Annotated in this window: 50 protein-coding genes, 4 pseudogenes and 1 riboswitch (1 of these 55 running past the window's edge); of the genes and pseudogenes, 7 read left to right on the top strand and 47 right to left on the bottom strand. The window is 35.5% G+C overall.

Features of this window, described 5'->3' with window-relative positions:
- Positions 1 to 1,286: pseudogene (locus J4P91_RS22315) on the bottom strand (IS4 family transposase) (it extends 151 nt beyond the left edge of the window).
- A 215-nt stretch (positions 1,287 to 1,501) separates the two neighbouring features.
- Here J4P91_RS22315 and J4P91_RS22310 point away from each other — a divergent pair.
- Together J4P91_RS22310 and J4P91_RS22305 are read left to right on the top strand one after the other, a co-directional pair.
- The gene (locus J4P91_RS22310; protein ID WP_017154350.1) at positions 1,502 to 1,969 is read left to right on the top strand and encodes a VOC family protein; all 468 of its coding nucleotides are present in this window, start codon (positions 1,502 to 1,504) and stop codon (positions 1,967 to 1,969) included.
- 206 nt (positions 1,970 to 2,175) lie between these two features.
- Positions 2,176 to 2,721 carry a histidine phosphatase family protein gene (locus tag J4P91_RS22305; RefSeq protein ID WP_207995876.1) on the top strand — a complete coding sequence of 182 codons (546 nt, stop codon included), beginning with the start codon at positions 2,176 to 2,178 and terminating at the stop codon, positions 2,719 to 2,721.
- Positions 2,722 to 2,951: 230 nt separating this feature from the next.
- Here J4P91_RS22305 and J4P91_RS22300 read toward each other — a convergent pair.
- A pseudogene (locus tag J4P91_RS22300) lies at positions 2,952 to 3,488 on the bottom strand (IS6 family transposase); the annotation flags it as partial.
- 826 nt (positions 3,489 to 4,314) lie between these two features.
- Between J4P91_RS22300 and J4P91_RS22295 the strand changes: the two are divergent.
- Positions 4,315 to 5,145 (top strand): hypothetical protein, encoded by an 831-nt coding sequence (locus J4P91_RS22295; RefSeq protein WP_207995875.1) that lies wholly within the window; start codon positions 4,315 to 4,317, stop codon positions 5,143 to 5,145.
- 182 nt (positions 5,146 to 5,327) lie between these two features.
- Here J4P91_RS22295 and J4P91_RS29055 read toward each other — a convergent pair whose 3' ends face one another.
- The 34 genes and pseudogenes from J4P91_RS29055 to J4P91_RS22130 form a co-directional block, all read right to left on the bottom strand.
- Positions 5,328 to 5,885 (bottom strand): hypothetical protein, encoded by a 558-nt coding sequence (locus tag J4P91_RS29055; RefSeq protein ID WP_243763966.1) that lies wholly within the window; start codon positions 5,883 to 5,885, stop codon positions 5,328 to 5,330.
- Between the two features lie 225 nt (positions 5,886 to 6,110).
- Positions 6,111 to 6,707, bottom strand: coding sequence for a hypothetical protein (locus tag J4P91_RS29050; RefSeq protein ID WP_243763965.1), 597 nt, complete (start codon positions 6,705 to 6,707; stop codon positions 6,111 to 6,113).
- A 215-nt stretch (positions 6,708 to 6,922) separates the two neighbouring features.
- Positions 6,923 to 7,253, bottom strand: a pseudogene (locus J4P91_RS22285) (tyrosine-type recombinase/integrase); the annotation flags it as partial.
- 55 nt (positions 7,254 to 7,308) lie between these two features.
- A complete protein-coding gene (locus tag J4P91_RS22280; RefSeq protein WP_207995874.1) occupies positions 7,309 to 7,668 on the bottom strand; it encodes a hypothetical protein in 360 nt (119 codons plus the stop codon).
- The gene (locus tag J4P91_RS22275) at positions 7,646 to 10,174 is read right to left on the bottom strand and encodes an ATP-dependent DNA helicase (RefSeq protein WP_207995873.1); all 2,529 of its coding nucleotides are present in this window, start codon (positions 10,172 to 10,174) and stop codon (positions 7,646 to 7,648) included. Before J4P91_RS22275 ends, J4P91_RS22280 begins: the two co-directional genes overlap by 23 nt.
- 851 nt (positions 10,175 to 11,025) lie before the next feature.
- Positions 11,026 to 12,957 (bottom strand): DNA mismatch repair endonuclease MutL, encoded by a 1,932-nt coding sequence (mutL, locus tag J4P91_RS22270; protein WP_207995872.1) that lies wholly within the window; start codon positions 12,955 to 12,957, stop codon positions 11,026 to 11,028.
- An 8-nt stretch (positions 12,958 to 12,965) separates the two neighbouring features.
- Positions 12,966 to 15,638, bottom strand: coding sequence for a DNA mismatch repair protein MutS (mutS, locus tag J4P91_RS22265; RefSeq protein ID WP_207995871.1), 2,673 nt, complete (start codon positions 15,636 to 15,638; stop codon positions 12,966 to 12,968).
- A 180-nt stretch (positions 15,639 to 15,818) separates the two neighbouring features.
- Entirely contained in the window at positions 15,819 to 16,361 is a 543-nt protein-coding gene (gene cotE, locus J4P91_RS22260; protein WP_017151304.1) for an outer spore coat protein CotE, read from the bottom strand.
- A gap of 130 nt (positions 16,362 to 16,491) precedes the next feature.
- Complete coding sequence (locus J4P91_RS22255; protein WP_017151303.1) at positions 16,492 to 16,923, bottom strand: YlbF/YmcA family competence regulator; 432 nt, start codon at positions 16,921 to 16,923, stop codon at positions 16,492 to 16,494.
- A 3-nt stretch (positions 16,924 to 16,926) separates the two neighbouring features.
- The gene (gene miaB, locus J4P91_RS22250) at positions 16,927 to 18,456 is read right to left on the bottom strand and encodes a tRNA (N6-isopentenyl adenosine(37)-C2)-methylthiotransferase MiaB (RefSeq protein WP_017151302.1); all 1,530 of its coding nucleotides are present in this window, start codon (positions 18,454 to 18,456) and stop codon (positions 16,927 to 16,929) included.
- 400 nt (positions 18,457 to 18,856) lie between these two features.
- Positions 18,857 to 19,723, bottom strand: coding sequence for a 2-oxoacid:ferredoxin oxidoreductase subunit beta (locus J4P91_RS22245; protein ID WP_017151301.1), 867 nt, complete (start codon positions 19,721 to 19,723; stop codon positions 18,857 to 18,859).
- Positions 19,710 to 21,467 (bottom strand): 2-oxoacid:acceptor oxidoreductase subunit alpha, encoded by a 1,758-nt coding sequence (locus J4P91_RS22240; RefSeq protein WP_207995870.1) that lies wholly within the window; start codon positions 21,465 to 21,467, stop codon positions 19,710 to 19,712. Before J4P91_RS22240 ends, J4P91_RS22245 begins: the two co-directional genes overlap by 14 nt.
- A gap of 257 nt (positions 21,468 to 21,724) precedes the next feature.
- Positions 21,725 to 22,687 carry a dipeptidase gene (locus J4P91_RS22235; protein WP_207995869.1) on the bottom strand — a complete coding sequence of 321 codons (963 nt, stop codon included), beginning with the start codon at positions 22,685 to 22,687 and terminating at the stop codon, positions 21,725 to 21,727.
- Between the two features lie 23 nt (positions 22,688 to 22,710).
- Positions 22,711 to 22,971 carry a stage V sporulation protein SpoVS gene (spoVS, locus tag J4P91_RS22230; protein WP_000404341.1) on the bottom strand — a complete coding sequence of 87 codons (261 nt, stop codon included), beginning with the start codon at positions 22,969 to 22,971 and terminating at the stop codon, positions 22,711 to 22,713.
- A 148-nt stretch (positions 22,972 to 23,119) separates the two neighbouring features.
- Positions 23,120 to 23,914, bottom strand: a complete 795-nt coding sequence (locus J4P91_RS22225; RefSeq protein ID WP_003199419.1) for a TIGR00282 family metallophosphoesterase — start codon at positions 23,912 to 23,914, stop codon at positions 23,120 to 23,122.
- 198 nt (positions 23,915 to 24,112) lie between these two features.
- Positions 24,113 to 25,675, bottom strand: coding sequence for a ribonuclease Y (rny, locus tag J4P91_RS22220; RefSeq protein ID WP_000099780.1), 1,563 nt, complete (start codon positions 25,673 to 25,675; stop codon positions 24,113 to 24,115).
- A gap of 431 nt (positions 25,676 to 26,106) precedes the next feature.
- Positions 26,107 to 27,138, bottom strand: coding sequence for a recombinase RecA (gene recA, locus J4P91_RS22215; protein WP_017151298.1), 1,032 nt, complete (start codon positions 27,136 to 27,138; stop codon positions 26,107 to 26,109).
- Between the two features lie 142 nt (positions 27,139 to 27,280).
- Entirely contained in the window at positions 27,281 to 28,519 is a 1,239-nt protein-coding gene (locus tag J4P91_RS22210; RefSeq protein WP_207995868.1) for a competence/damage-inducible protein A, read from the bottom strand.
- A gap of 20 nt (positions 28,520 to 28,539) precedes the next feature.
- Positions 28,540 to 29,118, bottom strand: a complete 579-nt coding sequence (pgsA, locus tag J4P91_RS22205; RefSeq protein WP_207995867.1) for a CDP-diacylglycerol--glycerol-3-phosphate 3-phosphatidyltransferase — start codon at positions 29,116 to 29,118, stop codon at positions 28,540 to 28,542.
- A gap of 64 nt (positions 29,119 to 29,182) precedes the next feature.
- Positions 29,183 to 30,094: a helix-turn-helix domain-containing protein gene (locus J4P91_RS22200; protein ID WP_207995866.1), complete on the bottom strand. Its 912-nt coding sequence runs from the start codon at positions 30,092 to 30,094 to the stop codon at positions 29,183 to 29,185.
- Positions 30,095 to 30,106: 12 nt separating this feature from the next.
- Complete coding sequence (locus tag J4P91_RS22195) at positions 30,107 to 30,892, bottom strand: DUF3388 domain-containing protein (protein WP_017151294.1); 786 nt, start codon at positions 30,890 to 30,892, stop codon at positions 30,107 to 30,109.
- Positions 30,893 to 31,030: 138 nt separating this feature from the next.
- Positions 31,031 to 31,279: a DUF3243 domain-containing protein gene (locus J4P91_RS22190; RefSeq protein ID WP_000114454.1), complete on the bottom strand. Its 249-nt coding sequence runs from the start codon at positions 31,277 to 31,279 to the stop codon at positions 31,031 to 31,033.
- Between the two features lie 79 nt (positions 31,280 to 31,358).
- On the bottom strand, positions 31,359 to 32,072 hold the full coding sequence (gene ymfI / locus J4P91_RS22185; protein WP_207995865.1) for an elongation factor P 5-aminopentanone reductase: 714 nt from the start codon (positions 32,070 to 32,072) through the stop codon (positions 31,359 to 31,361).
- Positions 32,073 to 32,255: 183 nt separating this feature from the next.
- On the bottom strand, positions 32,256 to 33,542 hold the full coding sequence (gene yfmH / locus J4P91_RS22180; RefSeq protein ID WP_017151292.1) for an EF-P 5-aminopentanol modification-associated protein YfmH: 1,287 nt from the start codon (positions 33,540 to 33,542) through the stop codon (positions 32,256 to 32,258).
- Positions 33,543 to 34,817 carry an EF-P 5-aminopentanol modification-associated protein YfmF gene (gene yfmF, locus J4P91_RS22175; RefSeq protein WP_207995864.1) on the bottom strand — a complete coding sequence of 425 codons (1,275 nt, stop codon included), beginning with the start codon at positions 34,815 to 34,817 and terminating at the stop codon, positions 33,543 to 33,545.
- 201 nt (positions 34,818 to 35,018) lie between these two features.
- Positions 35,019 to 35,978 (bottom strand): ABC transporter permease, encoded by a 960-nt coding sequence (locus tag J4P91_RS22170; RefSeq protein WP_017151290.1) that lies wholly within the window; start codon positions 35,976 to 35,978, stop codon positions 35,019 to 35,021.
- Entirely contained in the window at positions 35,979 to 37,037 is a 1,059-nt protein-coding gene (locus J4P91_RS22165) for an ABC transporter permease (RefSeq protein WP_207995863.1), read from the bottom strand.
- On the bottom strand, positions 37,030 to 38,562 hold the full coding sequence (locus J4P91_RS22160) for an ABC transporter ATP-binding protein (RefSeq protein WP_207995862.1): 1,533 nt from the start codon (positions 38,560 to 38,562) through the stop codon (positions 37,030 to 37,032). The genes J4P91_RS22165 and J4P91_RS22160 overlap by 8 nt, the downstream gene beginning before the upstream one ends.
- Before the next feature lie 108 nt (positions 38,563 to 38,670).
- A complete protein-coding gene (locus J4P91_RS22155) occupies positions 38,671 to 39,747 on the bottom strand; it encodes a BMP family lipoprotein (RefSeq protein WP_017151287.1) in 1,077 nt (358 codons plus the stop codon).
- An 88-nt stretch (positions 39,748 to 39,835) separates the two neighbouring features.
- On the bottom strand, positions 39,836 to 40,561 hold the full coding sequence (locus J4P91_RS22150) for a GntR family transcriptional regulator (protein WP_017151286.1): 726 nt from the start codon (positions 40,559 to 40,561) through the stop codon (positions 39,836 to 39,838).
- Positions 40,562 to 40,783: 222 nt separating this feature from the next.
- Positions 40,784 to 40,885: riboswitch (purine riboswitch) on the bottom strand.
- 204 nt (positions 40,886 to 41,089) lie between these two features.
- The gene (locus J4P91_RS22145) at positions 41,090 to 43,486 is read right to left on the bottom strand and encodes a DNA translocase FtsK (RefSeq protein WP_017151284.1); all 2,397 of its coding nucleotides are present in this window, start codon (positions 43,484 to 43,486) and stop codon (positions 41,090 to 41,092) included.
- Between the two features lie 213 nt (positions 43,487 to 43,699).
- Entirely contained in the window at positions 43,700 to 43,903 is a 204-nt protein-coding gene (locus J4P91_RS22140; protein WP_017151283.1) for a YlzJ-like family protein, read from the bottom strand.
- Positions 43,900 to 44,649: a ClpP family protease gene (locus J4P91_RS22135; protein ID WP_207995861.1), complete on the bottom strand. Its 750-nt coding sequence runs from the start codon at positions 44,647 to 44,649 to the stop codon at positions 43,900 to 43,902. The genes J4P91_RS22140 and J4P91_RS22135 overlap by 4 nt, the downstream gene beginning before the upstream one ends.
- A 100-nt stretch (positions 44,650 to 44,749) precedes the next feature.
- The gene (locus tag J4P91_RS22130) at positions 44,750 to 46,420 is read right to left on the bottom strand and encodes a ribonuclease J (protein ID WP_207995860.1); all 1,671 of its coding nucleotides are present in this window, start codon (positions 46,418 to 46,420) and stop codon (positions 44,750 to 44,752) included.
- A gap of 509 nt (positions 46,421 to 46,929) precedes the next feature.
- On the opposite strand from J4P91_RS22130, the gene J4P91_RS22125 reads away from it, so the two are divergent.
- Both J4P91_RS22125 and J4P91_RS22120 read left to right on the top strand, forming a co-directional pair.
- A complete protein-coding gene (locus J4P91_RS22125; RefSeq protein ID WP_051128651.1) occupies positions 46,930 to 47,139 on the top strand; it encodes a hypothetical protein in 210 nt (69 codons plus the stop codon).
- Between the two features lie 200 nt (positions 47,140 to 47,339).
- A complete protein-coding gene (locus J4P91_RS22120) occupies positions 47,340 to 47,525 on the top strand; it encodes a hypothetical protein (protein ID WP_051128650.1) in 186 nt (61 codons plus the stop codon).
- A gap of 85 nt (positions 47,526 to 47,610) precedes the next feature.
- Here J4P91_RS22120 and dapA read toward each other — a convergent pair whose 3' ends face one another.
- From dapA to J4P91_RS22095, 5 genes and pseudogenes are all read right to left on the bottom strand, one after another.
- Positions 47,611 to 48,489, bottom strand: coding sequence for a 4-hydroxy-tetrahydrodipicolinate synthase (gene dapA, locus J4P91_RS22115; protein ID WP_207995859.1), 879 nt, complete (start codon positions 48,487 to 48,489; stop codon positions 47,611 to 47,613).
- A 12-nt stretch (positions 48,490 to 48,501) separates the two neighbouring features.
- Entirely contained in the window at positions 48,502 to 49,734 is a 1,233-nt protein-coding gene (dapG, locus tag J4P91_RS22110; protein ID WP_207995858.1) for an aspartate kinase, read from the bottom strand.
- A 23-nt stretch (positions 49,735 to 49,757) separates the two neighbouring features.
- Positions 49,758 to 50,804 carry an aspartate-semialdehyde dehydrogenase gene (asd, locus tag J4P91_RS22105; RefSeq protein ID WP_017151278.1) on the bottom strand — a complete coding sequence of 349 codons (1,047 nt, stop codon included), beginning with the start codon at positions 50,802 to 50,804 and terminating at the stop codon, positions 49,758 to 49,760.
- A 149-nt stretch (positions 50,805 to 50,953) separates the two neighbouring features.
- Positions 50,954 to 51,148 (bottom strand): annotated as a pseudogene (gene spoVFB / locus J4P91_RS22100) (dipicolinate synthase subunit B); the annotation flags it as partial.
- A 62-nt stretch (positions 51,149 to 51,210) separates the two neighbouring features.
- Positions 51,211 to 51,528 carry a hypothetical protein gene (locus J4P91_RS22095; RefSeq protein ID WP_207995857.1) on the bottom strand — a complete coding sequence of 106 codons (318 nt, stop codon included), beginning with the start codon at positions 51,526 to 51,528 and terminating at the stop codon, positions 51,211 to 51,213.
- Positions 51,529 to 51,589: 61 nt separating this feature from the next.
- On the opposite strand from J4P91_RS22095, the gene J4P91_RS22090 reads away from it, so the two are divergent.
- Entirely contained in the window at positions 51,590 to 52,744 is a 1,155-nt protein-coding gene (locus J4P91_RS22090) for a Tle-like phospholipase domain-containing protein (protein WP_207995856.1), read from the top strand.
- The gene (locus J4P91_RS22085) at positions 52,741 to 53,019 is read left to right on the top strand and encodes a hypothetical protein (RefSeq protein WP_207995855.1); all 279 of its coding nucleotides are present in this window, start codon (positions 52,741 to 52,743) and stop codon (positions 53,017 to 53,019) included. The genes J4P91_RS22090 and J4P91_RS22085 overlap by 4 nt, the downstream gene beginning before the upstream one ends.
- A gap of 51 nt (positions 53,020 to 53,070) precedes the next feature.
- On the opposite strand, the gene J4P91_RS22080 is transcribed toward J4P91_RS22085, so the two are convergent.
- The 6 genes from J4P91_RS22080 to J4P91_RS22055 all read right to left on the bottom strand — a co-directional run.
- Positions 53,071 to 53,820: an N-acetylmuramoyl-L-alanine amidase gene (locus J4P91_RS22080; RefSeq protein ID WP_207995854.1), complete on the bottom strand. Its 750-nt coding sequence runs from the start codon at positions 53,818 to 53,820 to the stop codon at positions 53,071 to 53,073.
- Complete coding sequence (locus J4P91_RS22075; RefSeq protein ID WP_207995853.1) at positions 53,820 to 54,260, bottom strand: phage holin family protein; 441 nt, start codon at positions 54,258 to 54,260, stop codon at positions 53,820 to 53,822. The genes J4P91_RS22080 and J4P91_RS22075 overlap by 1 nt, the downstream gene beginning before the upstream one ends.
- Positions 54,261 to 54,365: 105 nt before the next feature.
- Positions 54,366 to 54,644, bottom strand: coding sequence for an SGNH/GDSL hydrolase family protein (locus tag J4P91_RS22070; RefSeq protein ID WP_207995852.1), 279 nt, complete (start codon positions 54,642 to 54,644; stop codon positions 54,366 to 54,368).
- Between the two features lie 2 nt (positions 54,645 to 54,646).
- The gene (locus tag J4P91_RS22065; RefSeq protein ID WP_207995851.1) at positions 54,647 to 55,987 is read right to left on the bottom strand and encodes an SGNH/GDSL hydrolase family protein; all 1,341 of its coding nucleotides are present in this window, start codon (positions 55,985 to 55,987) and stop codon (positions 54,647 to 54,649) included.
- A 46-nt stretch (positions 55,988 to 56,033) separates the two neighbouring features.
- Positions 56,034 to 56,303: a transcriptional regulator gene (locus J4P91_RS22060; RefSeq protein ID WP_207995850.1), complete on the bottom strand. Its 270-nt coding sequence runs from the start codon at positions 56,301 to 56,303 to the stop codon at positions 56,034 to 56,036.
- Positions 56,304 to 56,312: 9 nt separating this feature from the next.
- A partial coding sequence (locus J4P91_RS22055) for a phage tail protein (protein WP_243763964.1) occupies positions 56,313 to 57,671 on the bottom strand: 1,359 nt, incomplete at its 5' end.

Here is a 57,671-nt window from a genome sequence, read left to right as displayed (position 1 = left end):
GTGTTTCTCTGTATCGCTTGATATAACAGGGATAGATGATCTTGAATCATCCCAATTGCTTTATATTCACTTAGTTCTCTTTTGTGCTTTCGCAACAGAAGTTGGCGCATCTTAAACATCGTGGAAGAACAGATAAAAATGGCAATGAGTTTTCCATACACATGGCATTCTAATCGCTCTTGTTTGATAGTTTGCCAGTGATGAATTTGAAATAGAGATTTCCACGTTTTAAATATGATTTCGATCTGCCAGCGGGGGGAGTAAAAATCATGGATTTGTTCCATCGGAACCATCTCCCAAGGCGTATTCGTAACATATATGTTGATACCCGTTAATCGTTTACTCTTTTCTGAAAATGTAATCCCCTTTTTACTTTCGGTATAGCTTTGTTTTTTTCTACGTTCCAGTATTTGTTCCTCTGTTAATCGGTAGATAATTACTCTTGTAAATAATCTTTGGTTCTTGCCAATATACGCCTCTTTTATTTCATACGTTTGTCCTGGTTTTAACGTGTGCATAATGTTCTCTAAATCAACTTGGATATACTGTGACTGTTTTTTGATTGTCCCATTTCGAAAGTATTCCGGAAACGGATTTTTCGTATAGACAGTATGGTTTAATTTAAGTCTTGATATATAGTACACGCCACGTTGGTCCATTTGATCTAAGTCTTCCAATGAAAAATAACCCAAATCGCGAATACATAAATCTCCTGGGCGTAAGGTATCTAAGCAATCTGTTCCAAATGTTTTATCATTATTTTTTCCAGGCCCTACCTGGAAGTTTAAAAACTGTCCGCTGTGTAAGTCATATTCTAATTGAATCTTGATACCTGCTGTTTGTGCACAACCACCTGATCCAGGATATACATGAGCTAAATGTTTCGGTACTTGAAAAATCGTCGCATCTAAAATACGAATTCGTTAAAAATACGTGAGTGCTGCACTTGAAATGGCTGATGTTTTATAAAGTTTACTTTTCCATAATGCAGAAAAAATATATTTCAAAAATTCAACCGCTTTTTTATTAAAGCGTTTATTGAGTCCTTCTGGACTCATAAGAGTGCCTGTGGCTGCGTGTAATTGACTGCATAGTCGAACGAGAGAATCACTCGCTGTACGTTGACTTACCCAGATACATATGGTAGCTAATTCATTTCCTGAAAACTTTCGTTTTCTTTTTACAAAACCTAATTCTTTTGCGAGTTCTTCCAAAAGAGAAGGGGTTAAATGACGATACAGCTCTTCAGAAAATAGTTGTAATTCATCTTGAATCGAAAAATTCATAAAAAGTGTCACCCTTTCTGCCTAGCTTTTTAGAAAGAATAACGCTTTTTTATACTTGGGTGTAGTGAATATTTTTGAGCTGATAAGCATGTATGGTGCCCCCTATTACATTACCTCTAAAGATGTATAGAATTTTAATACTATTAGTGGATTTAATATTGTTTTTACATTGATATATTTAATATTCAAGAACAGAAAATAAGGGGGAAAACCATATGATTAAAGGGTTGTATGAAGCACACTTACCAGTTAGTAATTTAAAAAATTCAATTGAATTTTATCGAAAATTAGGATTGAAACTTGCTTGGCGTGATGAAGACACTGCTTTCTTTTGGATTGAAAAAGGTAAGAGTTGGTTGGGATTATGGGAAGGAAATGAGTATGAAACTCGATACCACCCTTCTTTACGACATATTGCTTTTCGAGTTTCATATGAAGATTTAAAAGAATCTTTAAAGTGGCTAGATTTTATTCAAGTTGAAGCTGTCCCATTTGGTAATAGAGAATCTACTGAGCCATTTATCCGCCCACACCAAGGTAATGCTTCAGTATACTTCAAAGACCCAGATGGTAACAGTTTAGAATTAATATGTCATATTGAAGTTCCTAATGAATTAAAACATATTACAGATAAGTTGTCCTTTGTAGATTGGGAGAAACTAGTTAATAATACATTTAAATGAGAGATGCGAGATAAGCTTATTTTACTAAATGGGATCACCACACATCACTATCAGGCAAATATTTTAGAGTATCCCAAAAACGAAAATTGTATCTCTTCATAGTTGTTCATGAAAATTCAGTTCATTTTTTTCATTTAGGGGAACAATTAATCTCTTAAGTTGATGGGCATGTGATGCTACCCCATTAAGAAGGGGGAAATTAAGAAATGTCTAATACAAAAATAAATTTCTCATTGATTGAAAAAATTCAAAGAGGTGGATATGTTCTTTATTTAAGACATGCTGAGCCATCTAATAATACTTTAAGTGATGAAGGAAAAAAACAAGCTAAAAAACTTGGAGATATTTTCAAGGAACGTCATATACCTATTCAATATCCTGTATTTACAAGCCCTATTGGTCGTACAGTAGAAACAGGGAAACTAGCTTTTAGGGATGGCAAACAAGAAGTATATAAAAATTTAGAATTAATTCGTTATTTATACAAAAAAGATAAGGAGCATCCAATAAAGAAGGATTTAATTGCTTCTTTTGAAAAAAAACCTTTCCAAACTTTAAATACTGTATTTGTTGGTCATGATCATTGTTTTAGTGAATCCATGCAATGCCAAGATAATAAGGATCATTGTCTCTGTTATCTAGATACCATTATTTTGCAACCCAAAGGTCAAGGGAATGGTTTTGATTTTGTAGGTTTAATAACTTTGCAACAATTCATTGAATGGAATAATTATGATAAAAATTGTTCTTAAACTATTCATTATCTAGCCCTTTTTGAAACTTTTGAAATACGAGAGGTTTGATTAATTCGGCTATTTCCTTAGTAACTACAATTAATCTGTTTATACCTTTCGAGGTTTAAGTTTATTGAAATTTAGAATGAAAACCTGAATCGAATTTTTGGTTCTAGTGCAAAAATCATTAGATAGAGACATAGAACCTACACAGTCTATTCAATTCTAGATTATTATGCAATTCCAAAAAAATTATGTACAAATTCAACTTCATCTTGGATAGACTTCACTTGTTGGTGAAGTTTTCCTTTTTTCAGCATATACTTTTCTTCTTTCAACGCTCGAATTATTACAAGATAAGCGGGGTTCTTATCTACTGTTATCACGCGAGGTTTGGAAACGTACGAAAAAGCCAAGGCTTTCTTGAAAAAGTACTTGGCTGCTTGTTTATCTCTTGATTTATTTAGATAAAAATCAATGGTATTCCCTTCTGAATCAACGGCACGATATAAATACGTCCATCGCCCTTTTACGTTAATATAAGTTTCATCGACTCTCCACGAGTCATTTGTTGATGTAAGGTAATGTCGTACTTTCTCTTTTAATTAAGGTCCATATTGATGAACCCAGCGCATAATGGTGGTGCGAGCAATGGATAATCCTCTTTCCTCCATCATTTCCACCAAGTTACGAAAGCTCAAATTGTACCGCAGGTACCATCTTACTATTAATAAGATCAGTTCAGGCTGATAATGTTTCCACTTGAATAGGTTTTGCTTTTCCATACTAATCACGTGCTTTTTTAGAGTACTAGTATCAGTATGTCCAAGTTTCAGAGGTTAGTTACATAAATCTTATAGTTTTTGCACCAGAACCCTTCAATGTAAAAAGTGCTGTCATTTTGAAAGATAATTCTCTATCATAATTTTATTATTTATGTAAAGCATGACGTCACATCGCTATCAAGCTAAGTTTATGCAAAGTCAATTTTAGAGGGAATTATTTCTTTTTTCTAAAGTCAAGTTTAAGATGTTTAGTTTCTTTTAAAAATTCATTGTAGGTTATTTAAACTGAAAAACAAAAAGAACTTGTAGAAATCACTACAAGTTCTTTTTCAGATAATGTATAAAAGGTGAATCAAACTATCTCATTACTCGTAACGAGGAAACCATCTTACATATGGCTTGATTTCATTATATAACAAAAATTAACATCTTTAGATTTTAATTTTGAAAATTATGTGAATTGAGAAAACCGAATGGTTTATCATTTTCTTTTCCTAAAAAATCCATTTAGTTATTTCGTATAAATAACTTTAAATTAATATCTACATCATAATTAAGTAGTTAAAATATAAGTATAGGTAAATAGAGAAGAATGTAGCATTCTTACAGATAAATCTACATTCATATGTATATAGAATTATAATTTTTAAGCACTTCCGCATAACAGATATTTCCATGATGTATTTTACGAAAAGTTTAAATTGCATATTTTTTTACAAATTACACATTTGAAAGAACGCTTGATAGAACTAGTTCTATCAAGCACTTATTTTTAGATGATATAATGAACAAAGCAAGTTGTAGTTTATTAAGGGGGATACAATTAGTGAGTAAAAATGAATTGTCATTAAATCTGCATACAAATCCAGGTATCATCGGTTGGGATTTAGGTTTCCATGTTCAATTCATCAATGGTGATCCTGATGGTATTACATACATACCTGTATTTGAGTCACCACATGTTAATGTTTTAAATCGGCATGAATCAACAAGAGCATATGCTAGGTGGACAACATTATTACGGTTGGTCAATGGATTACGGTTGGTACTAGATAACGATATGATTGTAGCTGCAACAACACTTTACTTTGATAACGGATTTAATATTAGAGGTGAAAGTTATTCAGAAGACCTTGATATCATATTAGAAGAATTGTCATATCCATTTGATGAAGGTGTACTTTCCATGTTAAAGAAAAGGGACAAGAATTCGGAACCAGATAGATACAAAGATTATCTACAATTAATTATTGATGAACCAATTGTAAGAGAAGTTATAATCTTATTAACACTTGCTGAAGAACAAATTATTTACCTATTAATAAATACATATAAGATTTTTGAAAATATCCTTTCAGATTTAGGTTTAGGAACAAGTAAACTTAATACAAATAAAAAAGGACTACCAGAAGATTTATTTAATTCTTTAAAGGAATTAAATGAATTTACTCAATACATAAATTCTAGAGATGGATCTGGCATTTTGTGCAGACATGGTGCAACTAAAAAGCCTGCTCCAGCAAAAATTCCAACAAGAGAAGAGATTAGAACGGCTTTAACTTCTACAATTGATGAATGGTTAATTTATAAATGTACAATGACTTTTGGAAGAACTTATAGAAAGCGTACCACCAGCCAAACGAAAAAAACACGTTAAGGATTATTGATTCATTTTAAATTGTGTTGTATTCAAAATTAAATAATTTTGATGAATTATGTTGCATTAACAACTGTTTTCATTGGTATTCTTATGTCCTAACGCAACTGTTGGTTTGAATTAAATGTAGCAACATAATCGCTGCTACATTTATTTTAAGAAATTCCTATAAAAAAATGAAATTAGAATATGTTTTTATAAATCTCTTCTATATTTGTGTTAGACATTACTTTCTTAGCGGTTGGAAGCAAGATTTTATTTCTATTTCCAAACATCCCTTCATAGCATTGTGGATTACTGTTTGCTTCTTGTAATAAAGTTTCGAATTGTTCTTTATTAAATTCTTCGTAGAAAGGTTTTATACAGATTTCAAAAGTATGATCTGCATTATTAAATGACCCACTATGATAATAATGACTAATCATAAAATCATAAAACTCACTTAATACGTCTTCTTTTTTCGCTAATTCGTTTAGAATTTCTACATCTTCACTTCTTAGGTAATAACGATGAATATAAGGTTGGTTATAATAACTACCATGACCATGAATTTTAGATTCAATTGCGTTAAAGTGATCCTTTAAAGATTCGGAAACAAAAACACTTCTAATAAACCAGCTGTTTTTTTTAGTCGCACGCTTATTTAATATTTCTTGTGTGTGATTTCTGAATAAAGAATAAATTTCAGGATATCGTGATAGGAAATCAAACAACTTGGATAGGATAGTTTCCTTATCCAAAAAGTCACTGAAATAATCTGGGTTCTTTTTTATATAGTTAAATAAAATTTCATTGTACTTTTTATATATAATTAGCAATACCTTGTAGTTAATGTTTCGATTATCATTTTCTCGTTTCCCATCATTTTTAAAAACAATTTTCCAAAGATTCTTAAAGATATATTCAGTTAGTTCTTTATTAAAGTGAACAAAAAATTTAGATTCTATATAGGTTTCTAAGCGCTCCTAATTTGATAAATCGTGTTGTATTCTTTCTATCTCGACCATAAATGGAACGAATACATTTTTTGTGAATAGAGGGTGTTTAGTTAATAACCCTTCTAGCATATTTTTTATTAATGATTCTGCTTGTTCTTTATTTGGTCTGTACAAAATATCCATTGAATTTAATACAGGATGAGCACATAAATTCCGGTATGTTTTTAACGTTTTAATATGAGTATAAACATCATTTTCTAACAATTTTGCTTCTATAAAAGATTTTTCAATTAATTGATTTTCCCAATCGGGTGAAACAGGATTGGCTTCTTTTTCAACATGCAGATCCTTTAATATTTTTTCTGCCTTAGCATCTCCATGAATTTCCTCTAAATCTTTTAATTTAAAAACTAAATCACAAATTACTACTGTGCATAGCATCACAACGGAAGATCTATAATTACCATTTTCGAATGTATTTAGTACCTCTTCAAAGTATTCTTTGGTTTTTTGATGATGGATCTTATTTGCTAGTACTTGAATTGTATCGGCATCTGAATTAACTACTTCTATCTCTTCTGCTATGTCCGGTTCTGCTAGTGGATATTCAACTTCATTTGTCAATTTGTTTCCCCCTCTATAATTGTATATTTCTATCATACTATATAATTACCAGTAGCCCTCCATTGTTAGCTTCCATTAGGAACAAATTCAGTCACAACTATTTTGTCGAGAAGAAATGAAAAAAGCACCCTAAGGTGCCTTCTTCCGACTTGCACCACTTTAATTATAATAATATGTATTGGATTCTCATCCGAATATTATTTTACCATGTTAAATTAGATGCGAAATGTATCAAGTATATTATCTTTTTCTTCTTTATTAATACCGATGTATCTTAGTGTAATTTGTGGTGTATTATGATTCAATATTTCTTGTAGCATAGCAATATCCTTTGTCTGCTTGTAAAACCAATACCCAAACGTTTTACGCATTGTATGAGTGCCTAAAGATTCTACACCGGCAAAATCCCCGGCTTTTTGTAACTGTCGATAGGCTTACATTTTACTAATGGGTTTATCTTTGAGAAGGAAATAACCAGGTACTTTTTAGAGTTTCAGCGTATGGAAATACTTCCTCAAAAATAGATGTAATCTTGAATTTTTGTTCGTGTCACTATAGTTTACTCCCCCAATCTGTAATTGGGAGAGTTATTTAATACTATTTATTGAAAGCTCTTTGGACGAAAGTCTTCTTTTTCTAGAATATTTGATGGTGTAATATTAATACGCTTTGAATCTGTGAACACGACTGTTGTTGCACCGTATTTATTAATAAAATACGTTTCTATTCGCTTGTGTTCTTCTGTACTACATTTACCACTGCAGCCCCAATCTGTACATAGAGGCAGTTCTATTTTTTTTGTCCCTTCATGAAAACTGTATAATTCGTTATGTTGTGCTTCATCTTTATAAGGAAAATGATTTTTTAAGTTGTTGGTATCTTTCCATCGTTGAACTAACTCGCGATAAAGTTTCTTATACGATTCTGTGACATCCGATTTATATATAAGGGACCTCTTCACTTGCCGCTATTTTTCTCAAAAATGCCCTTTGTTGTTTAATTATTATTTTATCTTCTTTGTTAGAATTAGTACTTGTTTTAATTGATAGGTATTGCTTAAATGTGCTTTTCTCTTTACTATCCCTATATGGAAATTTGTCCAACAATTTTTCCGGTGATTGATTCATTACAAGTAGATCGTGACACAATCTGGAAAATACGTCTTCTACAGAATCGTTATTGTTTATGGTCATATTGTAGTTTGCACATATAAATTTTAGGTATAATTTTTGTTCTTGTTCCATCCTATCAGTTGATTTAATCATAGGTTTTAGAGTTATTCGTTCAATTGTAGTTGTAGAGGTACTCTTTATATTATTTTTGATATTATTAGGTTCCTTTAATCTTGATGCCTTTTTCTTATTTGTTGTTCTTTTTGGAGTATTAATATTTATATTCTGGGAGATTCGTGCTTTCTTTTTGGTGTTGGAACGATTAATTGCTTTTTTATGAGCCTTTATTATTCTATTACTGCTCCGTTTTATCATTGGTCCGATGCTTAATAAACTTCTGTCATAATCTATATAATCTGCAGCAGCCCCATTTAATAACTTTGTGGTATAAAAGGATCGGACATCTTCCCACTCGCTAGTCAATCTATATCCTTGATTACGTAACAAATTCTGAACGTATCGACCATATTTATCATAGTATCGTGATCGAAATATTCTACAGTCTAGTATAGTAATAATTCCATAATCATTAATACTTCTAATTAATCTACCTACTGCTTGATTTAACTTGTTTGCCATCATAGGGTTTATAACTAAATTATTTTTATCCTCGTAAGACAGCCCCTGGCTCATTAAATCTATTATAGGATCATCTTTGGATGTAAACGGTAATTTATTAAGGATAACTGAGGTCAATGCCGTACCAGATACTGAAAATCCTGAAAAATAACTACCGGTGCCAACTAAAACGCTGGTTTCATTCTCTTTAAAAAGCTGTGTTAAGACTTCAGTACTATTCTCACCTTGATTATATACAGGAATTTCTTTCCCCTGTAGTTCATTACGTATCTCTCTATAAAACTCATTTTTTTGCTTATTTGAGGTATTTAAGAGAAGTGTTCGGCCACCAGTTAAATTAAGTAGATCTTTAATAGGCTTAGATGCCGTTTGAGTGAATGTTTTTGATACTGGGTGATCTAAACCCTTTGGAATATATATTATGGCTTGATTTGTATAATCAAAGGGGCTTTTGAAGCTTTTAGTAATAGCTTCATTTGGTTTGATTCCCCATTTATGTTCTATAAATGAGAAATCTGAATCTACGGTTAACGTTCCGGACATGAATATAATTTTATTCTTGGATTGCATGTACTTTAAAAGTTGTCTAAACTCTTTTTTAAAATGATTTGTTATGGCATAAAACCCATCATCTTCTAAATTAAACCACGTTGTATATTTTTTTTCTTTTACAAACAAATCTATAATGCGTAATAGGTCCTCCAGCTCTTGTCCTCTATTATCTTTATACACAAGTAGATTTGCATGAAGTATATCTTTTAGATTATTAAATATTTCTATAACGCTAGGATCAAGTTTAAAATTTCCGTTATCAATTTCTGGATGTTCTTTTTTTACTTTATGTATCCAATTTAATAGCTTTTGTACTGAGCTTTTCCATTTTTCATTTTTTCGTTTAATCGTATTAGTTATTGATTTTAATTGAGGAATGTTAATCCTTTTTTCGATTATTTTCATAAATGCTTCTTGAAATTCATGGGCCTCATCAATGATGATAACTCCTATATCAGTCTTCAATGTTGACTCATGTGCTGTATCAGTGTCTAAATCGTTTAATAGGGATTGAATTAGTTGTCCATGATTAGTTATTACTAATTGGTTATCCGAGGATTTAAAATTATTACGATGCTTTCTTGTTGAACAGTTATATGCAAACTTGCAATTTCTACAAAGTGAACTAGACTCCATATTGATTTGTTTCCATATATCATGATCAATTTCAAAGTCAAATTTACTAGCTAGCTCACTTCTTTGTCCGGTTTTACTACCATTGAAAAAATGCTGTAAAATGTTCTTGAATTTGCGAGATTTAACAGTATCTATACCGTTTTTATTCATCTGTTTAGCCCTACTATGGCAATAATAGTGTGACATTCCCTTTGCGGTTATAGTTTTTTGGGTGAACCCTAATTTTCTTAATAGTGGGATTTCCTCGTTTTCTAATTGCCCCTGTAGATTAATGGTAGCTGTGACGTACATTATATTCCTGCTATGTAACAGGTTATATTTTCTATCTACTAGGGCCGGTACTAACGCTGCTAATGATTTTCCTGTTCCTACAGGTGCTTGGATAATCATCATTTTCTTATTTGTATTAAGAAATTCCGCTATATCTAAAGCCATTTGAACTTGGGATTGTCTGACCTTATTTGTCTTATATATTTCTGGTAACTTTTCCTCGAATATGTTAAGGATTACGTCGGCTGTAGATCTCATGCAATGCCCCCTGTTGGAAAAATAGTTAATTTTTTCTAACACAATTGTACCAACGAACAAATATTCTCACAATATATATATGAAAATAATAGATATCATTTTAGTTTAGATCAGGATTCACCAAGTGATTTGTACATATTAACTACTAAAAAATGTCCACTTATGTGTCTTGATAAACAACTAGGTGGGTATGTAAATACAAATTTATTTCAAGGATACAACTGTGAAACAATCATAAGATAATTTCTTATTAGATCACGCTTTTTCTTCCACAGGTTTAATTGGTATTCTTATTTATTGATTTAAACCAGAGCAAGCAATCTCATTAGAAACATCAGCACTTTTAGCGAGAGAGTTACTAATCGAGAAACATTTCAATAGTTCCGTCAAATAAGTATCTTTAGACATACATATAAAATAAAAAAGAGCGACTTGTTACTATCACTCCTTTTTATTTCTCTCAATATTTTATCAAAATAACTGCAAAGAACATTGCCATTACATATTCATTTTATTCTTCTTTTAACACCTATCAATAATACTAGGCATTTTCAAACCATTTTAAATAACTGGTAGTGGGCTTTTTTCTCTCCAGTAGCGAACTTTTTTGTCTTTGGACAAATGTTTTATCACCAGCTAGTATAATTGAAAAAATGATCTTTAAAAGACAAAAAATATTTAAGAAATCAAATTAATAATGTTTCATAGAATTATTTAAAAAAGGAGCAACTTGTTACTATTGCCCCTTTTCACATAACCGCTTCATAATTTTATTGAAATAATAACAAAAAAATCTTCATGTTTATCAATTTTCCCCTAGTCTAATTAATTTTTCCCTTCGCACAACTCCCCTACATCACCCGCTTAAACATCTTCTCCAGTTCATACGTCGAATGATGCACCAGAATCGGTCTACCATGCGGACATGTGTAAGGATTTGTCGTTGTGCGAAGTTCTTCAAGCAAAGCAAAGATTTGATCGTTCGTTAAATATTGGTTTGCTTTGATCGATGCTTTACAGCTCATCATAATCGCTGCTTCTTCACGCAGTTTTTTTATATCGACTTTTCTTAGTTTGACGACTTGCTGCATCATTTCATCGATGATTTCTGTTTCCTTTCCTTTTGGAAACCATGTTGGATGCGAGCGAACAATAAAAGATTGATGACCGAATTGTTCTAGGAATAATCCTACTTTTTTTAATTCCTCTAATTGTTCTTCAACACGTAAAAATTCATTGAGAGATAAGTCAATACGATATGGTACGAGTAATTCTTGTACTTCTTGCGTAACTTGCCCTACTTTGTCACGGAAATATTCATAATTGATTCGTTCTTGCGCCGCATGTTGATCAATCATATATAATCCTTTATCATTTTGGGCGAAAATATAAGTTCCATGCATTTGCCCAATTGGATAAAGCGGTGGTAAATCATTTCCGTTCATTTTGACTTCTTGGATTTCTTCTAATTCCTCTAATTCAAAGTCTTCATCGCTACTGTCCCAGTCTTTTTCTTCTTGAAGAGGCTCTTCAATGATTGGTTTAGACGGTTGCCAATTATTTTCTTCTCTTACTACAGACTCAGGAGGTTGCCATTCTTGCTTTGGTGGTTGCCAAAGTAGATTTTGGTTTTGTGGTTTTGCTTGAACTTCTTCTTGCTTTTCATCCATCCCAGTTGGTAAGACAATATTGGGCATTGGTGGTTCTTTCGGTTTTGTATGTTCAAAATGAAATTGCTCTTGTACACTTTCATCTTTTTCTTTTTTCTTCGTTGTAACACCAGCATCTGGAATTAACTGAATCTTTTTAAAGGCATCCTGTAATGTCTTTTCAATTAATTGCAGTAATTCCTGCTCTTTACTGAAGCGCACCTCTAATTTCGCTGGATGAACGTTGACATCAACTAGCATTGGATCCATTTCAATTGATAAGAAACCGATTGGATAGCGACCAACTGGAAGTAATGTGTGATATCCTTGCTGAATAGCTTTCATTAAGACATAGTTACGAACGTAACGACCATTTACAATCGTTGACATGTAGTTACGAGATGCTCTCGTTACTTCAGGTAACGTTACATAACCACGAATTGTAAAGTCTAATGATTCTACTTTAATTGGAATCAATTTTTTCGCAACTTGAATACTATAAATTGCGGCAAGAACTTGTCTCACGTCACCATTTCCTGATGTATGAAGCAATTTTTTCTCATTATGAAACAGTTTCAAAGATACTTCTGGATGAGACATTGCAATGCGATACACAATGTCTGTAATATTCCCAAGCTCTGTATGAATTGTTTTCATATATTTAAGACGTGCTGGCGTGTTAAAAAACAGGTTTTGAACCGTAATGTCCGTTCCTTTACGGCTCGCTGTTTTTTCCTGCTTTATAATGTCTCCGCCTTTAATAATCAGATGCGTACCCGGTGCATCCCCTGTACTTGTAATGAGCTCTAGTTCACTAACAGATGCGATACTTGGCAATGCCTCACCACGGAAACCTAACGTCCGTATGCGAAATAGATCATTTTCATCCTTAATTTTGCTTGTTGCATGACGTTCAAATGCAACAATACAATCTTCTTCAGCAATGCCATCTCCATTATCAATGATGCGAATTTTCGATAATCCAGCTTCTTCTAAGTGGATTTCAATAGATGTACTATTCGCATCGATGGAATTTTCGACAAGTTCTTTTACAACTGAAGCAGGGCGTTCAACTACTTCTCCTGCCGCAATTAAGTTGGAGAGTTGGTCATCGAGTTTGCGAATTTTCCCCATCTACTTACTCATCCTTTCTTTAGCTTTTTCTGTAAACGATACAATTCATTTAACGCTTCTAAAGGTGTCATATCAAGTAAATCGATTTTTTTAATTTGCGTTAATACAGCTGTTTCTTTTTGATCAAACATAGGCTTGTCTTCTTTTTTCACAGGCTGTTCTGTAGCAAAGAAAGATAGTTGTGATTCTGCAGAGTCTTCTTTTTCCTCTGGCAGTGGTTCTGATTCTTCTTTTACAACTACTGATTCTTGGACAATTTCTTCTTGTACTTTCACTTCCGCTCGTTTCGGAATAATGATTTCCTCTTGTCCTTCTAGCTGGGCCAATACTTCTTTTGCACGAGCAATTAAGCTATCTGGAAGCTCAGCAAGCTGGGCAACATGAATACCATAACTTTTATCCGCTGCACCGTCTTGAATCTTATGCAAGAAAACAACATTTCCGTTTTCTTCAATAGCTGAAACGTGTACGTTTTTCAGTTGCTCTAAGCTTTCTTCTAATACAGTTAACTCATGGTAATGTGTTGAGAATAGTGTCTTCGCTCCAATTTGGTCATGAATATGCTCGATGATTGCTTGTGCAAGTGCCATGCCGTCATACGTAGATGTACCGCGTCCGATTTCATCAAATAAAATTAAACTTCTTTCTGATGCATTTGCAATCGCATTTTTTGCTTCTAACATTTCGACCATAAACGTACTTTGACCTGAAATTAAATCATCTGCTGCACCAATTCTCGTAAAGATTTGATCGAAGACTGGTAATACAGCTTCTGTTGCAGGTACAAAGCAACCGATTTGCGACATAACAGTAACAAGTGCTAATTGACGCATATACGTACTTTTACCAGACATGTTTGGACCTGTAATTAAAAAGACATCCATGTTTTCAGGCATCACACAATCGTTCGGAACATACAATTTGCCGTTCAATACTTTTTCTACAACAGGATGGCGCCCATCTTTAATAAAGATTTCACGCTTATCTGTTAAAACTGGTTTTACAAATTGTTCTTCTTCACTCACTGTAGCAAAACTTTGCAGTACATCTAGTTCACTAATCACTTTGGCTAGATGCTGTAATTTCGGAATAAACACTTTTACTTCTTCACGAAGTGCAGTAAATAAATCATATTCTAACTGTACAATTTTTTCTTCTGCCTCTAAAATCAATGTTTCTTTTTCTTTTAATTCATCTGTAATGAAGCGCTCCGCATTTGCAAGCGTCTGTTTGCGCTCATAACGCCCTTCTGGAAGCGAAGCAAGGTTTGCCTTTGTCACTTCAATATAGTAGCCAAAAATACGGTTGTAACCAATCTTTAACGATTTAATTCCCGTAATGTCACGTTCACGTTTTTCAAGCTCTGCAATCCATGTTTTTCCGTTCTTACTAACATAACGATATTCATCTAGCTTGTCATTATAACCATCTTTTATTATATCCCCATCTTTTATAGACAGCGGCGGGTTTTCTTGAATACTTCTATCTAGTAACTCTGTTAAACTTTCACATGGATCAACGCCTTGAATTAATCTTGCCGCATAAGAATTATCTATCAAACTAACCGCCTCTAAAATGGTCGGAACCTGCAGTAGAGAACGTTTTAATTGCAGTAAATCGCGCGCATTAACGCTACCATATGCGACTTTTCCCGCTAAGCGCTCTAAGTCATACACTTCTTTTAGTTTTTCTTTTAAATCTTCACGTAAGAAATAGTCATTCACAAATGTTTCAACCATTTCTAAACGCTCTTCAATCTTGTCTTTTTGTATAAGCGGGCGTTCCATCCACTGTTTTAACATCCGTCCACCCATCGCTGTTTTTGTTTTATCTAATAGCCATAGGAGGGATCCTGTTTTCTCTTTTGTTCGAAGGGTCTCTGTTAACTCTAAATTACGCTTTGAATGCACATCAATTTTCATAAATTGATTTGTATAATAAATATCTACTGGCTGTAAATGATCTAATGAACGTTTTTGCGTTCTTAGTACATAATTCAATAAGCGCCCTACTGCTGTAACTAATTTCGTTTGAGTTACATTTCTCACAAGATGCTGTAATCCTTCAGGAACTTTCGTTTCATCTTCATAAGAGATTGTCATCTTTAATGTTTCCGTCAACTTGTTTAGCTCATCTTTTGAAAATGTAGAATCTACAACAATTTCTTTTGAACCTGTTGCGTAGACTTCTAATAATACATCTTCTACAGAACCTGTTAACAATGTGACTGTATTTTGCCCTGTTGTTAAATCATTACAAGCTAATGCATAAGAGCCATCTTCAAAATGAGTTAACGCAGCTAAGAAGTTATTTTCTTTTTCATCAATCGTCCGCCCCTCCATCATGGTTCCTGGCGTAATTAATTGAACGACTTCACGACGTACAACACCTTTTGCTGTTTTCGGATCTTCTACTTGTTCACAAATTGCAACTTTATATCCTTTTTCAACAAGCTGTTCAATATAATTTTTCGCAGCATGGTACGGAACACCACACATCGGTATTCGATCACTACTTCCACCATCTCGGCTTGTTAGCGTAATTTCAAGTTCATGAGCTGCCTTAACCGCATCTTCAAAGAACATTTCATAAAAATCACCTAAACGAAAAAATAAAAAGGCATCTTGATAGTCTGCCTTGACCTTTAAATATTGTTGTATCATAGGGGTATACTGAGCCATTTGTTTCCTCCATACTTCATAAAAATGTGCTATATATTATATGCCGTACTTCACGGACAATTTTCTCTCCACTTATAGGAGTCTCTCTTCATTATAGCACATTTCCGATACAAAACAGTTCTATTCAATATCACTTATACTATGTAAAAAAGCTAGGAAGAATTTCTTCCTAGCCTCTTCTTACTCTTCTTCTGCATCTACAATAAAGTTTGGATCTAACTCTTCAAATTCATCATCATCTACTTCAAAGTTATCCTCATCCTCTGGACATCCATCTGGATTTACATTTACACAAATTTTTGTTTCACCGACAACTTCTGTTACAAATTCACGCTCTACAGTTACAACAATTTTATTACCATTTGGTGAAACGATTGCTTCTAAACAATTTGGATGTTGAATAACGCGGGCAATAATTTCTAAATCTTCACCTGAAAAGTTTTTGTCACGATATCCAACATTCACTTCATCCGTGTAACTAACACGTTCTGTTACAACTTCTGTTTTTGTGTTTTCATCAAATGAGTACCACGTATTCACATCGTAGTATCCTTCAATTTCTACAGACTTCCCATTCTTTCTCGCTTCATATGTGTGATTAATTACCCAACATCCGAGAATACTTGTCGGCTCATGATTTGATTCACATGTATGCGTTGACTTTGTATACTTACGTCCTTTTCCCACTACCGCTTTTGTAATAATCTCTCTAAATTCGGACATTCGTAACCCTCCTCAATCAATATTCACTTAATCATATGCGTGACAATAGCGGAATGTGTCATTCTTTTTTTGACAAAAGACTATAGAGCAGAATAAAAACAAAAAAAGAGATGTCCATAGGACATCTCCCTTAACAACCACAGTTGCCTTTTTTACTCTCTACTTCAGCACCTGTTTCGCCTTTTAACACATTGCCACCAGTTGAAATTAAAATTTCATCCGTGACGTTATTAGAAATGGTACTTGCTACAAGTTGCAGTAAATCATTTACATATGTTTGTGAAGATTTAAATTCCTGTACAACCGGAATGCTATCAAGTTTATCTTGCAGAGCATCTATTTCCGCTTCTACTTTTTTCAACGCTTCCCATTTTCCATAATGCTGTAAGTTTACTGCTTGTTTTTGCAATGCTTTAATTTCATCAATTGCATATTTTACATTTTCATTTTTATGAATTTGTGCTTCCGCACGTTTAAAGAAATCCACTTCTTCTGTTTCAGAAATCATTTTCGCTAATTCTTTCGCTTGCTCAACAATTTCATCTTTTGTATAAACTTTCATCTATTATTTCACCTCGATCGGCTCCTCAACCAATTCCCCGTTTAGAGACCAAGTTTTTGCTTCTGTTACTTTTACTTTTACAAGCTGACCGATTGCAGATTTTGGAGCTACGAAGTTTACAAGCTTATTTGCACGCGTATAGCCTGCAAGCACATCAGGATTATTCTTACTCTCTCCATCAACTAGTACTTCAACGATTTGGCCTTTATATCGTTTATTCTTTTCCATAGAATACTCATTAACTAATGCATTTAAACGTTGTAAACGCTCTTTTTTTACTTCCATCGGTACATTATCCTTCATTTTTGCAGCAGGTGTACCTTCACGTGGAGAATAAATAAATGTAAATGCACTATCAAAACCTACTTCACGATATAACGACATCGTTTCTTCAAACTGCTCATCAGTTTCATTTGGGAAACCTACGATAATATCAGTTGTTAATACTGCATTCGGGATCGCTTCTTTAATCTTACGTACAAGTTCTAGATAATGTTCTCGTGAATATTTACGTGCCATAATTTTTAGCATATCTGTACTTCCAGATTGCACTGGTAAGTGGATATGTTCAACTAAATTACCGCCTTTTCCAAGCACCTCAATTAAGTGATCATCGAAATCACGCGGGTGACTTGTTGTAAAACGAACACGTGCTATATCAATCTTACGAAGTTCATCCATTAAATCGCCAAGACCATATTCTAAATCTTCAAAGTCTTTACCATATGCGTTTACGTTCTGACCAAGCAACGTAATTTCTTTATACCCATTTGCCGCTAAATGACGGACTTCATTAATAATATCTTCTGGGCGGCGACTACGTTCTTTACCACGTGTATATGGTACGATGCAATATGTACAGAATTTGTCGCATCCATACATAATATTTACCCATGCCTTAATATCACCACGACGCACCTTCGGAAGGTTTTCAATTACATCCCCTTCTTTTGACCATACTTCAACAACTGTCGCTTTTGAGAACATCGCATCTTTTAAAATGTACGGCAAACGATGAATATTATGTGTACCAAATACCATATCTACATGTTGGTTTTTTTGCATAATTTTGTTTACAACAGATTCTTCTTGAGACATACAACCACAAACACCGATTAAAAGATCAGGGTTTCTTTGTTTTAATGGTTTTAAATGACCAAGTTCACCAAATACTTTATTCTCAGCATTTTCACGAATGGCACAAGTATTTAATAGAATCACATCTGCATCTTCTGTCGAAAATGTTGGTTCATATCCAAGCGCTGTAAAAATACCAGCCATTACTTCTGTATCATGCTCATTCATTTGACATCCATAAGTACGGATATAAAACTTTCTTCCAGCACCAAAGTTACGAAACTCTTCTGGTAAACCAAAATCACGCTCGATTTTCACTTCTTCTTTCCCGCGTTTTTTCGCATCCTTCAAGGAAGGTGGCTGATATACACTTTCAAAGTATTTGCTATAATCTTTTTCTTCTTTTTTCATAGAAGAATTCGCTTGTTGACTTGCTAATCGTTGTTGCTCGTTCATGGGTAATCTCCTTTCAACCTTAACTATACACACTCTGTAGTCCATTTTAATGACAATCAGACCCATCTTAAAGATTAGAATAGTTTGAGAGATAGCTTGCCCCTTGAAACCCAAGTAATCGATCTAACCATCCATAAGAATGGGGTCTTCCCGACACCAATAGACATTCCCTTTTTTGTTGTTTTAACCTTGTCCTTTAAAAACATATTACTTTATTTCTATACACACTATCATAGTATAAGATGTTTATCCAAATTTAACAACAAAGAGACAGTATCATACCCACGTACTACAGCGCACAAACTAATTTTTTCTGACAAGACGATACACTACCATTTTATCATTCTGAATTTTCTGAGTAAATAAAAAAAGCTGCCGTTAAGCAGCTCTTTTATTATAATTACATAAATTCAGCAACGAGTTCATCGAACATTTTTTGATCCATCTGTAAATCAGCTTGCACTAAAGGTTTTTCACTATATCCCTTTACAAGTTCTTGGTAAGAAGGCTGTTCTGTATTTTGATAAATCAATCCCGTTACTAAACCTTTGTTTTCCATCAATGTTTGCATAGCAATCATACGATTAGATGGATCGTATCCTTCTACTGTGCTTAGTTTTGTTAAATTCTCTTTAAACCAATCATACGTATTTACTTTATTATAAGTTACGCATGGACTAAATACGTTAATTAAAGAGAATCCTTTATGCTTAATACCAGCTTCAATTAGCTGTGTTAATTCTTTTAAATCACTAGAGAAACTTTGTGCAACAAATGTCGCACCAGCTGTTAATGCCATTTCCATTACAGATAATGCTGGCTCAATTGAACCTTGTGGTGTACTTTTCGTTTTAAATCCTGCTTCACTACGTGGTGATGTTTGACCTTTTGTTAAACCGTAAATTTGGTTATCCATAACGATGTACGTAATGTCGATGTTACGACGAATTGAATGAATGGTATGTCCCATACCGATTGCAAAGCCATCTCCGTCACCACCAGATGCGATGACCGTTAAATCACGGTTTGCCATTTTCACACCTTGTGCAATTGGAAGTGCACGTCCATGAATACTATGAACGCCATATGAATTGATATAACCTGAAATACGACCAGAACAGCCGATACCTGAAATAACAGCTAAATCATCTGGATTTAAACCAACGTTCGCAGCTGCACGTTGAATTGCCGCTTGCACTGAGAAGTCACCGCAACCTGGACACCAGTTTGGTTTTACGCTGTTACGAAAGTCCTTAAATGTTGCCATTTAATACAACCCCTTTTTTGCATTCGTTGTAAATTTCTTTTGGTAAGAATGGATTTCCGTCGTATTTTAACAGACTAGAAATTTTCTCTCCACTGCCAAGATTCATCTTCATAATGTTAGCAAGCTGGCCTGTTGCATTATTTTCCACAACAACAACGCGCTTTGCACTCTTCACAAGTGGAAGGATTTCATGTGTTGGAAACGGATGAATTAAACGAACATGAGCATGATTTACTTTTAATCCTTCTTGCTCTAAACGCTCCATCGCTTCTTCAATTGCACCACGAGTAGAGTTAAAACCTACTAATAATACATCAGCGTCATCATACTTGGCATTTTTATATACAGGGGTATTAAATTTTAGATTCTCCATTTTACGGAAACGTTTGTCCATTTGTGCTTTACGATTCAGTGCTGATTCAGATGGTTTACCAGTTTCATCATGTTCTACACCTGTAACATGATGAACACCATTTTTCATACCAGGTAAAACGCGTGGTGAAACACCATCTTCTGTTACTTCGTAACGTTTAAAGTAAGCTTTATTTTCACGCTCTGGTAACTCTGCTTGTAAATCAAGCTTACCGCGGCGAATTTCTACTCTGTCTAACTTCAGTGGTTCTACTGTTTGTTTTCCTAAAGAAAGCTGTAAGTCTGTTAAGAAAATAACAGGTACTTGATATTCTTCCGCTAAGTTAAATGCTTCGACAATATCATAAAACGCTTCTTCAACAGTACTTGGCGCCATTACGATTTTTGGAATTTCACCATGCGTACCGTAAATCATTGCCATTAAATCCGATTGTTCTTGTTTTGTTGGTAAACCAGTACTTGGACCACCACGCTGTGTATCAACGATAACAAGCGGTGTTTCTGTAATACCAGCTAAACCGATTGCTTCCATCATTAAAGATAGACCAGGTCCTGCTGATGCTGTTAGTGTACGTACACCAGCATAGTTTGCACCAATTGCCATTGTACAAGCAGCAATTTCATCCTCAGTTTGGATGACTGTTCCGCCTACTTTTGGAAGTTTTTTAATTAAATATTCCATAATTTCAGATGCAGGTGTAATTGGATATGCTGACATAAAGCGAGCACCACCAGCTACTGCTCCGAATGCAATTGCATCGTTACCAATCATAAACATACGTTTTTGACCATCAGCTTTTTCAAGCTGCATCATGTTTACTTTTTCACCAAGCAATTCTTTCATGTATTGAGAGCCGCGTTTAATTGCTTCCATATTCTTCGCAACAACTTGCTCTCCTTTGCGGCCGAAAATTTCATCAACAACTTCTAGATATACAGTTTCATCTAATCCTAATACTGCACTAGATGCCCCGACAGCAACCATGTTTTTCATTAATGATGTACCTAGCTCAGAAGCAATATCTGTAAACGGTATTGCATATAGATTTACATCTGCGCTTTCTGGTATAGTTGGATTAAACTTTGCGTCTGCAACGACAATTCCACCTGGTCGTAGTTCGTGGAAGTTAAAATCAATTGTTTCTTGATCAAAAGCAATTAAAATATCTAAATCATCTGATATTGCGCGTACTTCAGTTGTACTTACGCGAATCTTATTATTTGTATGACCACCCTTAATTCGTGATGAAAAGTGGCGGTAACCGTATAGGTAATACCCTAAGCGGTTTAATGCAATACAGAAGATTTCTCCTGTACTTTCAATTCCTTCACCTTGTTGTCCTCCAACTTTCCATGAAAGTTGACTAATCATCTCCTACACCCCTTTTGGCTGCATTCATTGTAGTGTATTTTTTTACAGTAATAGTGTAGCACTTTTTATGCAAAGAAACTACAATGGACGCAAATTATACCTCTTCAGACTTACCTAAATGTTTTGCGTAATCTTAATTCGTCTACAATTCTAGCCTTACAATGAAAAAAATGCAATATTTCGGCTTGATTTTATTCAAATTTTTTAATTTTTCTAACTTCTTATTTTAAATCGAAAACACAGCATAAAATAAGTCTCTAAAAAGAAATATGATTAATAAAATTATTATACAGAAAACTTTGGACATTCGTTTCACTGTATCGCTTACTCAGTTCATTGATTACATATTCATAACGCCGATATGCTTCCACACCGACAACCGTTTCTGTGATACCATCAAAATCCGAACCAAATCCTATATTACGCTCTCCTCCAAGTGAACAAATGCGTTCCACATGCCGTAATATGTCATCCATATAAGCAGGTCTATGATTGGTTAAAAACTCTGGAACGAACGTTACACCAATTACACCATCTTTTTGAATAAGTGCTTGTACTTGTTCATCTTTCAGATTACGCGGGTGCTGACAAAGCTCATAACAATTTGAATGTGATGCAATTGGATATCGAGCAATTTCCATCACATCCCAAAATCCTTTTTCATTTAAGTGAGACATATCTGTCCATAAACGAAATGAATTCAGCTCTTCTACAATCTTCTTACCAAAAGTAGTAAGTCCAGCTCCTCTTGTTTCCAGTGCTCCATCAGCTAGTAAATTCGCATGATTCCACGTGAGTCCCATAGAACGGACTCCTAAACGATAGAGAGTGCGTAATTTCATCCTGTCTTTTCCAACTGCTTCGCCACCTTCTAATGTTAAAATGGCGCCGACTTCATTTGGTCCTAACTGCTCTATATCTTTTTTTGTCTGAATCAATTTCATGTTTGGTAACGATAAAACCTGCTTATAAAATATATCTACCATAGCTAGCGCCGCTTCAAAACGTTGTTCATATGGTACTGTTTCAGGTACATATATCGCAAAGCATTGTACACTTCCCTTTCTTTGCTCCAATTGTTCAAATGTAATATGTAAAGACGGATCATTTTGAAAATCCTTCTTTCCTTTTGCATTCCATAGTTGCCATAATACATCACAATGTGCATCAAACACTTTCACTTTTATTCCTCCTTCTCCATAAAAACAACCTGTTTGCATAAAAGCAAACAGGTTGTTTAAACTTAACGAGGTTCTACAATTAATTTTATTGCTGTACGTTCTTCACCATCAATCATAATGTCTGTAAAAGCTGGGATACAAATCAAATCCAAACCACTAGGCGCTACAAACCCTCTTGCAATTGCTACTGCCTTCACGGCTTGATTTAATGCACCTGCGCCAATAGCTTGGATTTCTGCTGTTCCGCGTTCGCGAATAACTCCAGCAAGTGCACCGGCTACAGAGTTAGGGACCGAAGTTGCTTTAACTTTTAATATTTCCATTCCTCGTTTCCTCCTCGTTTCTTTAAAAAGTATTAGCGATTATTTCACTTTAACTTATATTCACGAGGAAAGACATGTATTCCTGCTAAATTTCTGTAATTTTTCTAAAAAATTAAAATATAATGTTTTTTCTAACTTTTAAATAATATTATTCAAAAAATGGCTGATCATCATTGATTAAAATACGTTCAATTTTTTTCGCTTTTCCTGTATTCGGATCCACATCAATTAATACTGCACTTAACTGCGTTCTCCCATTTGTTACTTCAAAACGTACAGGTAAATTCGTTAAAAACTTCTTCAGTACAGCTTCACGATCCATACCTAAAATCCCATCATATGGACCAGTCATTCCAACATCTGTAATGTAAGCTGTCCCGCTTGGTAAAATACGATTATCTGCTGTTGGAACATGCGTATGTGTGCCTACTACCGCTGTAGCACGTCCGTCTACGTACCAACCAAGTGCTTGTTTTTCACTTGTTGTCTCAGCATGAAAATCAATAAAGATAATATTTGTGCGCTTTTTCGCAATGTTAATTAATTCATCCACTTTTCGGAACGGACAATCAATTGGCGGAAGGAACGTACGTCCTTGTAAGTTAATTACCGCTACTTCTGTACCGTTACAATTTACAAAAATAAGTCCTTTTCCTGGTGTTCCCTCTGGGAAATTGGCTGGTCTTGCAAGATATTTTGCATCATCAATAAATTCAAACACTTCACGGTTATCCCAAGCATGATTCCCAAGCGTAACTGCTTGTGCACCACACTCTAAAAAGTTTCGGTAAATTTTCTCTGTAATACCACGACCACCTGCAGCATTTTCTCCATTAATAATTGTTACTGTAGGCGTATATTTCTTTTTTAACGCCGGTACGTATTGTTGAATCATACCTCTTCCAGGGGATCCTACTACATCTCCAACAAATAAAATTCTCATATGTCTTACCCTTTCTATGTACTACTTATTTTATTACTACCTTACAAGCTATTCACTTATAAGAAAAACAAACTGCTCATTTAAACTTTTCTTCTATTCTAGCCAATTAGAATTGAAATTGAATAAAGATGATTTACAAGCGTTTTATTTTATATTGCCCAATCCCAACACAAAAAAATAAAGTGGTGTTTCACCACTTTATTTTGCGTATTCCACTGCACGTGTTTCACGAATAACTGTTACTTTAATATGTCCTGGATAATCCAGTTCATTTTCAATACGTTTTCGAATATCACGTGCTAAACGATGAGCTTCTAAATCATCAATTGTATCCGGTTTTACCAAGATGCGAACTTCGCGTCCTGCTTGAATTGCAAAGGATTTCTCTACTCCTTCATAGGATTCTGAAATCTCTTCTAACTTTTCAAGACGGCGAATATAGTTTTCCAGTGTCTCACTACGAGCTCCTGGTCTTGCAGCTGATAACGCATCCGCTGCTGCAACTAAAACGGCAATGATAGAAGTTGGCTCTGTATCACCATGGTGAGATGCGATACTATTAATAACAACTGGATGCTCTTTATATTTCGTTGCGAGTTCAACACCAATTTCAACGTGACTTCCCTCTACTTCATGATCAATTGCTTTTCCGATATCATGCAATAGACCTGCACGTCTCGCTAACTTTTCGTCCTCGCCAAGCTCAGCTGCCATAAGCCCTGCTAAATACGCTACTTCCATAGAATGTTTTAACACGTTTTGACCATAACTTGTACGGAATTTCAAACGACCTAAAATTTTGATTAAATCTGGATGTAATCCATGTACACCTACTTCAAATGTCGTTTGTTCTCCCACTTCACGAATATACTCATCCACTTCACGTCTTGACTTTTCAACCATTTCCTCAATCCGTGCTGGGTGAATACGTCCATCCTGTACGAGCTTATCAAGAGCGATACGAGCAGTTTCACGACGAATTGGATCAAATCCTGATAGGATTACCGCTTCTGGCGTATCATCAATAATAAGATCAATACCCGTTAACGTTTCTAGCGTACGAATATTACGTCCTTCTCGTCCGATGATACGTCCTTTCATTTCGTCATTTGGAAGATTTACAACCGAAACGGTTGTTTCAGCAACATGATCAGCTGCACATCTTTGCATTGCAAGAGATAAAATCTCTTTTGCTTTCTTATCCGCCTCTTCTTTCGCACGAACTTCACTTTCTTTTACCATAACGGCAATTTCATGAGAAATTTCACTTTCCACTTTCCCTAAAATGATTGCTTTCGCTTGTTCGCGTGTCAGATTGGAAATGCGCTCTAATTCCGTTTGTTGCTTTTGAACTAACTCTCCCACTTTGCTTTCCAACTCTTCAATCTGTTGTTGTCTCGCTACAAGAGATTCCTCTTTCTTTTCTAACATTTGCTCGCGCTTATCGAGCGTTTCGTCTTTACGATCAAGGTTCTCTTCTTTTTGCATTAAACGATTTTCTTGTTTTTGTAATTCGCTTCTACGGTCACGAATTTCTAATTCAGCTTCTGTACGAAGTGTATGAATTTCATCCTTTGCTTCTAAAAGCGCTTCTTTCTTAAGTGCCTCTGCTTCGCGATTTGCATCTTCTAAAATACGTCTCGCTTCGTTTGCTGCACCATTAATCTTCGCTTCTGCAATAGACTTTCGAACAAAAAAGCCAACAACTGCACCGACTGTTGCAAGCAAAATGGAGATGAGTACCCAAACTGTACTACTCATGATTTCACCTCCCCTTGCTATGAATGAAAAAAGACTGTCGGCATGTACATTGATTTGCAACGTACAGCAAAGACCGTCGCCCCGCTTTTTTAAGGGATTTTCTTCATTTCACAATTAAAATGTCATATTATTATTTCGAAAAGGTATAGAACCTACTCCGAATGTTACTTCTCTTCTAGAGAAGAGTGTATCGTATATAAGAAAAAATATACATTCTCATTGTATCTATCGCATTTTTCATTGTCAAGCGTTGTCTACTTTTACTTTCTTTACCTTTGTCATGTAAATCTTCTTTTAACGAAGAAAGTTTATATTCACCAATGATGACAACCCTTACCAAATCAGTTCTAACAAACGAGAGGACCTTAGCGAAAGATTTTGCTACATATTATTGTGGGATAAAAATAAAAGACACGGAATCGTGTCTTTTATTAATCCAGAAGAGTACTTTCTTCTAAGTTTTCAGAAGCAGCAGCTTCACCAATACCATGATGCTCACGAATAAAGAATGCAATTTCATCTCTTAATTCTGGGTTTTCTTTTAAGAATTGTTTTGCATTTTCGCGCCCTTGTCCTAAACGTTCCTCATTATAAGAATACCAAGCGCCACTTTTTTGAACGATATCAAGTTCAGAAGCCATATCTAAAATTTCGCCTTCTCTTGAAATTCCTTCTCCGTACATAATATCAACTTCAGCAACACGGAAAGGAGGTGCTACTTTATTTTTTACTACTTTTACTTTTGTTTTGTTACCAACAATGTCGTTACCTTGCTTTAATTGCTCAGCGCGACGCACTTCAAGACGAACTGTTGAATAGAATTTCAACGCACGACCACCTGGAGTTGTTTCTGGGTTCCCGAACATAACCCCAACTTTTTCACGAATTTGGTTAATAAAGATTGCAATTGTTTTTGATTTATTAATCGCACCAGAAAGCTTACGAAGTGCTTGTGACATTAAACGTGCTTGTAAACCAACGTGAGAGTCACCCATTTCCCCTTCGATTTCCGCTTTTGGTACAAGAGCCGCTACAGAGTCAATTACGATAATATCAATTGCACCGCTTCGTACTAATGCTTCTGCAATTTCTAGACCTTGTTCTCCTGTATCAGGCTGTGATAATAGTAGCTCATCAATATTAACACCTAACTTTTGTGCATATACCGGATCCATTGCATGTTCCGCATCAATAAATGCTGCTTGTCCACCTTGACGTTGCACTTCTGCAATCGCATGTAAGGAAACCGTTGTTTTACCTGAACTTTCAGGTCCGTAGATTTCAATAATACGCCCTCTTGGGTAACCACCAACACCTAAAGCTACATCAAGTGCTAACGAACCGCTTGGCACCGTAGAAACTCTACGTTCTGCCTGTTCTCCTAATTTCATAATTGAACCTTTACCAAATTGCTTCTCTATTTGTTTTAACGCCATATCTAATGCCGCTTGACGATCACTCATTCAAAATTCCTCCTTAACTGAATTGCTAATCTTATTATACCTATTTCTATATCAATTTGCCAACAAAAATCGAACATTTATTCGTTTTTTTGTTTTCCATGGAAAATCTTTCATTTTTCCCCACAAAAAAACTAGAAGAAACTCACATCTCTTCTAGTTTTTTATATAAATGATAAAATCCATATTTTGTAGAGCGTTCTCTTATTTGCTGACGACTTCCACTCAATTTAAGAGGAAATACTACTGTGGGCTCACCCTTTATCGCTAACCCAACAACTACAGTTCCTGGTTCTTTATTTTCCGAAGCATCCGGCCCTGCTACTCCAGTGAAACTAATTCCGATATCTGCTTTTAAAAGTATTTTAACATTTTCAGCAAGATAACGAGCACATTGTTCGCTAACAGCACCGACCGTTTGTAATGTTTCTTCAGGTACTTGTAAAACATGTTGTTTCACATCGTTATGATAGCAAATCACGCCGCCTTTAAACACAGAAGATACGCCGGCATTTTCTGTTACTTGATTTCCAAACAGACCGCCCGTTAAACTTTCCGCACACGCTAAAGTTAAACCTTTTTTCTTCAATAAATCAATTGCTTTATTATGAAGAAAATCTTGATTATATCCGTAGAAAAATTCCCCTACTCGTTCTAAGATCAAATCTTCTACATGTTGAATGAGCATTTCCGCTTTTTTTACATCCTGATGTTTAGCGGTCAAACGAAGCGTTACTTCTCCATCTGAAGCTAGCGGAGCAATTGTCGGATTCGTTTGCCCGTCAATTAAGTCTTGAACTTTCACTTCCAGTTGGGATTCTCCAATGCCGAAAAAGCGAAGAACACGGGAATATATATGCTCTTCAGTTGTAAAGTTACGTAAAAATGGCTCTACGTAATTTGTATACATCGGTTTCATTTCTTTTGGCGGTCCTGGTAATAGAATATAAACCTTCTCGTTCTTAGCTAACCCCATACCCGGAGCCATACCATGATCATTTGCAAATACAGTCGACCCTTTTAAAACAAGTGCTTGTTTCTTATTATTTTCTGTGAACTCGCGTCCTGTACGTTTAAAATACTCACCAATTGACGTTAATGCCACTTCATCATAAACAAGTTCTTCTTGTAAAGTTGACGCAATTGTTTCTTTCGTTAAATCATCTTTTGTCGGTCCTAATCCACCAGTAAAAATGAGTATATCTGCACGCTTCTCAGCAATTTGAATCGCTTCTTGTAAACGATGATTATTATCACCCACAACAGTATGATAATACACATTAATTCCAATGGAAGCTAACTTTTCAGATAAAAACTTTGCATTTGTATTTGTAATTTGTCCGAGTAACAATTCTGTTCCAACCGCAATAATTTCGGCATTCATTCCGATTCCCCCATAAGCTGTTATTTTGAATTCTTAAATACAGCTCTATTTTTCCAGAAATAATCCCATCCTGAAATAATCGTAAAAATAAGTGCAATCCATATTGTAATCTCTGCAACTGGAATATGAATTAAATTTAATGGTACATCGTGAAGTAAATATGCAGAAATCGCAACTACTTGCATCCACATTTTTATTTTACCAGGCATTTTCGCAGCAGATACTTCTCCTGTACCAGCCAACACAAGGCGAAGCCCTGTAACTGCAAATTCACGACTAATAATAACAATCGCTATCCATGTTGCTACATAATGTAAATCTACAAGTGTAATTAACGCTGCAGATACTAATAATTTGTCTGCTAATGGATCTAAAAACTTCCCTAAATTCGTCACTTGGTTGTGTTTTCTTGCATAATGTCCATCAATCCAATCTGTAGCTGAAGCAATAATAAAAATGATCGCTCCTACTAAATGTTGAATTGGTAAATCTACATTTCCAACTGTATATGTTCCCCAGTTAAAAGGAGCTAACATAATTACTAAAAAAATTGGAATTAAGCAGATTCGAGATATTGTAATTTTATTTGGTAAATTCACAGCTATTCCTCCATCATGTCAAAAACATTTGTTCATTGGAAAAAAGTCATCGAAGCGATGACTGTTATTGTGCAGGTTGCCCTACCCCTAGATTTTTAATCACTAATCTTTGGTGATATTCCTTTTCTGGATCTAGTGGGAATGCAACAACTTGGCCATTCAGTTTAATTTCAACATTCGGTGCACTTCCAATGTTGAGAAGTACTTCTTTTGCTGTTGTTAAATCATGTTTCTCTGTTTGACCTTCTTGAAGTGTACCATTAAAAATGACATTTCCACCTTCATTTTTAACATCTACATAACTTGCACCCTTCGCTGTAATTTCTAACTCCAGTGCTTTATTATTATGAATTTCCAAAGTAGATACCTTACCACTTGTTCCAACAACCTTCACTTCTTCTTGACCAGTAGTCGGTTGTTGTGCTGGTGGTTCTTCTTTCTTCGGTTCTTCTTTTTTAGATTCTTCTTCTTTTACATCTTCTTCCTTTTGATCCAGCGGAGAATTTTTCGCCTTCTGTACTTCTATTTGTTCACTTTTCGTTTGTTTTACTTGCCCTTCATCTTTTCCAGCTAACCATTGGAAAACAAACCACACAGCTACCCCTACTGCAATTACCAATAATGCAATCAATATTTTAGGCATATGATCTGCTATTGGAAGCGATGCTGCTTTTTGCATGGTTTCTTGTGTCTTTTGACTTGTTGATACTTGCGGTACATCATGAGACTCAGATTGTGGTATGATACTCTGATACTCTACAAGTAACTCTTCTCCGTTCAGACCAACCGCGTCCGCATATTGTTTAATAAATGCACGTGCATAAAATGCACCGGGCAATATACTATAATCGCCCTCTTCAATTGTTACTAAATAACGTTTTTGAATTTTCGTAACCTCATGTAGCTGATCAATAGACAAGCCTTTCGCTTCTCTTGCTTCCTTCAGCTTTTGTCCTAATTCCGTCACTGCTAACACCTCAATATTTCCTTAAAAGTCAAACATAGAGAAATTATTTTGCGTTCCTTGCTCAATTTCATCTACTAAATTATATTGAATTTCTTCATCATAATCGTTACGCAATTCAATAATATAATCAAAATCATCAAGTGTATATTCTGATTGACTCACAAATACATCTGGATGTTCGACGACTTTAGTTGCGGGTAATCTCATAATTTCACGAACAAGTTGCCAATGCCTTTCATTTGCACGCTTTGTTGAAACAATGCCATCTAATATAAAAATATTGTCGTCACTATACTCATCTTCAATCAGTTGACTGCGTACAGTTTGCTTAATAAGAGTAGACGAAACAAAAAGCCAACGCTTATTTGCACAAACGCTTGCAGCAACGATAGATTCTGTTTTTCCAACGCGAGGCATCCCTCTTATCCCGATGAGTTTATGTCCTTCTTTTTTCATTATTTCTGCCATAAAATCAACGAGTAAACCCAATTCATCACGCACAAAACGAAATGTCTTCTTATCATCTGCATCTCGCTGTATGTACCTACCGTGCCTAACTGCCAACCTATCTCTGAGCTTTGGCGGACGATATTTCGTTACCGTTATATTATCCATCGTATTCAAAATTGATTCAAGTCTAGAGATCTGCTCTTGATTATCACACATAAGCAACAGTCCACGCCGAGCATTATCTACACCATTAATTGTGACAATATTAATGCCAAGCATACCGATTAACGAAGAAACGTCACCAAGCAAGCCAGGTCGGTTTTTATGTATTTCATATTCAAAATACCATTCAATCATCAGACGTCACTCCCCTTGCTTACTTTACACCTACGTACTATATTATATGATTTTACGTTAATAGGGAAGATAAATGTATAATTGAAGCATGGTATTTTCAATACCTAAAAAAAAGAGAGGATTTTCTCCTCTCTTTTTTTACTTATGTTGCACAAACTTTACCATTAAATTAGCGATTGTATGTTGTTCTTGTTCATCAGCAACTTTCCAAAGCTCCGCTAATAATTTTTCTTGATCATTTCGCGCCTCTACTTCATTTGCCAAATAATCACCTACACGGAATGCCATATCTGAAACTGCACCACCATCAAGTCCTTTTCCTTGCGCCTGTTCTAAGCGCTCTCCTAAAAAGCTTTTCCACTGGTCAAAATTATCTAGTACTGACATGATTAAGCACCTCACTATTAAGTAATAGAATCATGCTTAATTTGTACAATTTCTTATTTTTTATGTACAAATTTTTATTTTAACAATGCCAGCCACCATTCACCCCAATAATTTGCCCTGTTATATACGAAGCCCCTGGTGATACAAGGAAAGAAACAGTTTTTGCGACTTCTTCTGGAAATCCAATCCTTCCAGCTGGAATTTCTTCTGCAATTCCTTTCTTGTCCTCTTCTGAAAACACGCTTAACATTTCTGTCTCTATTGCTCCTGGTGCCACTGCATTTACACGTATACCACTTAGTGCAACCTCTTTTGCGAGTGCTTTCACATAAGAATTTTGTGCACCTTTTACCATAGAATATAGCACCTCACAAGACGCTCCTACTTGTCCCCATATAGATGAAATAACAACGATATTTCCACTTCTGAGGCGAATCATCGATGGAAGCGCAAGTGAAAGAAGATTATAGACACTCTTCACTTGCAATTCCACCATTTCATTCAATTGCCCATTTGTCACATCTGTCGCCAAACCAAATATACTCTTTCCAGCTGCATACACAATCACATCAATAGGATGATGTATTTGTTTCCATAGCTTTTGCACGCCATCTGCTATTGCCAAATTAGCTTGAACTGGAATAATTGCACCAAGCTCTAGCTTTAATTCTTTTATTTTCTCTTCACTCTTGTTGTAATGAACATACACCGTATACCCATCTTCAACTAATTGTTTTGAAATTGCGGAGCCGATTCCACCGCTTCCTCCAGTCACTAACGCAAACTTTGTCATATGTATCCTCTTTCCTCTACAGAGAAACTCTTTCAAATCATTAATTTTATCATGTATTCACAAACAAATAATACCCTCACCTTACAATTCGGCAATAACCAAAAAGTTAGGTGAGGGAGATGGATAAACTGTCCGTAAAATTCTAAATTGTAAAGCTTAAGCCCAACTTATTCATGTTTCACGTTATTTCTTTGGCAAGACTTGGCAAATACTCATTCTTTCCTCAGATAAAAATACTTTTGCTGCTTCTTGTAAATCTTGAACAGTTAAGCCCTCTAAAACAGAAAGAGCATCAAACAAACTAGATTCATTAAACGCATACCTTGTGAATTGGTTTGCAATATATTCAGGTGAGTTAAGCGAGCGTAAGAATCCACCAATTTTCTTTTTCTTTACACGCTCTAGCGTCTCCTTATCTAACTCACCATAATTTGTCTGTAGTAGAATACTTTTCAAACGATCTGCCAGCTCATCAGGCTGTTTCGTATCACCACCAACCATTGCAAAACCAAAGTTGCTCTCTTCTGTATAATCATAAGAGAATGAATCATCAATGAGTCCTTCATTATATAATGACTCATAATGAGCTGATCCTTTTCCAAATAAATAATCTAAAAGTAATGTAAGCGCAATCTCTTGTTTCAAAAGCTCTTGCCCTTTTTCTTTAAGTCCAGTCGCTTTAATACCGACTAAACATTTCGGTGTTTGAACAGGCATAGAAATAATTTTTTTCTTTTCATTTACTGATTCTGGTTCATCTTCAAATGAACGTGCGATTTCTGGTTGATTTTTATAATCTTTTTTCGCTTGGTTTTCACGTACTACATTCATTGTTTTTTCTGGATCAATTGCTCCTACAACAAATAACAACATATTGCTAGGATGATAAAATGTCTCATAGCACTCATACAATAAGTCTTTTGTAATTTTACTAATAGACTCAATCGTTCCTGCAATATCAATTTTAACTGGATGTTTAACAAATAAACTATCGATTAAACCAAAATACAAACGCCAATCTGGATTATCTTGATACATTTGAATTTCTTGACCAATAATCCCCTTTTCTTTCTCAACTGTTTTTTCAGAGAAATAAGGTTCCTGAACAAAATTTAATAATGTATTTAAATTTTGTTCTACATTTGATGTACACGAAAACAAATACGCTGTTCTCGTAAATGACGTAAAGGCATTCGCAGAAGCACCTTGTTTACTAAACAATTGAAACGCGTCATGATCTTCTTTTTCAAACAATTTATGCTCAAGAAAATGAGCAATCCCATCTGGCACTCGAACCATTTCTTCTTTTCCAAGCGGGACAAACGTATTATCAATGGAACCATATTTTGTTGTAAACGTTGCAAAAGTTTTGTTAAATCCTTGCTTCGGCAATATATATACATCTAATCCATTCGGAAGCTTTTCATAATAAAGCGTTTCTTTTAATTGTTCATAAGGAATTTTCTCCATCTATTCGCCCTCCGTCCCGTGTAAAAAGTAAATGGTATCTAGCTCAATGCTATTGGCAACCTTTACAATTTCCTCTTTTGTAACACGTTCAATCCCAGTTAACCATTCCTCTACTGGACGCGTACGTTCTGCAATGACGCCATGATAAAGCATTTCCACGAAACCACGCGGTGTATCAATGGCCTCTAAAATTTGATTTTGAATGACACTTTTTGTTTGATGAATCTCTTCTTCTGAAAAGTCACCGCTTTGCATCGCTTTCATTTGCTCTTTAATAATCTCGACCGCTTTTTCATAATTTTTCGCTTCAATTCCCGACATAACAAAGAGAAGACCTTTATGACTTTCAAAACGTGATGCTGCATAATACGCTAAACTATTTTTTTCGCGTACATTCACAAATAATTTTGAGTGTGAGAATCCGCCAAATAGCCCATTAAACAGCTGCAGCGCAAAATAATCTTCATCACGGTACGTAATATATGTGCGATATCCGATATTTAACTTACTCTGCTTTAATTCTTGTTTTTCGACAATTTCTTGTTCTTCATTATTTCGCTTATGAAGAATGACATTTTTCTCTTTTGCTGTACGAGGCGCGATTGAAAAGTATTTACCTACTAAGCCAATCGCCTCTTCAGCTATATCACCAATGATATATAGATCCATTTCATCTTCCGCTAACACCTTTTGATAATAGCGGTATAACGTTTCATTCGTAATGGAAGCAACGCGCTCTTTTTGACCATTTGCACTTAAACGATACGGTTCTACTTTACACATTTCTTCAATTAATCGTTCATTAGCATAGCGCATTTTATCATCATATGTAGCTTCAATCCGTTGCACGAGCGCTCTTTTTTCACTTTCTACAATTGACTGTAAAAAACCGCTTCCTTCCGTTGCTGGATGTAATACGATATCCGACAGCATAGACAGTGCCTTTTCAAAGAGTGGTGGTGCATCCTGTAAATAGGTTTCATTGGCAATATCCACATAAATGGAGATGATATGATCTTCTCCTTTTTTACTTACATCTACCGCTAGGGAAGAACCGTACAATTCCTCTAAATATTGGCGAAGACGAATTACGGATGGTAATTTTTCTGTTGCACTCTGCAATACATATGGTAATAAAGCACGCTCTGTCACCGTTTCTTCATTCAATGGTGCTTTAAAGCGAAATACAAATGTATTTGTTTTATATTTATCTGTCGGAATCATATGTACACGCAAACCACCTAATTCATGCATTTGCTGTTCCATCAGTTTCATTAATAGCCCTCCTTTACGTATATAGGAATATTCCTCTTCAATATACAGTTTTTAGAAACGAAAAATCAACTTTTCTCCCTTACATACTTTCTCCTCAAACAGTTTACCAATTAAAGAGAGAAAGAAAATTTCTGTATTAAGCATATTCTATGTAAAAAAGCCCGCACTAATGTGCGAGCTTTTTCCATACTTTTAAAACGCTTATCTTTTTCCTTTTTCATACGGTGTTCCAAGTGCCTTTGGAGCTTCTGAACGTCCGACAAAACCAACAAGCGCTAAAATTGTGAACACATATGGTAATATCGTTAAGAAAACACTTGGAATCTCTTTTAATACAGGAATTGTACCACCAGTTACTCCAAGAGATTGAGCAAATCCAAAGAATAAAGCAGCTCCAAGCGCCCCTAGCGGATTCCATTTACCAAAGATCATCGCAGCTAATGCTAAGAAACCTTGTCCTGTAATCGTTGCGCCTGAGAAGTTATTCGAGATTGACATTGCAAAAATCGCACCACCTACTCCCGCAAACATTCCTGAAATACAAACAGCGAGATAGCGCATTTTATATACATTAATTCCCATTGTATCTGCTGCCATAGGATGTTCACCTACCGCACGTAAGCGAAGACCAAACGGAGTTTTATAAATAATATACCAAACAACAAATGCTAAAATAATGGCAATATACGATGTTAATGGTACATTTGAGAAAAAGATTTTTCCGATAACCGGAATATCTGAAAGCCCTGGAACATCAATTTTTTCAATTCTGTATTGAATAAAATCAGTTTGTCCTTTGCCAAAGATCTTCTTAATCGCAAACACTGTTAAACCAAGGGCTAAAAAGTTGATGGCAACCCCACTAACAACTTGATCAGCGCGGAACGTAATCGATGCAACTGCATGAAGAAGCGCAAATAATCCACCACCAATTGCTGCAAAAACAAGCGCAATCCAAGGAGTCATCGTTCCCCATGTATCTCCCATTAACAATGTTGTAACTATACCAACAAATGCACCAAATAACATTAATCCCTCTAATGCAATATTTACAACACCAGAACGTTCACTAAACACTCCACCTAGCGCTGTAAAAATAAGCGGCGCCGCCGTATATAATGTACCTGTCACAAGAATGGCTAAAATATCTAGAAAGCTCATTTATTTCCCCTCCTTGCTCATGCGAGTAAGCGCCCATCTTAAAACATAACTACATGCAACAAAGAAGATAATACATGCAATAATTACGTTAATTAGCTCTGATGGAACATCTGCTTCAAAGTTCATTTGCGGCGCTGCACTTTTTAAACCACCAAATAGTAAAGCTGCAAGTAAAATACCAAATGGATTATTCCCACCAAGAAGCGCTACTGCAATTCCATCAAATCCAATTCCAGTAAACGAAGACATCGCCGTCATATTTTGAAATGTCCCAAGCCCTTCCATTGCACCACCAATACCGGCAAATGCACCGGCAATTGTCATGGATAATATAACATTACGAGATACTTTCATTCCAGCATACTGCGAAGCATGCTGGTTAAACCCAACTGATTTCAATTCATATCCTAAAGTTGTCCGATCTAGTAAGAACCACATCAAAATTGCAACTAAAATTGCAACGACAATTCCCCAGTGAAGACGGGATCCTTCTGTCATAGAAGCTAACCACTCTGATGCTAACGAAGCACTCGGTTGAATATCATATGATTTCTCATTTGCTTCATGTAAAAATCGCTTAATCAGGTCATATGTAACATAAAGCGCAATGTAGTTCATCATAATTGTAACAATAACTTCATTTACTTTAAATTTACCCTTTAAATATCCTGGGATAAATCCCCATAACCCACCAACGATAGCTGCAACTAATATGGATAATGGAATATGCAAAAATGCTGGTAAAGACACTGCATAGCCAAACCAAACAGCCGCAAGCCAGCCAACTAGCAATTGCCCTTCTACTCCGATATTAAATAATCCCGTACGGAACGCGAATGCAACAGACAAGCCAGCTAAAACAAGTGGAATCATCGTCCGAAGCGTTTCTCCTATAGCTTGCGGATTTCCGACCATCCCCTCCCATAATGCTGCATAACCAACAATTGGATCATATCCACTAGCTACCATTACAATGGCTCCAACAATTAAACCAAAAATAACGGACAACACAGGTACTAAAATATTAATTGTTCGCTCCGTTAAAAATTTTTTAGCCATTTGTATTCACCTTCTCTTCCCCTGTTCCACCAGCCATTAACAGACCTAGTTGCTTTTCATTCGTTTCTTTTGCATTCACAACCGCAACGATTTTCCCTTCATAAATAACAGCAACGCGATCACTCACATTTAAAATCTCATCGAGTTCTAAAGATAGGAGAAGTACTGCTTTCCCTTTATCTCTCTGCTCGATTAATTTCTTATGAATAAACTCAATCGCTCCAACATCTAAACCACGTGTCGGCTGCGCTGCAATTAATAAATCTGGATCACGATCTATTTCACGTGCAATAATTGCCTTTTGCTGGTTCCCACCAGATAGGGCACGCGCTAATGTTTGTTCACTTGGTGTGCGCACATCAAACTGTTCGATTAGAGCTTTTGCTTTCTCCGTAATTTTAGCGAAATTTAAAATCCCTTTTTTCGAAAATTGATTTTTATAATACGTTTGCAAGACCATATTATCTCTTACTGAAAAATCAAGAACGAGACCATGTTTATGACGGTCCTCTGGAATATGACCAATTCCTTCTTCTGTAATACGTCTAACTGGCCAATTTGTTATTTCTTTCCCTTTAATTGCAATAGAACCTGACTCAACTTTTCGTAAACCAGTAATCGCTTCTATAAGTTCACTTTGTCCATTCCCATCAATCCCTGCAATACCGACAATTTCTCCTGCACGAACAGTTAAGTCAAGGCCTTTTACAGCAGGTAATTGACGCGCATCATGAACCACAAGGTTTGCAATGGAGAGTACATCTTCCTCAGGTCTAGCGTCCGATTTTTCTGTTTTAAAATTCACTTGACGTCCGACCATTAATTCTGCAAGTTTATGTTCATTTGTATTTGCAACGTCAACAGTTCCAATCCCTTTTCCTTTTCGAATAATCGTACAGCGATTACAAACTTCCATAATTTCTTTTAACTTATGTGTAATAAGAATAATAGATTTACCTTCTTGTACAAGCTTTTTCATAATTTGAATGAGCTCATGAATCTCTTGGGGAGTTAACACTGCCGTCGGTTCATCAAATATTAAAATTTCTGCCCCGCGATAGAGCGTTTTTAAAATCTCAACGCGCTGCTGCATACCAACCGAGATATCCTCAATTTTCGCATATGGATCTACCGCTAAACCATATTGTTCCGATAACTGTTTAATCTCTTTAGCTGCTTCATCAACAGCAATTTTCCCTTTTCTCTTCGGTTCATTTCCAAGAATAATATTCTCTGTAACTGTAAAATTATGAACGAGCATAAAATGTTGATGAACCATACCAATCCCGAAGTCATTTGCAATATTAGGATTTGTAATTTTCACAGGGTTCCCTTTAATTTTAATTTCTCCTTGTTCTGGTTGATATAATCCAAAAAGAACGTTCATTAACGTTGACTTCCCTGCACCATTTTCTCCGAGTAAAGCATGTATTTCTCCCTGTTTTACTTGTAGCGTAATATTATCGTTTGCTACAATGCCTGGGAATACTTTTGTAATATTATTCATCTCAATTACGTATTCCATTTTGTTCCTCCTTTTAGCAGGGAACCGTCCCCTATTACACTCTATTAAAAGTAATTTTATATATACAAAGGTTAGTTCTTAGAACTAACCTTTGCTATTTCTCTATCATTATTTCTTAAGAGAAGCCTCGTATTCTTTGTACTCATCATCAGTGGCAGGTACTTTAATTTCACCAGCAGTAATTTTCTTTTCAAACTCTTCTACTTTTGTTAAAATTTCTGGATTTACTTTTTTCACGTTATCAGTTGTTTTTGCAATTCCAATACCGTCATCTTTCAAACCAAACTCTTCTACTTTTCCACCTTTTAACTTACCATCTTTTGCTTCTTGTGCTACTTTCGCAACCGCAACATCAACACGTTTTACCATAGAAGTTAACGTTACATTTTCAGGCATACCTTCTTGGTTTTGATCACGGTCAACACCAATTACCCAAACGTTTTCACCTTTTTTCTTACGGTTTTTCGCTTCTGTAAATACACCGTTACCTGTTGCACCAGAAGCATGATAAATTACGTCAATACCTTGACCATACATTGCAGATGCTAATACTGATCCTTTTTCTGGTTTATCAAACGCATCCGCATATTGCGCTACAATTTCAATGTTTGGATTTACTGCTTTTGCTCCAGCTTTAAAACCTGATTCAAACTTTGTAATCAGTGGACTCTTCACACCACCAATAAAGCCAACTTTATTTGATTTCGTAGTCATCGCTGCTACAGCTCCAACAAGGAAAGAACCTTCATGGTCTTTAAATGTAATGCTTGTTACGTTTGGTTTTTCCACAACAGTATCTACAATTGCGAATTGTTGTTTTGGATATTGATCTGCCACTTTTTCAATTGAATCTTGCATTAAATATCCAATACCAAATGTTGCATTATAATTGGCCTTCGCAAATTTTGTTAAGTTTGGAATATAATCTGAATCCTTATTGGATTGTAGGAAACGATATCCTTCATTTTTTTTCAAGTCGTTATCTTTACCAAACTTCGTTAAGCCTTCCCAAGCTGATTGGTTAAATGATTTATCATCAACGCCCCCAACGTCCGTAACCATACCAACTTTGAAATCTTTATCACTTTTTTTGTCACTACTTGCCTTATCCGAGTTACCACATGCACCTAACACTGTGCTTGCTGCTAACGTTAATGATAATAAAAGACCTGCTTTTTTCTTCATACTAGAAACCCCTCCTAAATGATATGTGTATCTATTAATATGCTAGTGTCCCCTTCTTCTTGCTGTCACCTCCCTAAAAAGGAACTGATTACATACGTTTTCGTAATACGTGGAAGCTAAATTTATCTGCTCTAAAATAATTAATAGAATATAAAATCGGCTCATCATTTTGATCATAGTGCATTTGCTTTAAAATCAGTAGCGCTGTCTCTGGCTCGCATTGTAAAATTGGTGATATTTTCGGATGATAACCAATTGGTTCAATATGAGCAACCGCATATGTAATACGTTTATGCGTGTTATTATGAATAACAGTAAGCAATGATTCCTCATTATAATCAGATAAATCTGGCAGTACTTCTTTCGCTAACTTGTCAATGCAATAGACAACAGGTTCCCCGTCTGCTGTACGAACACGCTCAATCATTACAGCCTCAAAGCCTTCATCACTATTAAACTTTTCTTTTTCCTCTTCTGTTAGGCTCGTAGTAGATGATGATAAAAAGATTGTTCCTGGTGTTTTTCCCGCACCAGAAATCATATCTGTAATACTAGAAAGCTGTTCAATTCCAGAAGAAAACAGCGGTTTTGCATTCACAAAAGTACCAACGCCATGTCTGCGAATGACAACATTTTCTTCTTCTAAAATACGCAATGCTTCCCGTAAAGTCGCTCTACTTACGCCAAGTTCTTTCGCTAAATCAAACTCTGAAGGCAACTTTTGTTTTTCTTTATATGCCCCGCTTTTGATCTTTTCTTTAATGTGATCGATCACTCGTAAATATAAGTGTCGACTATCCGATTTAACTGACATAAGACTCCCCCGCATTCCAATTATTCGACCTCTGATGTAAGACTTCTGTTCTCTTTTTTCAACCAACAACATAATAACGCTGCAATAAAATAAAATTTGTCGAATAAATGTTAATAATTTTTTAAAATGAAATTTTCTATTTTTATTTCATAAAAAAAACTTTGCACCATAACATTCCTCATATAGAGAAAAAGTTAGATACAAAGATTCCTTACATCCTTTGTTACACACTTTTCCCCTCATAGTCTAGCAATTCATGGTTGCCAGGTAGAAACTTATGGACCTTATCTCCAAGATTATATGAGGCAGTGATTCTTTTCGAAGTAATCTTACCACTTGCCCCCATATGTGTCAACATAATTCAACTCTTTTCTATAGTGAATCTCGAACATTTTTCAAAAATAACATCAAAAGCATTCGTATTCTAAAGAACTGAATAAAATGTAAGCCCTTTCTTTGAAGTTGAGTATAGTATATAACAAAAATGCCATATAAAAAAGCCTAATTGTAAACAATTAGGCTTTTTTATCAAGAACTTTTTTCTTGTATATCTTTAATTAATACTTCTCTCGGTTTACTACCTTCATAAGGTCCAACTACACCATTCATTTCCATCGCATCAATAAGACGCGCTGCACGCGTATATCCTACTCGGAATCTACGTTGCAGCATAGAAACAGAAGCTGTTTGCATTTCTACAACGAGCTGAACCGCCTCATCGTATAATTCATCTTCTACTTCTTGCTTTGTTTCCGGTACATCTTGCGGTATCATATCTTCTTGATATTGCGCTTTTTGTTGTCCAATAACATATTCTACAACTCTTTCCACTTCGTCATCTGATAGAAATGCTCCTTGTACACGAACTGGTTTTGATGCACCAATTGGTATGAATAACATATCTCCTCGTCCTAATAATTTCTCAGCGCCTCCGCTATCAAGAATTGTCCGGGAATCAGTTTGTGAAGACACAGCAAACGCAATTCGAGATGGAATATTCGCTTTAATAACACCTGTAATAACATCAACAGATGGACGCTGCGTTGCAATAATTAAGTGAATACCAGCAGCACGTGCCATCTGTGCTAAGCGCATAATTGCATCTTCCACATCTGAAGAAGCAACCATCATTAAATCAGCCAACTCGTCCACAATGACAACAATGTATGGAAGCTCAGGCTGCTTTGCTTCTGATTGGTCATTATGGTGTCTAATGTATTCATTATATCCTTCAATATTACGCGTTCCACTATGAGCAAACAATTCATAACGACGCTCCATCTCACTCACAACTTTTTTCAAAGCTTGTGATGCTTTTTTCGGATCTGTTACAACAGGTGTTAATAAGTGCGGAACACCATTGTATACATTCAATTCTACCATTTTCGGATCAATCATCATTAATTTTACTTCATGTGGTTTAGCACGCATTAAAATACTAACAATAATACCGTTAATACATACACTCTTTCCACTACCAGTCGCTCCAGCTACTAATAGGTGGGGCATCTTATTTAAACGTGCTAATACTGCTTCACCAGTAATATCACGCCCAAGACCAATTAATAATTTTTCTTCTGGATGGTTGTTCGCTTTTGAATCAAGTACTTCTCTAAGAGTTACCATAGAAACTTCTGAATTTGGAACTTCAATTCCTACTGCGGATTTCCCAGGAATAGGCGCTTCAATACGAATATCTTTCGCAGCTAATGCGAGTGCTAAATCATCACTCAAACTCACAATTTTACTTACTTTCACTCCCATATCAGGATACACTTCATATTTCGTAACTGCAGGTCCTTTATGTACTTTCGTTACTTTTGCTTTCACACCAAAACTTTGGAAAGTACGCTCCAGCTTACGAGCATTTTCATAAATTTTCTCATTTTCATTTGTAACCTGTTTGTTTTTTGGGAACTTCAATATATCGATAGAAGGAAGCTCATAATCTTTGTTTTCCACATTTGAAAATTGCATTGGAGGAGCTTTTGTTTCTCTTTCTAGAGATTCAACAATTTTTTCTCCTCGTTTCTTTTGCGACCGCTCTTTTGATGTAGATGGAATCTCTTCCTCTGGCATAGGAGGCGGTGCGATCAAATCATTTGCAATCTCATCTTTACTTTCCTTATCTTTCTCTTCACTGACCGGGTAATTCTCTGTAAAATTCGAAATAATTGGCGGTCCAATTTCTATCTCTTCTAGCGGCTCAGCAATTTCTTCTTGGCTATCAATACGTTCACTACGCGTACGCCTTGTCGTTTTTTTCTTTTCCGTTTGTTCAGCAGTACGTTTCGATCTCCAGTCCTTGTAATCCCCTTGCATCACTTGAAATTGACTTCTAAGTATTCGTCCAACTGGGGCAAGTACTTCCCCAATATGTTTATTTGTAATGCAAAGTATGCCAAGAATAACTAGAATAATTCCAATAATGTAAGCACCTACTTCATCAAATAAAAAATAAAACGTTGCAAACATAAGCGCCCCAAACATACCTCCACCTAAATGAACCGTCTCTGCACCTTTCTTCATCTCAAGAAAGAACATATCTTTTGTACTCACAATTACCGATGTATTTTCTACCGCTCCATCCTTTGTAAGAAGGTTAAATAATGTAATATGACTAAACATCAATATTGCTAACACAATTAAATAAACGCCAATTAATCTTTTATTTAAAAGATTTGGCCAACCACGTCTTATAACAAACGCAATGGATAAAGCTATTACACCTAATACACCAATTATGTACCATTCGCCAAAGAAAAAGCGAAAAAATAACACAAACGATTTCCCTACAATACCTAGCTGTAAGATTGTAATGATTGAAAGTGCAAAAAGAGTCAACCCGACGATTTCGTAATACAAAGTTGGCTTTATCGTACGTCTTGCTTTTGATTTCGTCCCTCTTTGCTTTTGTTTTACCATTTCTTCACCCCAAGTTCAAAAATTAAGTGAAACTTTCATTCATTGAAAGCATTTTCTACATATCATTCGTCACATTTTTTAGATATGTTTACGTGACATTTTACACATCTTGTAAAATGTCACGTAAACAGAAGAAAGCAGCCTAATCATGGCTGCTCAACCGTCTTGTTTTTTATATTATACCATAGCTTCTAAACAAAATCCTGCTTTTTGCTAAAAGGTTATTTTCTGGCCTGGTTCATACTGTAAGTAGTGGGATGGATTTGTACTTAGCACACGAACAACGGAATAGTATTGACTGTTCTCTTCAGATACAACCATTTCCACTCCATTTACATTTACTATTTTTTGTCGTTCGTACTGCGAATAATCGGTCTGATAAACAAGTTGCTCTGGCATAATCGTATATAAAATCATTGCAGCAACTTCCCGTCCTGATTTCCATCCGCTTTCATATCTATTAATTCATTTAACTTTCGAATCGCATCCCCAATACCACCAACATCATCGATAAGGCCATACTTAACTGCATCTATTCCGATTACATTTGTTCCAATATCTCGCGTTAAGTTCCCCTTAGCAAACATAAGTTCTTTAAAACGATCTTCTGTCACTTTTGAGTGTTTTGTTACAAATCGAATTACACGTTCTTGCATTTTATCCAAATACTCAAATGTTTGTGGCACACCAATAACAAGACCTGTCAGGCGAACTGGGTGAATCGTCATCGTTGCAGTTTCAGCAATAAATGAATAATCTGTTGACACTGCAATTGGTACACCTATCGAGTGCCCTCCACCTAAAACCAAAGACACAGTTGGTTTTGATAATGAAGCTACCATTTCAGAGATTGCCAATCCAGCCTCAACATCACCACCCACAGTATTTAGCAATAATAGTAATCCTTCAATTTTCGGATTTTGCTCAATTGCCACAATTTGCGGAATCACATGCTCATATTTCGTCGTTTTATTTTGTGGTGGAAGCTGCATATGTCCTTCTACTTGTCCAACAATCGTTAAACAATGAATACGTGATTCATTCATTTGCGGAACGTTCGTTTGACCAAGTTGCTGAATTTTTTCTATTACGGACGCCTCTTTTGCATCCTCTTTCGGTTCTGCTTCTTTTTCCTCATTTGTTAAATCATCACGTTCTGTCATATCGCATCCCCTTTCACTCTTATACAACTATTATTTCTTAAGTTGCAAATTTCATGCGATAGGGATGAAAAAGAAAAAACCACCCGTAAAGGTGGTTTTCTTATACTTCCATGATAATTGGTAAAATCATCGGTTTTCTCTTCGTTTCCTCATACAGGAACTGCCCTAACAATTCACGAATATTTTGTTTTAACATGGACCATTCAATAGAATACTCTTTGATGGATTGTTCAACAATTGTACGCACAATATCTGTAGACCTTTCGATTAACGCCTCAGATTCACGAACATACACAAAACCACGTGAAATAATTTCTGGACCAGAGATGATTTTCTTCTCATCTTTTCCAAGTGTTACGACAACGACTAAAATTCCGTCTTGTGATAACATCTTACGATCACGCAAGACAATATTTCCGACATCACCTACACCTAATCCATCAATTAGAACATTCCCCGCTTGTACTTTACCAGCTGGTTTTGCCTCTTCTCCTTCAAAAGCAATTACATCGCCCTTTTCTACAATAAAAATATTGTCTTTCAAGACACCAACATCTTCCGCCAAATACGCATGTGCCTTTTGCATGCGAAATTCACCATGTACGGGTATAAAGTATTTCGGTTTCATTAAATTTAGCATCAATTTCAACTCTTCTTGACTACCATGACCAGAAACATGAACTTTTCTTTCTCCATAATAAACAACTTCTGCACCAGCTCTAAATAGTAAATCAATAATCTTCGATACTGATATTTCATTACCAGGAATTGGAGATGCCGCGATAATAACTGTATCTCCTTTACGAATCGAAATTTGTTTATGAGCTTGCTTCGCCATTCTTGAAAGAGCCGCCATTGGTTCCCCTTGGCTACCAGTTGTTAAAATCGCTACCTTCTTCTCTGGGAAGTTATCTACTTCTTGCAATGAAATAATCATACCATCTGGAACGTCTAAATATCCAAGACGTCTTGCGATATCTACCACTTTCACCATACTACGACCTACAACAGCCACTTTACGTCCTGTTTCAACAGCTGCATCAAATACTTGTTGAATACGATGTACATTAGATGCAAAAGAAGCAACAATGATACGTCCCTCTGCACCATAAAATACTTTTGAAATTTCTATCCCAACTTCTTTTTCAGAACCCGTGTAACCAGGACGCTCAGCATTCGTACTATCTGATAACAGACAAAGAACGCCTTCATTTCCAATTTGCGCCATCTTTCCAAGATCTGCTCCACTGTTGCCAATTGGTGTTTGATCGAATTTAAAGTCTCCTGTATATACGATAGCACCTTTTGATGTATGGAAACATACACCAACAGAATCTGGAATACTATGGGTTGTACCAAAGAATGAAACCGTTGTCGTATTAAATTCCACTTCTGAATTAGAATCAATTGTTTTTAAATCTACACGACCAAGCATTCCTGCTTCACCAAGTTTTTCTTGGATCAAACCTACTGTTAACTTTGTTGCATATACTGGAATTGAAAGTTTACGTAGTACATAAACAATTCCACCAATGTGATCTTCATGACCATGTGTAATAAATAAACCCTTTACTCGCTCTTGATTTTCTACTAAATATGTAATATCAGGGATGACGATATCAATTCCAAACATTTCATCTCCCGGGAACATTAAGCCTGCATCTACAATAAAAATTTCGGAATCAATTTCGACACAATACATATTTTTTCCGATTTCACCTACTCCACCAAGAGCAAATACTTTTACAGAATCAATCTCTTTTCTCTTCATGTTGTTGCCTGGTTTAAAAATCTTGCAAACACTGATTTCACTAAAATTGCAGAGACACCAGGGAAACTCTACAACCACCATATATTCACCGTCCAAGACGAATGTCCTTACCGTTATGCGATATCATGTTCTCGTTCGTTTTTTAAACCAGGTTTCACCTCTCTTTCATTATATAAATCAAATATCTTATGCGATATGATATAGAAATTCCGTTAAACCATAATTTTTTCCAATTTTGCTAAGCATACCCGTACTAAGCTACTTAGCCATATTATACCTGATACAAGAAATAGAACACAAGTTAATTTGTGAGAAAGAGAAGAGAAGCATATAAAATTCAAGTGAAATACTCCTTCAATTAACACCGTATTCTCCGAGATTTCTTTTTGATTACACTCCTATCAATGAGAAACTAAAAGGGATAGACAGGTAATTTAGCGTATAGTTTATAACGTACAACCTCTTCGCTGAATAATAACAGAATGTTTATTGGAAGGAGAATTTTTTTCATGGACTATTTTCTTTTTGAATCAATTCCAGACACAAAAATATTAGATAGCATAATCCAATTACACGAAAGTATTTTTCACAGTTCTAACAACTTAGTAAAACAAATGGAAAGTAAACCAAAATTACTTATAAATCTAGCTGCACATGATATGAAAGTGGTCGGTTATAAGATTGAATACGAACTTGATACGGATAAAGTGAAACTTTAATCAGTGGGAGGTTCATCCCCCACTGATTATTAGTTGAACGAATCGGGCTTTTACGGGCAGTGGATCCCCACCTACCTTCCTTGTTTCTCTCTGAACCTTGAGGTGGGGGTCTTACTGCCCGCAAATAGCGGGGTAAATTTTATAGTTGATTAGGTAGAGTTGATGAAAATTATAGAAATCAGCGGATTGGTTTTAACTTAATGGAGCAGCAACATCAATTTTTAAGAGAAAAAGGCTATCGGATTATTCAAACAAAAACGAAAAACAAATGGCGTAATATGTTAATTTTGAATATAAAAAGTGGTTTCGATATTATCGGCACGTATACGGATGAGAAAGGAGAACCTAAAATTATCCTTCAAAAAAATTTATTTGAATACATTTAGAAAATTAACTAAATCTCCAATTATCCCCTTCCAAAAGTTTCTTTCACAATAAAAATGACCTAGTTTTTACACTAGGTCATTTTTATTAACGAGGAATCGATTGCATTACATCTTGTAATGTTAGTCGTTCTTCTTCTGTTAATGGAATAAGTGGTAAACGTACAGATCCTACGTCTAATCCAACCATTTGTAACGCTGTTTTTACTGGTGTTGGGCTCGGTGCCATAAATAATGCATTCGTTACTTTAACAAGTAATTGGTGCAATTTCTGTGCTTTTTTGAAGTCTCCTGCTTGGAATGCCGCAATCATTTCTTGCATTTCATTTCCAATTACATGAGAGGCAACAGAAATAATACCTTTAGCTCCAACTGCCATAGCTGGTAACGTTAAACCATCATCACCGCTGTATACAGCAAAGTCGTCCGCTGTTTTTTCAATAATTTCTGTCATTGTTAATACATCGCCGCCAGCATCTTTAATTGCAACAATGTTTGGTATTTCTGATAAACGAACAACTGTATCAACGGAGATTTGTACAATAGATCGTCCTGGAACATTGTATAGCATAACCGGAAGTTCCGTACTTTCAGCAATTGTTTTAAAATGCTGATACATTCCTTCTTGACTTGGTTTATTATAATACGGTGCCACTAACATAATTGCATCGACACCAACTTCTGTTGCTTTTTTCGTTAACTCGATAGAAGCATGTGTATTATTGCTACCTGTTCCAGCGATTACGGGCACCCTTTTATCGACAACAGATACGACATGGCGATATAACGCTACTTTTTCTTCAGATGCTAATGTAGGAGACTCTCCAGTTGTTCCTCCTACCACGATTGCTGTTGTACCGTTATCAATTAAATAATTTACCAATTTAGTTGTCTTTGCAAAATCGACGTTTCCATTTTTATCAAACGGTGTTACCATCGCGGTTGCAATTGTCCCAAAATCTACCATGGGTCTCACTCCTTATTGTTCCAGTTGCTTTTCTTTTGAAAGTTCAAATGCACTATGCAATGCATTTACAGCTTCCACTAAATCTGCTTCTTTTACAAGCACCCAAATTGTCGTATGACTATCTGCTGATTGTAAAATTTGAACACCTTTTTCCGCCAACGCTGTGACAATTTTCGCAGTAACCCCTGGAATACCTGCCATTCCAGCTCCAACGATAGATACTTTTGCACAATGCTCTGTCACAATTGGATCGTATCCAAGTTTTCCAAGTACTTCAACAGCATGACCTGATACATGATCACTTACTGTATAAGCCACACCTGTAGGCGAAATGTTAATTAAGTCAACACTAATTCCTTCATTTGCCATTTCTTTAAAAACAAGTTGTTGTAAATCGTACGATCCGTCTTTCGCAAGCACTTTAATTTGCGTCACGTTCGATACATGAGCGATTCCTGTAACTGGACGCTCCTCAACATCACGGCCTTTTGTAGCACCATCATATGCCGCAATAAGTGTACCTTCGCTATCAGAATACGTAGAACGTACACGAAGTGGTACCTTTGCATGCATTGCAATTTCAACTGCACGCGGATGAACAACCTTTGCACCTTGATAGGCCATGTTACAAATCTCATTATATGTTACGTTTTGAAGATGACGCGCATCCTTTACAATCCTTGGATCAGCAGTCATTACACCTTCTACATCAGTAAAAATATCGATGTATTCAGCTTGAAGTGCAACACCTAGTGCTGAAGCTGAAGTATCACTACCTCCGCGTCCAAGTGTTGTCGTATCGCCTTCTTTTGTTTGTCCTTGGAAACCAGTAACAACAACAGCATCTACATTTTGTAACTCTTCATGTATACGATCACAATTCATTTCAACAATCTTTGCGTTCGTAAAATCATCATTTGTCACAAAACCAGCTTGTGCACCATTTAGCGCTGCTGCTTTTACTCCATTTTCATTTAACATATTTGAGAAGACGATTGCCGAGATTAACTCTCCGCATGATAATAATAAATCTTGTTCACGTTTTGAAATACTAGATTCCTTTTGATTTACAAGACTTAATAATGTATCCGTTGCGTATGGTTCACCTTTGCGTCCCATAGCTGATACAACTGTAACCACTTTATAACCAGCATCTAATGATTTTTTAATATGGTGAAGTGCATGCTTACGTCCGTTTTCATCACGTACCGATGTACCACCAAATTTTTGAACAATAATTTTCATGTTTTGCACCTTCTCTTAGCCGTTTACACTAATTGTAATTTTACTAATCGTTCTGCAATTTGAACAGAGTTCCATGCAGCACCTTTTAATAAGTTATCAGATACGACCCAAAGATGGAATCCTTTTTCATTATTTAAATCTTTACGAATACGTCCAACGAACACTTCATTTTTGCCTACTGCAGTAGATGGCATTGGATATAATTGTTCTGCTGGATCATCTTGCAGTACAATTCCTTCTGCATCCGCAAGCAAGTTTTTCATTTCTTCTACTGTTACACCTTCTTTTTCCACTTCGATGTAAACAGACTCAGAATGACCTGATACAACAGGTAAACGTACACATGTCGCTGCTACTTCTAACTCAGGCATATGCATAATTTTTTTCGTTTCATTAATCATTTTCATTTCTTCAAATGTAAATCCATTATCTTGAAACTTATCAATTTGCGGAATGGCATTAAAAGCAATTTGGAAATGTTTTTTATCACCTGATACAGGTAAAACATTTGCTTTTACTTCTTCTCCATTTAAGATCGCTTGTGATTGTTCATGAAGCTCTTCAATTGCAGCAGCACCTGCACCTGACACAGCTTGATATGTGGAAACGATTACTCGTTTTAAACCAAAATGCTGACGAATTGGTTCAAGAGCAACTACCATTTGAATTGTAGAACAGTTCGGATTTGCAATAATACCACTATGTTCTTTTAAGTCATTTTCATTCACTTCAGGTACAACAAGTGGTACATTTTCTGTCATACGGAATGCACTTGTATTATCAACAACAATTGCACCGCGTTTTGCTGCTTCTGGTGCTAATTGTTTCGATACTGATCCACCTGCACTAAAGAGTGCAATATCGACTCCTTCAAAGCTTTCAGGAGTTGCTTCTTGTACTGTGAATTCTTCTCCTTTAAATACAAGCTTCTTGCCTGCAGAACGTTTAGATGAAAGTAACGTTAACTTCCCAATCGGAAATTCTCGTTTCTCTAAAGTATTTAACATTTGTTCACCAACTGCGCCGGTTGCTCCAACTACAGCGACATGAAAAGATTTTTCCTTTTCCATCACTATGCCCCTTTCTAGATACCAATCCTTCTATACTTAGAATTAGAAGGAGTATAGAATACTCCTTCTAATCTTAATAACATTAATTTTATCATATTCTGCGATAAGAATGATGGTTTCGTAAAAAATTGTCTGTTTTTTTTCGTTTTTTAATTCATATATCTGAATTTTTCTACAACTACAGGTTGTAATTGCTTCCCTTCTATTGCTTCTATAATTGTATCTTCAAGAAGTTCCATACGTGCTACCATTGAATTTGGTTTTTTTTCTGGTGCATCTTGCCCAAATGGCACAAAATATATATGTTTTGTCGCCATTAAACGCATAAGGTTTACGCCAACAAGATGACGACAAAAAAGAAATATTTTTTATTTACTTCTATTATATACGTACAACGTTAGAACGTTTAATAACTAACACTTGTAACTTTATAATCATTTTTATAGTCTACGCTTGCAGACACCTCTTTCTTTTTATCTCCAGATACATAACCGTCAACATCAATCCAGCTTCCAGAGATATCGTTAGAAAATTCCACTTTTGTCACTACGATATCCAAATCCTTCCTTTTTTCAAAGTATTCAATAGCTGCTTTCGATGCTTTTTCTTTTATCTCTTTCTCTTCTTTTTCACTATAGGGGTGTGTAGCTTTATAAAATTCATAAATAGTACAAGATCCAATCCCTAAAATTAACAAAAATGAAATTAATAGTATTTTTTTCATTTATTATCACCTCTATTTTTATTATAATTAACATTAGAGTAATTAGAAAAGAGGGAATATTATGAGTGATAGAATTTCAGATCAAACCTATAATGAGCTATCAAGAGGGGCCTATAAAGATAAAGCAGTAATTATTGACAATGAATACGGAACAGAAGAGTGGAAGCCAATTCACCCCAAAGGAGCAACATTACATGATCCTGTAACTGGGTTTGATGCAACTGTATACCAAAACGATAAAACTGGTGAAATTGTAATCTCTTATAGAGGTACAGAAGGAGGGGCATCAATAGACCGGTCAGGGCCAGATTATTGGACAGATTACAGGCATATATTTAAAGAAGAAAAACCTCTACAAGATGGAGAGAAAATAGATCCATATGATAAAACCCAGGTAATAGCACCAAATCAATTTACGCAGGCAACGTCTCTCGTAGAAATAGTAAAACATGAATATGGCGATAAAGCTAAGATAACGGTCACAGGTCATTCTTTAGGTGGCGCAAATGCTCAATATGCTGCAGCGATGTGCGATGTACCTGCAGTGACTTATTCTGCTCCTGGCGTTTATGATATGTTACCAAAAGAAATTCAAGAAAAGGTGGACTCCGGAGAATATAAAGGGAAAATAACGAATTATATAAACCCTAAGGATTCTATTTCTGGTGGTTTTCTATGGGAAGATAAAGATCATATTGGCGATACATATATGATTGATTCGGATTTTAAAACAGCGACAGATGATTATGGTTTTCACATGATTGATAGATTCATCGACTCGGTCTCAAAAGATAAAGATTTTCATGGATTAGGTAATTATCACTTCGATAAATTTGGAAATATAGATAATGGTAAATTGATAGATGCTAGTACAGGAAAAGAAATTTATAAATCTCCGAGATACGCTATTAATGGTGTCGGAGAGGTAAAAGTTATTATGGAATATCTAGAGGATTCAGCAAATAAAATGAAACAAAGTGCAGAGGATTTTCAAAACCATATCCCACGGGTAATTGATGAAGTAAAACAGTCTCTAAAATCAACAAAAAGTCAGCGTATGGAAAATAGAATAAATGAACTTTATCACCTTTTAGATCAGACTAGCCGAGTGTATGCTTTAAAGTCTCAAGAAGTTGCAGAGTTTATTAAGAAAAAGGCAGACGAATATAGAAATGCAGATGAAAATTTCCAAGGATTTGGGTGGTTAAAAAAATGAAACAAATGTACTTTAACGAAGAACATATAGAAGAAGCTTTTGAACGTTTAAACAAGTTAATCACAAATATAAATAAAAATCAAGAACGAATAAATGATATCTATAACCTTATACAAGCCGGTTGGTCACAAAATGGTGCTGGAAAAAAAGCGACAGAGGATTTAGAGCATTTACGTAAAGAATTGAACCACAGTATCAATGAAATACACACAAAGAAAAAAGAATTAAGAAATGATTGGGAGCTTATTAAGGCTGTAGATAGAAGCTATAAATAAAAAAGTGCACCCCAATTGTTAGACACAATTAACAATTGGAGGTGCACTTTTTTATTGTTCGTATTTGTACCACCAAGAACGAGAGTCAAACCAAGCTGTTAGTTTATCGAGTGTGACGTTTGGATGCAAATCTGTACGCACATAAGCGATACCGTCAGCTTGTACGACAATAGAGCCGGTACAACCAGTCTCAACCATCTTTTGAGCTACCTCGTTCGCATAATCAATGTAAAAACCTCCAGAGATAACTCTTTGTTTTCCCACATTCCCTTCTCCAGAGCTTCCACCAACTGTTTTTCCAGTTAAAGCATAAACGATTGAATTAGCAATTTTATCAACGTTCCATTTAGCCATATCAGCATCATTATCGATGAAGCCAAGTTCAATTAGGATAGCTGGTGCTTTTGTATTTTTTAATACATATAAATCTGTACGCTTTTTCGCACCCCGATTATACCAACCGATATCTTGTGATAACTGACTAGAAATTTTAGCTGCTAGATCTTTCTGATCATAATATAAAACTTCAACCCCATTAGCGGATGTATTAAATGAGTTTAAATGAAATGAGATAACCAAATCAACATCATGAGAATTACAATTACGAACGATGTTACTTAAATTTTGAGATTGTGTTGTACCAACTTCATCAGTATCATCATACACTGTATGCCCTAAAGCTCTTAATTTAGCTACAACTGCATTTTTAACTTGGCGATCCATTATGTGCTCTTTTCGTGTTCCGTAGTTAGCTCCTTGTACTTTCTCATTGTGTCCTCCGTGACATGAATATCTAACCATTATTCAACATCTCCTTTTTTATTATCATATTCAGAGCTTGTCTTTTTGCTTTTACCACCTAAAATTTCAACTGCGTTGCTTAACGCATCTGGTAGTTTAATACCCATGCGTCCTGCATTTTCTAAGATTGATAAAAGCTCGTTACCCATGAAAAAAAAGATTGTCGCTTCACGAATAGCGCTATTGCTCCCAAATACAGCATCCAACTGTGCAGCTACTCCAACCAAAAGGAAAAGCACCACTTTTTTAGCGATGCCTTTGAACCCGACTTTACTTTTCAATTCTCCGTTATACCCTGCTGCAATCATTCCTGTAATGTAATCAATAGCTGCCATTGTCACTAGAATCTGCAATACTGCATCCCACCCTCCGAAGAAATAGCCGCAAAAGGCTCCGAATGTTGTTATAAAAGACTTTATTAATACACTAATTTGGTTCACTTGTGTACCTCCTTTTCAAATTAAAAAGAGCAGCCGTAGCTACTCTTTTGTTATCAAAGCCGTATTTTGTACAAAATAAAAAAGCCTGCTTATGCACGCTTAGGTCTAACTAATACCATCTCGTAATAGTGTTAAACCGATATTTTGAGCTACATTTTCGAACATTACTCGGTATCCTGTATCATTGGGATGCAGACCGTCTTTAAGTAAAGAATCAATAGTTATTCCTGTATTAGTGGTATATTCCATAAACCATTTATAATTTGAGATGTATTTCATATTAAATTCTTGTGCGATTTGCCTAATGGCTCTGTCCACATCATCCATTTTGAATTTACGAACTGGATCATTATCATTTTCGATAGAAACTGCATTAGCAGACATAATTACAATTTTTTTCCTAATCCTTGTACATATTTAATGATTTCACGGTGGTATCCTTTGGTTACTGACATTGAATTTGCCCATCTATCATTCGTTCCGATCTGCATGATTATGATGTCGTCGTCGTTTTCGATTAGTTGCGTTCTATTTTGATATATATACTGCGAGTTTTTCCCACTAATACCGTAATTGATTACATCAACTGTTTTAGGTATTTTCAGACCTTGAATATACACAGAATTAGCGCCAGATTGAGCGTTTTTAGTATTCGTTTCTCGAATTTCTATTGTGTGCATCCCTGGTGTTAAATCTGCAATCTTCAATTCATTGTCATTTGTTAATTGACCATAGCAATCAAGTTTAATGTAGAAACTTCCGTCTACTAAAATGTCTGCAATTCCAGAATTAGTAGTTTTTGCATACACTATAGTACAATGATCCCCGTAAAAAGTGAACTTCATCCCGTTAGATGTGGAAGTATTCATAAACTTTGTTTGCCAGTTGAATTTATTAGAGTAATCCGTAATTTGATGTGTATCTGATAAATAAGTAATATTTGGATCATTAACTGCTACATCAACATCTTTGTTATACTTGTTCAATACATGGTCACGTAACATGTTTGCCCAACAAACTGCTGTAGTTACATTCATATTATATCCTGTTGTTCCAATAGGTGGTCCTGTTGGACTATAACCTGTCCCTGAAACTCCAGCGGTTTTAGAATCCCCAATCAATTTGATTCTTGTTTTAATAAAAGGATTATTTAAATGCTCAGAAACTAGTGTTGGTTCTTGTGCAACTTGTTTAGTCTCTACTTTTATAGAATTAATAACTTTGATATATGGGACGTTGGGCCCAAAAAGTTTATTTTTATAGAGATAACATAGAATGCGTTTGTTTGCTGTATTTGTAGTCGAATAGTGTTCAATCGAAATAGGAAATCCGGTTGCTTTTATATCCACCATGACAATGCATACTTGATCAGAATTTGGTAATGTTATTTCAATATCGTTTTTTGTAGTATTCAAGTTTAGAACACGGTTTTGAATCATTACATAGCAATATGGTTTAAGTATCATTTTCATTGCTTGATAGTCTACCTGAATTGTTCCTTCAGTGATAAGCGTAACACTGGCGAGTTTTAACCTTGTATAACTAATTGTATCTTCTACAATCTTTTCTTCTGTTACAGCTGCAGGAGCTAGTTTTTTTTCAGTAACTACACCATCAGCTACTGTTAATACTCCATTCGTTAATTCGTTTACTATATTCCTTAAATAATTATTCAAATCATTACGATACTGTTCGTCTATCATTGTTCCTAATTCTTTGAAGTCCATCTAATAGCCTCCTTACTGCGCTATTTGTTGTTCTAGTGTTGTTAATCTAAGCTTGTGATACTTGAGATGCCTGTTGTTGCAAGGTAGCCAAACAATCAGAGCACACATTTAACGCACCTAATTTATGCAAGTGCGCATTCTTCTTACACATATCGCAGAATGTATCTGTTTTACGTAAATAAACCTGGTCATGATCTGAGAAAATCTCAATAACATCACCAGGTTTAACGCCGATATCTTCTAATTTATCTAACGGTACTTTTACAGAACCGTCTTCACTAATCGTTACTGTGACACCTAAATATTGATATGCCATATTATCCTCCTAAACTGTTATGGTGAAATTAGCCCAACCGCTTGAACCGATATGACCGTAATATCCCCATCCTTTGAATCCGTTCATATACTTGATTGTTCCAATTGAATCTGGTGAGCCTCCAGCCACATTAACTCCATCTGTGCTTACTTGACACTTAAAGGTAGCTTTAGGTGCTTCAACATAAAATGAATTAGATGGATTTGAAACCTTGAAAGTCACTCCGTTCGCTACTTCTACCCAGTAACCACCAGAAGGCGCATATTGATTGATATTTCCGGCGTTAGACCTAAGAGTCATAGAAGTTTGTGATTCAAACCAACAATTTGCCTCTGTTGATTCAACTACAACACCTTTTTTCCCTGTAATAGAAGTAAAGTTATCACCAATCAAATAAGCATTTCCAGATGAAGTGAGTCTTAGGTTACTTGGGTAGTAAGTTGTACCTGCTGTTGATTCTCCTTTTGCTACTCCAAAATTGGCTGAATAATCATTCCCAAGATTTTGCTGCGCGATTACTAATGTTCCCTCTTGGAACTTATCGGTAGTGATATTTTCATGCATTAGGATTGTAGGTTGAAGTCTCCCACTTATGTTAATGTAGTATCCGAAATACATTCTGGTTAGGTTAGATTCCATTAAGCGAATAAATTGTTTTTCTATATGAACATAATTAGCTCCGCTATCTGTACGTAATGTAGAACCTTTTATTTCGCCTGCCAGAATCCGCTCTGCAACAATCCCCCTACCAGTGATGGCGTTTCTAAACGTCGTCCCTCCATCGCTACTTACACCCAGTCCTGCACTATTCAAAACAACAACGTAGTTTGGGTTACTTTTATCTATTGCAATTAATCCTTTTTCGGTGATATCAATTTCACTTGTCACACCTAGAATCATATTTGTTACGTTTGCTACTTCTGCTGTCATAGCATTAATTGGGAGTTTTTCTCGACCTTCCATTAAGTCATTAATTGTTTTTGTAGCATGGTTCAAATTAGCTTGATATCTTTTTGTGATATCTTGACTACCAAACGTTAATTGAATGTCTAGAATATTACCTCGCCAATCACGTAATACATAACGATTTACCACACGTACTTCCGCATTTAAACCAATTCTTTCATCAATAAGAAATACCCGATCGCCTAGTCCACTTTGCGCAATCGGGTATTTCTGTTTACTTAAATCATGTATGTTAGCTGTAACGCTAATGTTTAAACTCTCATCAACGAGAGTTTTCAATTTCGAGTCCATTGTTGTTGTAAGTTTTATTCGACCATCCTTTAGCGGAGGGGCATGACGCTTGCCGATTCCTGGAATACTTGCAAGTGGTGATGTATACTCTCGGATAAGTTTCGCGGTTTG

Source organism: Bacillus sp. XF8, assembly GCF_017498755.1.
Taxonomy (GTDB): domain Bacteria; phylum Bacillota; class Bacilli; order Bacillales; family Bacillaceae_G; genus Bacillus_A; species Bacillus_A bingmayongensis.
The sequence above is the reverse complement of the archived record's forward strand: the minus strand, read 5'-3'. Positions and strand labels throughout refer to the sequence as shown.

Bases quoted from the DNA above. Each gene is read 5' to 3' on its own strand.
- J4P91_RS22310 (WP_017154350.1), top strand. From the start codon at position 1,502: ATGATTAAAGGGTTGTATGAAGCACACTTACCAGTTAGTAATTTAAAA.
- J4P91_RS22305 (WP_207995876.1), top strand. From the start codon at position 2,176: ATGTCTAATACAAAAATAAATTTCTCATTGATTGAAAAAATTCAAAGA.
- J4P91_RS22275 (WP_207995873.1), bottom strand. From the start codon at position 10,174: ATGAGATCTACAGCCGACGTAATCCTTAACATATTCGAGGAAAAGTTA.
- mutL (WP_207995872.1), bottom strand. From the start codon at position 12,957: ATGGGGAAAATTCGCAAACTCGATGACCAACTCTCCAACTTAATTGCG.
- mutS (WP_207995871.1), bottom strand. From the start codon at position 15,638: ATGGCTCAGTATACCCCTATGATACAACAATATTTAAAGGTCAAGGCA.
- cotE (WP_017151304.1), bottom strand. From the start codon at position 16,361: ATGTCCGAATTTAGAGAGATTATTACAAAAGCGGTAGTGGGAAAAGGA.
- J4P91_RS22255 (WP_017151303.1), bottom strand. From the start codon at position 16,923: ATGAAAGTTTATACAAAAGATGAAATTGTTGAGCAAGCGAAAGAATTA.
- miaB (WP_017151302.1), bottom strand. From the start codon at position 18,456: ATGAACGAGCAACAACGATTAGCAAGTCAACAAGCGAATTCTTCTATG.
- J4P91_RS22245 (WP_017151301.1), bottom strand. From the start codon at position 19,723: ATGGCAACATTTAAGGACTTTCGTAACAGCGTAAAACCAAACTGGTGT.
- J4P91_RS22240 (WP_207995870.1), bottom strand. From the start codon at position 21,467: ATGATTAGTCAACTTTCATGGAAAGTTGGAGGACAACAAGGTGAAGGA.
- J4P91_RS22235 (WP_207995869.1), bottom strand. From the start codon at position 22,687: ATGCAAACAGGTTGTTTTTATGGAGAAGGAGGAATAAAAGTGAAAGTG.
- spoVS (WP_000404341.1), bottom strand. From the start codon at position 22,971: ATGGAAATATTAAAAGTTAAAGCAACTTCGGTCCCTAACTCTGTAGCC.
- J4P91_RS22225 (WP_003199419.1), bottom strand. From the start codon at position 23,914: ATGAGAATTTTATTTGTTGGAGATGTAGTAGGATCCCCTGGAAGAGGT.
- rny (WP_000099780.1), bottom strand. From the start codon at position 25,675: ATGAGTAGTACAGTTTGGGTACTCATCTCCATTTTGCTTGCAACAGTC.
- recA (WP_017151298.1), bottom strand. From the start codon at position 27,138: ATGAGTGATCGTCAAGCGGCATTAGATATGGCGTTAAAACAAATAGAG.
- J4P91_RS22210 (WP_207995868.1), bottom strand. From the start codon at position 28,519: ATGAATGCCGAAATTATTGCGGTTGGAACAGAATTGTTACTCGGACAA.
- J4P91_RS22195 (WP_017151294.1), bottom strand. From the start codon at position 30,892: ATGATTGAATGGTATTTTGAATATGAAATACATAAAAACCGACCTGGC.
- J4P91_RS22190 (WP_000114454.1), bottom strand. From the start codon at position 31,279: ATGTCAGTACTAGATAATTTTGACCAGTGGAAAAGCTTTTTAGGAGAG.
- ymfI (WP_207995865.1), bottom strand. From the start codon at position 32,072: ATGACAAAGTTTGCGTTAGTGACTGGAGGAAGCGGTGGAATCGGCTCC.
- yfmH (WP_017151292.1), bottom strand. From the start codon at position 33,542: ATGGAGAAAATTCCTTATGAACAATTAAAAGAAACGCTTTATTATGAA.
- yfmF (WP_207995864.1), bottom strand. From the start codon at position 34,817: ATGAAACTGATGGAACAGCAAATGCATGAATTAGGTGGTTTGCGTGTA.
- J4P91_RS22170 (WP_017151290.1), bottom strand. From the start codon at position 35,978: ATGAGCTTTCTAGATATTTTAGCCATTCTTGTGACAGGTACATTATAT.
- J4P91_RS22165 (WP_207995863.1), bottom strand. From the start codon at position 37,037: ATGGCTAAAAAATTTTTAACGGAGCGAACAATTAATATTTTAGTACCT.
- J4P91_RS22160 (WP_207995862.1), bottom strand. From the start codon at position 38,562: ATGGAATACGTAATTGAGATGAATAATATTACAAAAGTATTCCCAGGC.
- J4P91_RS22155 (WP_017151287.1), bottom strand. From the start codon at position 39,747: ATGAAGAAAAAAGCAGGTCTTTTATTATCATTAACGTTAGCAGCAAGC.
- J4P91_RS22150 (WP_017151286.1), bottom strand. From the start codon at position 40,561: ATGTCAGTTAAATCGGATAGTCGACACTTATATTTACGAGTGATCGAT.
- J4P91_RS22145 (WP_017151284.1), bottom strand. From the start codon at position 43,486: ATGGTAAAACAAAAGCAAAGAGGGACGAAATCAAAAGCAAGACGTACG.
- J4P91_RS22140 (WP_017151283.1), bottom strand. From the start codon at position 43,903: ATGATTTTATATACGATTATGCCAGAGCAACTTGTTTATCAGACCGAT.
- J4P91_RS22135 (WP_207995861.1), bottom strand. From the start codon at position 44,649: ATGACAGAACGTGATGATTTAACAAATGAGGAAAAAGAAGCAGAACCG.
- J4P91_RS22130 (WP_207995860.1), bottom strand. From the start codon at position 46,420: ATGAAGAGAAAAGAGATTGATTCTGTAAAAGTATTTGCTCTTGGTGGA.
- J4P91_RS22125 (WP_051128651.1), top strand. From the start codon at position 46,930: ATGGACTATTTTCTTTTTGAATCAATTCCAGACACAAAAATATTAGAT.
- J4P91_RS22120 (WP_051128650.1), top strand. From the start codon at position 47,340: ATGGAGCAGCAACATCAATTTTTAAGAGAAAAAGGCTATCGGATTATT.
- dapA (WP_207995859.1), bottom strand. From the start codon at position 48,489: ATGGTAGATTTTGGGACAATTGCAACCGCGATGGTAACACCGTTTGAT.
- dapG (WP_207995858.1), bottom strand. From the start codon at position 49,734: ATGAAAATTATTGTTCAAAAATTTGGTGGTACATCGGTACGTGATGAA.
- asd (WP_017151278.1), bottom strand. From the start codon at position 50,804: ATGGAAAAGGAAAAATCTTTTCATGTCGCTGTAGTTGGAGCAACCGGC.
- J4P91_RS22095 (WP_207995857.1), bottom strand. From the start codon at position 51,528: ATGAAAAAAATACTATTAATTTCATTTTTGTTAATTTTAGGGATTGGA.
- J4P91_RS22090 (WP_207995856.1), top strand. From the start codon at position 51,590: ATGAGTGATAGAATTTCAGATCAAACCTATAATGAGCTATCAAGAGGG.
- J4P91_RS22085 (WP_207995855.1), top strand. From the start codon at position 52,741: ATGAAACAAATGTACTTTAACGAAGAACATATAGAAGAAGCTTTTGAA.
- J4P91_RS22080 (WP_207995854.1), bottom strand. From the start codon at position 53,820: ATGGTTAGATATTCATGTCACGGAGGACACAATGAGAAAGTACAAGGA.
- J4P91_RS22070 (WP_207995852.1), bottom strand. From the start codon at position 54,644: ATGTCTGCTAATGCAGTTTCTATCGAAAATGATAATGATCCAGTTCGT.
- J4P91_RS22065 (WP_207995851.1), bottom strand. From the start codon at position 55,987: ATGGACTTCAAAGAATTAGGAACAATGATAGACGAACAGTATCGTAAT.
- J4P91_RS22060 (WP_207995850.1), bottom strand. From the start codon at position 56,303: ATGGCATATCAATATTTAGGTGTCACAGTAACGATTAGTGAAGACGGT.